The organism is Janibacter sp. CoH_79_TC_3 (assembly GCF_058197955.1).
The window spans coordinates 1-41,110 of the sequence record NZ_JBXWIV010000024.1; the positions used below are offsets into that span (position 1 = coordinate 1).

The 41,110-nt window shown below is 42.7% G+C and carries 34 protein-coding genes; 18 read left to right on the top strand and 16 right to left on the bottom strand.

Annotated features, from left to right (window positions below; all coding sequences use genetic code 11):
- Nucleotides 1–299 precede the first annotated feature (299 nt).
- The 3 genes from AC2FA3_RS13565 to AC2FA3_RS13575 all read left to right on the top strand — a co-directional run bounded on the left by AC2FA3_RS13565 (nt 300) and on the right by AC2FA3_RS13575 (nt 2,434).
- Nucleotides 300–518: a dodecin family protein gene (locus tag AC2FA3_RS13565; protein ID WP_201546545.1), complete on the top strand. Its 219-nt coding sequence runs from the start codon at nt 300–302 to the stop codon at nt 516–518.
- A 213-nt stretch (nt 519–731) separates the two neighbouring features.
- A complete protein-coding gene (locus AC2FA3_RS13570) occupies nt 732–1,784 on the top strand; it encodes a 5'-nucleotidase (RefSeq protein WP_490510039.1) in 1,053 nt (350 codons plus the stop codon).
- Nucleotides 1,785–1,828: 44 nt separating this feature from the next.
- Entirely contained in the window at nt 1,829–2,434 is a 606-nt protein-coding gene (locus tag AC2FA3_RS13575; RefSeq protein WP_490510040.1) for a rhomboid family intramembrane serine protease, read from the top strand.
- A 72-nt stretch (nt 2,435–2,506) separates the two neighbouring features.
- Here AC2FA3_RS13575 and AC2FA3_RS13580 read toward each other — a convergent pair whose 3' ends face one another.
- The 3 genes from AC2FA3_RS13580 to AC2FA3_RS13590 all read right to left on the bottom strand — a co-directional run bounded on the left by AC2FA3_RS13580 (nt 2,507) and on the right by AC2FA3_RS13590 (nt 5,406).
- The gene (locus AC2FA3_RS13580) at nt 2,507–3,052 is read right to left on the bottom strand and encodes a hypothetical protein (RefSeq protein WP_490510041.1); all 546 of its coding nucleotides are present in this window, start codon (nt 3,050–3,052) and stop codon (nt 2,507–2,509) included.
- Between the two features lie 220 nt (nt 3,053–3,272).
- Entirely contained in the window at nt 3,273–5,141 is a 1,869-nt protein-coding gene (locus AC2FA3_RS13585) for a sodium:solute symporter family protein (RefSeq protein ID WP_201546541.1), read from the bottom strand.
- A 4-nt stretch (nt 5,142–5,145) separates the two neighbouring features.
- Nucleotides 5,146–5,406 carry a DUF4212 domain-containing protein gene (locus AC2FA3_RS13590; RefSeq protein WP_011514563.1) on the bottom strand — a complete coding sequence of 87 codons (261 nt, stop codon included), beginning with the start codon at nt 5,404–5,406 and terminating at the stop codon, nt 5,146–5,148.
- A gap of 1,117 nt (nt 5,407–6,523) precedes the next feature.
- Here AC2FA3_RS13590 and AC2FA3_RS13595 point away from each other — a divergent pair.
- A complete protein-coding gene (locus AC2FA3_RS13595) occupies nt 6,524–8,020 on the top strand; it encodes an alanine/glycine:cation symporter family protein (protein ID WP_201612679.1) in 1,497 nt (498 codons plus the stop codon).
- Nucleotides 8,021–8,130: 110 nt separating this feature from the next.
- On the opposite strand, the gene AC2FA3_RS13600 is transcribed toward AC2FA3_RS13595, so the two are convergent.
- Nucleotides 8,131–10,005 (bottom strand): electron transfer flavoprotein-ubiquinone oxidoreductase, encoded by a 1,875-nt coding sequence (locus tag AC2FA3_RS13600; RefSeq protein WP_490510042.1) that lies wholly within the window; start codon nt 10,003–10,005, stop codon nt 8,131–8,133.
- Between the two features lie 408 nt (nt 10,006–10,413).
- Between AC2FA3_RS13600 and AC2FA3_RS13605 the strand changes: the two genes are divergently transcribed.
- From AC2FA3_RS13605 to AC2FA3_RS13620, 4 genes are all read left to right on the top strand, one after another.
- Nucleotides 10,414–11,121, top strand: a complete 708-nt coding sequence (locus AC2FA3_RS13605; RefSeq protein ID WP_490510043.1) for a DUF1285 domain-containing protein — start codon at nt 10,414–10,416, stop codon at nt 11,119–11,121.
- Between the two features lie 64 nt (nt 11,122–11,185).
- On the top strand, nt 11,186–12,196 hold the full coding sequence (murI, locus tag AC2FA3_RS13610; RefSeq protein ID WP_490510045.1) for a glutamate racemase: 1,011 nt from the start codon (nt 11,186–11,188) through the stop codon (nt 12,194–12,196).
- Between the two features lie 265 nt (nt 12,197–12,461).
- Nucleotides 12,462–13,493 carry a DUF4062 domain-containing protein gene (locus AC2FA3_RS13615; protein ID WP_490510046.1) on the top strand — a complete coding sequence of 344 codons (1,032 nt, stop codon included), beginning with the start codon at nt 12,462–12,464 and terminating at the stop codon, nt 13,491–13,493.
- 226 nt (nt 13,494–13,719) lie between these two features.
- Complete coding sequence (locus tag AC2FA3_RS13620; protein WP_201546537.1) at nt 13,720–14,019, top strand: hypothetical protein; 300 nt, start codon at nt 13,720–13,722, stop codon at nt 14,017–14,019.
- Between the two features lie 154 nt (nt 14,020–14,173).
- Here AC2FA3_RS13620 and AC2FA3_RS13625 read toward each other — a convergent pair whose 3' ends face one another.
- From AC2FA3_RS13625 to msrA, 3 genes are all read right to left on the bottom strand, one after another.
- Nucleotides 14,174–15,667, bottom strand: coding sequence for a lytic murein transglycosylase (locus AC2FA3_RS13625; protein ID WP_490510047.1), 1,494 nt, complete (start codon nt 15,665–15,667; stop codon nt 14,174–14,176).
- A 208-nt stretch (nt 15,668–15,875) separates the two neighbouring features.
- The gene (gene tmpT, locus AC2FA3_RS13630; RefSeq protein WP_490510048.1) at nt 15,876–16,556 is read right to left on the bottom strand and encodes a thiopurine S-methyltransferase; all 681 of its coding nucleotides are present in this window, start codon (nt 16,554–16,556) and stop codon (nt 15,876–15,878) included.
- A gap of 121 nt (nt 16,557–16,677) precedes the next feature.
- Nucleotides 16,678–17,199: a peptide-methionine (S)-S-oxide reductase MsrA gene (gene msrA / locus AC2FA3_RS13635; protein ID WP_201612658.1), complete on the bottom strand. Its 522-nt coding sequence runs from the start codon at nt 17,197–17,199 to the stop codon at nt 16,678–16,680.
- Nucleotides 17,200–17,497: 298 nt separating this feature from the next.
- Here msrA and cmoA point away from each other — a divergent pair, with 298 nt between their 5' ends.
- From cmoA to AC2FA3_RS13650, 3 genes are all read left to right on the top strand, one after another.
- Nucleotides 17,498–18,289 carry a carboxy-S-adenosyl-L-methionine synthase CmoA gene (gene cmoA, locus AC2FA3_RS13640; protein ID WP_490510049.1) on the top strand — a complete coding sequence of 264 codons (792 nt, stop codon included), beginning with the start codon at nt 17,498–17,500 and terminating at the stop codon, nt 18,287–18,289.
- A 73-nt stretch (nt 18,290–18,362) separates the two neighbouring features.
- Nucleotides 18,363–19,397, top strand: a complete 1,035-nt coding sequence (gene cmoB / locus AC2FA3_RS13645; RefSeq protein ID WP_490510050.1) for a tRNA 5-methoxyuridine(34)/uridine 5-oxyacetic acid(34) synthase CmoB — start codon at nt 18,363–18,365, stop codon at nt 19,395–19,397.
- A 36-nt stretch (nt 19,398–19,433) separates the two neighbouring features.
- A complete protein-coding gene (locus tag AC2FA3_RS13650) occupies nt 19,434–20,555 on the top strand; it encodes a DUF1176 domain-containing protein (protein ID WP_490510051.1) in 1,122 nt (373 codons plus the stop codon).
- A gap of 24 nt (nt 20,556–20,579) precedes the next feature.
- Here AC2FA3_RS13650 and AC2FA3_RS13655 read toward each other — a convergent pair whose 3' ends face one another.
- Nucleotides 20,580–20,798 (bottom strand): DUF2788 domain-containing protein, encoded by a 219-nt coding sequence (locus AC2FA3_RS13655; protein ID WP_201546531.1) that lies wholly within the window; start codon nt 20,796–20,798, stop codon nt 20,580–20,582.
- Between the two features lie 387 nt (nt 20,799–21,185).
- Between AC2FA3_RS13655 and argS the strand changes: the two genes are divergently transcribed.
- The 3 genes from argS to AC2FA3_RS13670 all read left to right on the top strand — a co-directional run bounded on the left by argS (nt 21,186) and on the right by AC2FA3_RS13670 (nt 25,146).
- The gene (gene argS / locus AC2FA3_RS13660; protein ID WP_490510052.1) at nt 21,186–23,015 is read left to right on the top strand and encodes an arginine--tRNA ligase; all 1,830 of its coding nucleotides are present in this window, start codon (nt 21,186–21,188) and stop codon (nt 23,013–23,015) included.
- A 111-nt stretch (nt 23,016–23,126) separates the two neighbouring features.
- Entirely contained in the window at nt 23,127–23,945 is an 819-nt protein-coding gene (locus tag AC2FA3_RS13665) for an SPOR domain-containing protein (protein ID WP_490510053.1), read from the top strand.
- Between the two features lie 103 nt (nt 23,946–24,048).
- Nucleotides 24,049–25,146, top strand: a complete 1,098-nt coding sequence (locus AC2FA3_RS13670) for a PTS sugar transporter subunit IIC (RefSeq protein WP_490510054.1) — start codon at nt 24,049–24,051, stop codon at nt 25,144–25,146.
- Nucleotides 25,147–25,261: 115 nt separating this feature from the next.
- Here AC2FA3_RS13670 and AC2FA3_RS13675 read toward each other — a convergent pair whose 3' ends face one another.
- The 6 genes from AC2FA3_RS13675 to rdgB form a co-directional block, all read right to left on the bottom strand.
- Nucleotides 25,262–26,248 carry a c-type cytochrome gene (locus AC2FA3_RS13675; protein WP_490510055.1) on the bottom strand — a complete coding sequence of 329 codons (987 nt, stop codon included), beginning with the start codon at nt 26,246–26,248 and terminating at the stop codon, nt 25,262–25,264.
- Between the two features lie 471 nt (nt 26,249–26,719).
- The gene (locus AC2FA3_RS13680) at nt 26,720–27,769 is read right to left on the bottom strand and encodes an SDR family NAD(P)-dependent oxidoreductase (protein ID WP_490510056.1); all 1,050 of its coding nucleotides are present in this window, start codon (nt 27,767–27,769) and stop codon (nt 26,720–26,722) included.
- A 324-nt stretch (nt 27,770–28,093) separates the two neighbouring features.
- Nucleotides 28,094–29,407: an ATP-dependent protease ATP-binding subunit ClpX gene (clpX, locus tag AC2FA3_RS13685; protein ID WP_490510057.1), complete on the bottom strand. Its 1,314-nt coding sequence runs from the start codon at nt 29,405–29,407 to the stop codon at nt 28,094–28,096.
- A gap of 147 nt (nt 29,408–29,554) precedes the next feature.
- Complete coding sequence (gene clpP, locus AC2FA3_RS13690; RefSeq protein WP_490510058.1) at nt 29,555–30,250, bottom strand: ATP-dependent Clp endopeptidase proteolytic subunit ClpP; 696 nt, start codon at nt 30,248–30,250, stop codon at nt 29,555–29,557.
- Between the two features lie 459 nt (nt 30,251–30,709).
- Complete coding sequence (tig, locus tag AC2FA3_RS13695) at nt 30,710–32,053, bottom strand: trigger factor (protein WP_201546524.1); 1,344 nt, start codon at nt 32,051–32,053, stop codon at nt 30,710–30,712.
- 414 nt (nt 32,054–32,467) lie between these two features.
- Nucleotides 32,468–33,148, bottom strand: coding sequence for an RdgB/HAM1 family non-canonical purine NTP pyrophosphatase (rdgB, locus tag AC2FA3_RS13700; protein ID WP_490510060.1), 681 nt, complete (start codon nt 33,146–33,148; stop codon nt 32,468–32,470).
- A gap of 428 nt (nt 33,149–33,576) precedes the next feature.
- Between rdgB and sodB the strand changes: the two genes are divergently transcribed.
- Complete coding sequence (sodB, locus tag AC2FA3_RS13705) at nt 33,577–34,206, top strand: superoxide dismutase SodB (protein ID WP_183621288.1); 630 nt, start codon at nt 33,577–33,579, stop codon at nt 34,204–34,206.
- A 179-nt stretch (nt 34,207–34,385) separates the two neighbouring features.
- Nucleotides 34,386–34,691, top strand: a complete 306-nt coding sequence (locus AC2FA3_RS13710; protein ID WP_490510061.1) for a putative quinol monooxygenase — start codon at nt 34,386–34,388, stop codon at nt 34,689–34,691.
- Nucleotides 34,692–34,768: 77 nt separating this feature from the next.
- Here the strand turns inward: AC2FA3_RS13710 and AC2FA3_RS13715 are convergent, their stop codons facing one another.
- A complete protein-coding gene (locus tag AC2FA3_RS13715) occupies nt 34,769–35,587 on the bottom strand; it encodes a DUF72 domain-containing protein (RefSeq protein WP_490510062.1) in 819 nt (272 codons plus the stop codon).
- Nucleotides 35,588–35,644: 57 nt separating this feature from the next.
- Nucleotides 35,645–36,736, bottom strand: a complete 1,092-nt coding sequence (locus AC2FA3_RS13720; RefSeq protein ID WP_490510063.1) for a polyprenyl synthetase family protein — start codon at nt 36,734–36,736, stop codon at nt 35,645–35,647.
- 757 nt (nt 36,737–37,493) lie between these two features.
- Here AC2FA3_RS13720 and fadB point away from each other — a divergent pair.
- Together fadB and fadA are read left to right on the top strand one after the other, a co-directional pair.
- Nucleotides 37,494–39,653 carry a fatty acid oxidation complex subunit alpha FadB gene (gene fadB, locus AC2FA3_RS13725; RefSeq protein ID WP_490510064.1) on the top strand — a complete coding sequence of 720 codons (2,160 nt, stop codon included), beginning with the start codon at nt 37,494–37,496 and terminating at the stop codon, nt 39,651–39,653.
- Between the two features lie 149 nt (nt 39,654–39,802).
- Entirely contained in the window at nt 39,803–40,975 is a 1,173-nt protein-coding gene (gene fadA / locus AC2FA3_RS13730; RefSeq protein ID WP_490510066.1) for an acetyl-CoA C-acyltransferase FadA, read from the top strand.
- Nucleotides 40,976–41,110: the final 135 nt, after the last annotated feature.

Sequence of the window (41,110 nt, forward strand, 5' to 3'; positions counted from 1 at the left end):
ATCATCGCGCCAATGGTAGTGTGGCTCCGGCCATGTGAGAGTAGGTCATCGTCAGCTCTCTATTCCTGAAAACCCCCAACGTTAATTCGTTGGGGGTTTTCTTTTGCCGAGGGGTTGGGTTTAAGGACGGTTTTATATATCCCTAATACATAACTTAACATCGATCCCTTGTTGAGAGCACTTATTAAAGCTATGATAATTATAGTCCATGTTGTCAATGCAGGATTGCTTTGAAAACATGAGCTTTTATAGATAAATTTAATATGATAAGAATTAATAATCACAAGGATGATAAAATTATGACTATTGCAAAAAATATTGAAGTAAGTAGTACCTCAGAAAAAAGTTTTGAAGACGCTATTCAAAAAGGCGTGGCGCGTATCGCCAAAACTATTAACAATGTTCAAGGTGCTTGGGTAAAAGAGCAGAAAGTAGGCATTACAGATGGTAAGATTGATAAGTATCATGTCATTATGATTGTGAGCTTTGTCATTAATGAAGATACTGATCTTAGTTAATTATTATTAATAATACTAAATTACTTACAAACCTAATTTCAAAAAATAAAAAGCCTGTGTATGCAGGCTTTTTTTATGTTCTCTAATCAGTAATAAGCTGGTGCTTTTCTCATAAAAATTTCTTAACATTATAGATTGCAGTAAATATAGTAAACTGGTCGCAGATATTTTGATATGACAGTTTTAATCAGATTCTTATAAATAGAGAAAGTTATGGCAGTAGATTTTACCAATACCTTAATCGTTGCAATATCAGCAACCGCTTTATTTGATTTATCAGAATCTGAAAATCATTTGATAGCGTTATTACAGCAGCGACCTAGCGATGCGATTAAAGAGTTTCGCAACTATATGACAGAACGTGAGAATGATCCACTCAGTATCGGTGCAGGCTATCCACTTATCAAAGCATTATTAAATTTAAATAATTATTGTCATGACTGTGAGGGGCAAGGTTCAGGTATTGAGACGCCGTTAGTGGAAGTGGTGATTGTCTCAAAAAGCAGCCCTGATACGGGTATTCAAGTGCTCAATGCAATTCGTGAACATAGCTTAACCATTTCACGCTCGGCATTTATCTCTGGAAGTCCTGTAGCACCCTATATTAAAGATTTTAATGTGGATTTGTTTTTGACCACCAATCGTGATGATGCGCAGCAAGTTGCAGATGCCAATATTTGTGCCTGTGCGATATTGGATGCTACCCCTATAAATACTTATGAGCTAGACACAAATCAGCTGCGTATCGCCTTTGATGGTGACGCGGTATTATTTGATGACTCAGGTGAGCTGCTCTATAAGCAAAAAGGTTTGCAGGCTTTTCATGAGCGTGAAGCCGAAATGCGTGACTTACCTATAGAAAAGGGACCTTATGCAGAGCTGTTGATTAAGCTGTCGAAGATGCAGGAGCGTTTGCCTGCAAGCTTGCATACTTCTCCTATGAAGATAGCCTTAGTCACTGCCCGTAATGCTCCTGCTGACCTGCGGGCTATAAAAACTTTGAGAGACTGGGGTGTTGATCTTGATATGGCATTTTTTTTAGGCGGACTTGAAAAAACTTCGGTATTAAAAACCTTTGCACCACATATTTTCTTTGATGATTCGGTCAAACATATTGATGCTGCGCGTAATTTTATGCCGACGGCCCTAGTTCCTTATCATTCGAACTCATTGCTGCATGCCAAAAGTATATTAACGGCAGACGAAGACGCGTCATTGTTATCATTTAAACCTGTGAAAAGCTCGAATTTCTCTGCGAGTCATTAATAGAGCTTTAATAAAATTAACAGATTTAAAAGGTAATACGTCAGATGAAATGGCAGCAATTATTCACCCTAGTCATGCAAAGAATTAAGCAAGTCATCGGCTTATATGCTTTTGTTCTTATACCGATGTGGAGTATGTTCTTTCTTAATGAAACGGTATTTTTTGGTCTGTGGAATATTTTTGGTATTGTGCCACGTGCACTAGATACCGGTAGTATGATTGGGGTTTTTGCATCATGGACGATGCACGGCAATTTCCCCCACTTACTTGGCAATACGTTAACGCTATTACAAATTCTATTTTTATTTGGGCTATTTGAAAATAATGCTTATCGTACGGTAATTAAATTAATCGTGGCCTCAGGATTGGTAACTTGGGTCATTGGTTCGCCGTTATCGATTCATATCGGCGCGTCGGGGCTTTGTTTCGCGATGCTTGGTTACATGATAGGCGGGGCAGTATTTGCAAGGCGATGGGGCTACTTATTAGCTTGTATCGTGATGGGGACCGGCTATTGGTTGACCATTAAACAAGGTTTGATGCCGCAGCAAGGCATTTCATTTGCGGCGCATTTTGGTGGGCTATGCGCCGGCTTACTGTTAGGAGCGAATTCAAAGCATGCTTATAGCAGTATGAATACGCATTATTAACTTCTATGAGCACAACAATGTTTTCAATGTCAGATTTATTTTTAATATCAGATTTTCAATAAGATATCAGTCTTAACTTTTATTAATACAAACATTGGTATACAGCGGGTCAGTCTTTTCTAAAGGTCGCCACTTGGTGGTTTGCTTCACGTGCTCATCAATACTGAGCTTACTGTCTTTTTCTTGTAGTACATAGTCTGCACGAGCAAGGGCAGCACAGTCAATAACTTGCGGTACTTGCTGCACACTTCGACGTCTTTCAAACAAATATAAATTAACCAAATAAATATTTGGCGCATCGGCGTTGGCGCGAGCGTGTCCGCTATCAGCGGCGATAAAGCGTAATGTCTGTGGTTTGACATATGACCAAGGACGAAACCACGTGCTTTCTTCAACCTTTTTAACAACATGGACGCCTTCAGGAAGCTGGGCGACCTGCTGACCTAACCAGCTATACTCTTGGCTTATTTGAAAACCAAAAATACCGATGGCACCAAATAATGGAATGAGCCATCTTGGCGCTTTCTTACCAGCCAGTTTACTCAAGTGAGTTATAACCAATGCTATCCCAGCCAGACCAAACCCAGCTGCTATGGTAGCGATAAACTCAAAAAGCATAATACTTTTCCTTAACGCCATCAGCGCATTTAATACCAATTATTAAAAACAAATTTACTTTTACGAGTATTTTAAGCGCATTTATTATGTCATTTATGAATATTTTTCTCATCATTTTTACTTTTAAGAGTGATGGATAAAAAAATCACTCACAAGCAGCTACTGCCTGTGAGTGATATATTATCGTAAAAGATTATCCATCATTTGCACTTTTAATGGCTTAGTGATCGATTGCCGCACCAGCGCCACGTGGAGAACGAACACTTTCAACCAACTCTTGGATATGTGCTGGTGGAGGCGCAGTTGCATAAGAAACAGCGAATGCGACGATAAAGTTCAATAGGGCACCAACCGCACCAAATGATAATGGCGAGATACCAAACAACCAGTACTCTTCAGTATCAGGGAAGTTTGCAGTACCAGTAATGAAGAACCAGCCTTTGAAGACAAAGATATAGACCAAAATACTAATAAGACCGGTTAGCATACCAGCAATGGCGCCAAGGTTATTAATACGTTTCGAGAAAATACCCATCATTAATACAGGGAACAGTGAAGCACCTGCAATACCAAAGGCTAATGCTACGACCTGTGCGGCAAACCCTGGAGGGTTGATGCCGAGCCATGTCGCAACCACAATAGCGATAGCCATCGTGATACGTGCTACTTTTAGCTCGCCTGCATCACTAATATTAGGGTTAAGGTTACGCTTGATTAAGTCATGACTAATCGCTGATGAGATAGCGAGTAGTAGACCAGCTGCCGTTGATAGCGCTGCTGCCAAACCACCTGCGGCGATAAGACCGATAACCCAACCTGGTAGCTGTGCAATTTCTGGGTTAGCCAACACTAAGATATCAGCGTTTACGTCAAGTTCGTTACCTGCCCAGCCTCTATCAACAAAGACACCATCACGCTCTAAAGCATGTTCAGCCTTTGCTTTTTCAACCGCAGCTGTTGTAGCAGCGACATCACCGCCATCAGTGTTTGCGGCAGCCAATGCTAGCTCTGCTGCACCAAGTCCACTATCGGCATATAACTGGATACGACCATCGTTATTGAGATCGTTATACTTAATAAGACCGGTTTCTTCCCATGTTCTCATCCAGTCTGGACGTTGATCATATTCGATAGCAGGGGCGTCAACACCTTGTGGATAAATGGTATCGATTAGGTTTAAACGTGCCATCGCACCTACTGCCGGGGCAGTGAAGTATAGTAGCGAGATGAAAACTAACGTCCAACCAGCTGTCCAACGAGCGTCAGCCACCTTAGGAACCGTGAAAAAGCGAATGATAACGTGCGGTAGACCCGCTGTACCAATCATCAATGATAAGGTAAATAGCACCATGTTTAGCTTGTTCGGCACATCAGCGGTATAAGCGGTAAAGCCTAAGTCGACGACGATTTGATCAAGCTTGGTTAAGATAGGAATACCTGCTTCAACATGGTTTGAGAACAAACCAAGACCTGGAATCGGGTTGCCCGTCAACTCAAGTGAGATAAATACAGCAGGAATCGTATAGGCAATCATTAGAACCACATACTGCGCAACCTGCGTGTAGGTAATCCCTTTCATACCACCAAGTACGGCGTAGAAGAATACAACAACGGCCGCAATAATCAGACCAGTGGTGTTATCAACTTCTAAGAAGCGTGAGAATGCCACCCCAGCACCCGTCATCTGACCGATAACGTAAGTGGTTGAAGCAATAATCAAACAAACCACCGCAATCATAGCCGCAGTTTTAGAATAAAAACGGTCGCCAATAAAATCAGGAACCGTGAACTTACCAAATTTACGTAGGTAAGGCGCTAGGAGCATGGCCAGTAGTACATAACCGCCGGTCCAACCCATCAAGTAGGTTGATGCCGCATAGCCGCCCGTTGCAATAATACCTGCCATCGAGATAAATGACGCCGCACTCATCCAGTCAGCAGCCGTTGCCATACCATTCATTACTGGATGCACACCGCCGCCAGCTACATAAAACTCACTGGTCGAACCTGCACGTGCCCACCAAGCAATACCGAAGTATAGAGCGAAGGATAGGCCTACAAAAATAATATTAATCGTAAATTGACTCATAGGGCTATTCCTCGTCTACACCATATTGTTTATCTAGTTTATTCATGCGCCATGCATAGAAGAAGATTAGGGCAATAAATACGATAAGCGCCCCTTGTTGTGCAAACCAAAAGCTTATATCGGTACCGCCTATTCGAATACCTGACAATAATGGACGTAGTAAGATGCCAAAACCATAAGAGACTAACGCCCAAATGACAAGGCTGACTTTAATGAGACGGAGATTGGCGCGCCAATAACCTGATGAATCGTTGTGGTTCTCCATAGGACAACTCCTTTTGCCTAACATAAAAACAAGGTCACTGATTTGAGTCTGACAAGTCATTTTGCTTTAGTGTTTGTGCTACTACCAAAAGCAGTGTGACACTCAGTCCATCTTAAAACCATAAAAACGGTAGACGAACGGCTAAAGCAGAATGATCAATCAGATAAGTAACCCAAAATTATCAACATATGAGCAAATTCTTTCAATGCTATCGATACATACACTGATGTTAAGTTGCTCGGTATGACACCATAAAATTTGCAGGATAAAATCAATATTAACCGGTTAAAAATTTATCTTTTTGTTATCTATTAACAGATATAAAGGGGTTTTTATAAAATTAAGCGGATATAAACAGTGAGATTTAAGTAGGAAGGTCGGTATTGGCTGACAATCCTCTGTCTCATCATTCATATCATCTTCCTGATAATATGGCTTCAATACTTCAAAACTTATTCATTCCAGTAAGTATTGCAAGCGTTTTTTATAAACTTATTAGGAATATATACAATATTGACTTAATTAACAATAAATAAATTTTATTTACTTTATGTAACTAAATATTCGTTCCATAGAAACTCTAGCTAACTTATGTTAGTAAAGGTTAATAAATCTGCCGTCTTTGACAGAATAGCCTACTAACACCTTATTAATGTTAAGGATTTGCTCTTCTAGCTATATTAATAGCTAAAAGTCAAAAATAGCATTTATTTTAAAAATAACAATTAAGAACTCATAAACACATGTTATGTTGCCAAGTTTTTTTGTAATAAATAAGCGTTATATAAATATAGTCATACTGTCATCACTATTAGTCAGTCTTAAAAGTTTTTCATTATTATTTGTTTATAACAATAGATTTTTTATTTAAAGTTTTTTACTCATCAAAAGTTTAGAGATATTAAAAGTTCTAAATAAACGATTGAAACAGTTAAATAATCACCAGTCAGTTAAAATACGCCAACATGATATGGGTGATTTTATTGCCACTTTATCGCTTAGCTTTCCAGTACTGTTAGAGAGGTCAGGAGAGAACAAAGCGTCATAAGAGGGTGGACAGTCACATTAATTAATAACGTATGTTAAAAATATAGAAAGTCAGTCAGGGAAATATAGTATGAACGAAAGCATAGCAGGTTGGTTTAATAGCGCCGTTAATTACGGTGTTAGTATTATTTGGGGTAATAATGATTGGTTAATCGCCAGTAATCCATGGTATGGCTTGCTGATGTTCGTTTTGATTGGTGCTGGTCTTTATTTTACCATTGCTACGCGCTTTATTCAGTTTCGTCACTTCGGGCATATGTGGCAGTTATTGCGAGTGTCAAATCAAGGGCGTAAAGATGGCGGTATTAGCTCGTTTGAAGCGCTGATGACATCCTTAGCAGCGCGTGTCGGCACCGGTAATCTGGCAGGGGTCGCCATTGCTATCTATCTTGGTGGACCGGGGGCGGTGTTTTGGATGTGGATGACGGCGATCGTGGGTATGTCGACCAGTTTCATCGAGTCAACCTTAGCGCAAGCCTACAAAGTGCCGCATAATGACAATGTCTACCGCGGTGGACCAGCTTATTATATTGAAAAAGGTTTGGGTAAGCGCTGGCTAGCGATATTTTTCTCGCTTTGTTTGTTGGTTGCTTTTGGTTTGGCGTTCAATGGCGTACAGTCAAATACCATTGCACAAGCGACCAATCAAGCCTTTGGGATTCCGACTTGGATGACAGGTTTGGTATTGGTGGTGCTAGTCGCGCCAGTGGTATTTGGTGGTCTACGTTCGGTTGCGCGTATCGCGGGTAAAATCGTGCCAGTTATGGCGATTCTTTATATTTTGTTGGCGCTTTATATTATTGTCACTAACTTTAGCGAGTTCCCAGCAGCGATTGCCTTGATTGTAAAATCGGCCTTTGGCTTTGAGCAGGCAGCGGGCGGTGTCATTGGTTATGGTATTGCACAGGCAATGATTAACGGTATCAAACGCGGTTTGTTTTCGAACGAAGCCGGTATGGGCTCAGCGCCTAATGCAGCGGCAACGGCAAAAAGCCATCCTGACCATCCTGCCGTGCAAGGTTTTATGCAAATGCTCGGTGTATTTATGGATACGCTGGTTATCTGTTCAGCCACTGCTGCCATTATTATTCTCTCTGGCGTGGTCGACCCGAGTGTCGAACAAGAGGGTATTCAATTAACCCAGTTAGCATTGTCGAAGTATGTGGGTGATATGGGCGTGATTTTCGTCGCGATTGCTATTTTCTTCTTCTCGTTTACTTCTATCATTGCCAACTATAGTTATGGTGAATCTAATCTTGAATTTATCTCTGGTGAAAAAAATGCCAAAGTCATGATTATGATTTTCCGCTTTATGGTTTTGGGCATGGTGTTCGTCGGCGCTATTGCTAGCTTACCTGCTATTTGGAACTTTGCTGACTTATCGATGGGTCTCATGGCACTCGTTAACTTAATAGCGATTTTAATCTTGTCACCGGTTGCGCTCAGAATATTGCGTGATTATGAAAGACAAATCAAAGAAGGTAAAACGGGCGATCAAATCAAGTTCGATCCCGATGACTTTGTGAAATTAAAAGATGAAGCCAATCGTGATGCGTGGACTGATTAACCTTTAAAAGCAAATCAAGAAAATATGCCATTCAAGCTACAAGCATCAAAAAACCGCTCTTATGATTATAAGAGCGGTTTTTTATGAAGCTATATTATCTCAAACAGGGTTTACATGTTTGGATAGTTAGGACCGCCGCCGCCTTCTGGCGTCACCCAAGTAATGTTCTGCGACGGGTCTTTGATATCACAGGTCTTACAATGGACACAGTTTTGCGCATTGATGACAAACTTGGCACCTTCGGCATCTTTCACCACTTCATAAACGCCAGCTGGGCAATATAGACGCGCAGGCTCAGCATATAGTGGTAAGTTGATAGAAACAGGAACCGTAGGATCGGTCAGTTTCAGATGCGTTGGTTGGTCTTCAGCATGGTTGGTATTGGAGATAAAGACTGATGATAATTTATCAAATATCAGTTTGCCATCCGGCTTAGGATAGGTTGGCTGATAAGCATGGGCTGCACGCTCTAGCTGATCATAATCTCTCTTATTATCATGGATAGTCAGTGGCATCTTACCTTTTAGTAAATTTTGCTCTAAAAAGGTAAAGGCGCCGCCCATCCATTGGCCCAGACGGTGCATCGCTGGTGCAAAGTTACGCGCTTCATAGTTATCTTGATATAACCAAGATTCTTTATACATGGTGCTATAAGCGACCACATCATCATGCTCACGGCCCGCTTGGAGCGCTTCAAAAATCGCTTCAGCCGCCAACATGCCTGACTTCATTGAAGTGTGCGTGCCTTTGATTTTGGCAGGGTTTAAGAAACCAGCATCATCACCGACCAAGACGCCACCTGGGAAGGTGAATTTTGGTAATGAGTTTAAGCCGCCTTTGGTTAATGCGCGCGCGCCGTAAGAGATGCGCTTGCCACCTTCTAAGACATTGCGAATGAGCGGATGCAGTTTTAGGCGCTGCATTTCATCAAACGGTGACATATAAGGGTTTGAGTAAGATAAATCGATAACCATACCAAAACTTACCTGGTTGTTTTCATCGAAATATAACCACCAACCACCAGAAGAACCAGTGTCAGTTAATGGCCAACCTGAACCATGCATGACCACACCTTGCTCATGCTTTTCTGGGTTTACTTCCCATAGCTCTTTTAGACCAATACCGTAATGCTGAGGGTCTGAGTCTTTATCAAGAGCGAAACGACTGATGAGGCGCTTGCCCAAATGACCGCGGCAACCTTCGGCGAAGATAGTGTATTTACCCAGTAGCTGGTAGCCTGGCTCAAAGCTAGATTTGGCTTCGCCATTGGCGGCAACGCCCATATCACCGGTTAATACGCCTCTTACCGAACCGTCATCATTATATAAAATTTCATCGGCAGGGAAGCCTGGGAACATCATGACTTCAAGCTCTTCTGCTTGCTCAGCCAACCAACGAACGATGTTGCCTAATGATACGATATAGTTGCCGTCATTATGCATGCTGGCAGGTACGATAGCATCAGGAAGTTTGGTTGCTTTGGTGGCAGAACCGAGCATATAAACGCGGTCTTCAATAGCAGGAACGTTTAGAGGCGCGCCTTTTTCTTTCCAATTTGGTATCAGCTCGTCTAAAGCACGCGGCTCGATGACAGCGCCAGATAAAGTATGCGCACCAAACTCTGAGCCTTTTTCGACCACACAAACCATAAACTCATCGTTACCGGCTGCAATAGCAAGCTGACGCAAGCGGATAGCTGCAGATAGACCTGCAGGTCCACCACCGACGATAATGACGTCAAATTCCATCGATTCACGTTCGATTTCAGGCTCCGCAGCGACAGGTTCTACGATTGGCTCCGGTGCTTTTTCTAGCACAGGCGTGTCAACCACAGCCGCCTCTGTTGCTTCAGTTGCAGCAACTTCTTCAGTCACGGCGACTTCTTTAATTTCTGGTGTTTCTGCTACTGGCGTATCACTATTTGCGATGTCGCTATTAATACCATCACTATCAACGACTGGCGTTTGATTGTCTTGCTCTTGCATACCTACTCCTAAACTTTTAGTGGCTTATCTCAGGGCATCATTAGCTTAACAATTGAATAATAAGGCTTGCGGCGCTAACGTTACTCAGACATATGGCTGCCCGATAAAAACTGTCTTTGCGGCATCAATTGACGGCGTTAAGGTTAATAATATTTGCTTAAAAAATACCAACCTATAACGTAAAATGTGTCATTAATACAACACCCACTGAAGCATTTCAAATAAAAAATCGTTACCCATTATAAAAGAAAAGTCCTACAAACACGATACGCATTTCTGGGCATCAATGTTAAGGTAGGATTGAGTGAGTAGGGGTACAATGACGATAGGCTTTCATCATACCCGAAACTAAAATTTATAGTAATAATAGATTTGCCAAACTTTGATTACTAAATAAAGGATTATATGATGAGCGATAATAATAAAAGCTTCGATGCTGCGAGTAAAAATGATGCTCAAGCCCCAAATAATAAGGCATCCGAGCTAAATAGCATCGATGCCCTTAGCCAGTATTTTAAGTCAGTAGCCAGCACACGCCAAGGACGCGCCATACCGCCACTGGAGAAATGGCACCCTGAGCAAGTAGACGATATGGATTTGATTATCAAAGCCAATGGTGAATGGTGGCACGAAGGTGGGCATATGACCCGGCAGTCATTGGTCAATTTATTTGCCACTATTTTGTGGAAAGAGGAAAATAATGGCGCGGTTGAGTACTTTTTAAAGACGCCGGTGCAAAAGCTGCGTATTCAAGTAGAAGATGCGCCCTTATTAATTGATGATGTCGGTATCATTAATGAAGACAATACGTGCTGGCTAGAATTTACCACTACAACTGGTGATGTGGTGCGTTTAGATGATAAGCATCCGATTAGTTTGCGTGCTTATTCAGGCAAAAACCATGACCATAACAAGAGCGAAGAAAAGCAGAACATAGAAGCTGATGTTCAAATTCGTCCTTATATGATGGTGCGAAATGGTTTGGATGCGTTGATTGGTCGCAATGCTTTTTATCATTTAACCGAAATTGGGGAATTGACAGAGCGTGATGGTGAGACGATACTAACGCTGCAAAGTGGCGGCAAGTCTTATCCGTTATCGATGCCATCCAGTTAAGCATAAAACATATTTAGCATCTGACAATATTTAACATCTATATAAAAACGGCGGTAAGATAGCAATGAAAATTGCCGTAAAAGCAGCTCCAAACAATACAAGCTATGAGAGCCTTGATACAGCCTCACCGACAGGTACTAATACTAATATTAAAAAGGTTATGTCGAATAATAGCGTGATAAATAATGCGATTAAAAAAAATCGCAGCGCACCAATTGGCTTGTTTGATTCGGGTGTTGGCGGGTTATCGGTTTATTTGCATTTGGCTCAGCAATTACCGTATGAGCGTTATGTTTATTATGCCGATACTTTGCATGTGCCGTACGGCAATCGTGATAGTGAAGATATTAAAGCCTTGACGCTAGCCGCAGTAGAATGGCTGTACCAACAAGGCTGCAAGCTTATTGTTATCGCCTGCAATAGCGCTTCGGCTTATGCATTAGAGACCGCACGCCGCTATTATCCGCAGCTGCCAATTGTCGGTTTGGTCCCTGCTTTAAAACCTGCGGTCTTTGCCAGTAAAACGGGTCATGTCGCAGTACTGGCAACAAAAGCGACTTTAAATGGAACGCTACTTAATGATGTCATTACTAATGTAGCCATTCCTAATGCGACCAGAATCACTAAGTATTTTGACGCAAAATTAGTCCCTTGGGTCGAGGCAGGTATGCCACAAGAGAGTGAAACCGCTCAGGGTTTGCGTCAGCAATTACAGGTATTTGCCCAAGATGGCGTCGACCAGCTGGTACTAGGCTGTACCCATTATCCATTCTTTAAAGCGTTTTTACGGCAAGAGATTGCTGAGCGACAATTAGCAATACAAATTGTCGATTCAGGGCAGGCAATCGCTGAGCGCGTCAAGCAACTATTGTTAGCAAACCACTTATTAGCAGATCAGTTGTCGGTATTGCCAGTCGAGGTTTTAGCTAATGAGCGGTTAGGTGATACGAAAGCAAGTTTAAATATACTGCCGCCGTTGACTTTTTATGCAACCAAACATGATGAGCAGTTAGATGCTGTGATACAGCGTTTATTAGGTAAACAGACTGGTATAAACTACTATCTTTCTCCTTAAGCTACTTTGTTTTATTCTAATATCAGTTTTTTACCTGTTCAATAGTGAGGTAGCTGTTATAATCCCGCAATATATTAGTGGAATTAGTAATAAACTGAACGCATATTAGCAATATTATGCTAGGCTAGTATTTGCTTAATAGAATATATAGAGTAACTCAGGTTTCATTAGTAATTCACATGACTAATATTCACACGACTAATATTTATATAGCTATTATTTATATAAATACCATTTATATAATTATCTGAGCTTAGAGGTGATTGTGCCAAACCGTCGCTATCATATTCACGTCATATGCGCTGACAACGACCAACTGTTGGTTTTAGACAGTGTGGCGATGTTTTTTCAAGCCCGTGCATTTTTAACCTATGACGTTTCTAGTAAATTACCAAAAGCGTCGCTATATGGTCGCCAGTGTATCGATGCCTGCGACTATGCGCTGATGATTATTGGGGATAGCTATGGTACGGCGCAAAATACCGGTGTCAGTCAAATGCATTTGAGCTATCTCAATGCCAAAGCCAAGCTCAAACCCTTATTGATATTGGTCAAGAGTCACCATAATGAGGTTAAGATCAGTCGGCAGCTGCAAGAATTTACCAATATGGTGACCCAAAAAGCCGAGAAGATTTATTATTATGAAACTGAAAATGATATCGAGCAGCTGCTCATTCAGGCCTACTATAAAATGGTTGCCAATCACGAAGTCGGGGATGGCTGGGTAAGAGTCAGTGACGAGCTGATGAAAGCCAATAAATCTGCCCTTACTGATGAAATAGTTAGCGCTTTTTCGACTAATAAAGAGCCTAAACAAGCCCAGTCTCGCCCCGTGATTATTAATCATCTTGCCGCTGATAATGTTAGTAAACCCATTATTCTGACCGATACCTTTGAGATTCAATATAAAGCGCAAGCCTATGAAGGCGGTAATTTAACTGATGTGACCAGACCCATGATTTTGTCGTGGCAAGAAGTGCTCGTCACCTTGATGAAAATACCCGCCACCTTTTCAAGCTATGGTCTACAGAGCGCCATCAATCGCCTAATTGCCATCCGAGCTGAAACAGATATCAAAAAAGACATGCCAAACGTCCACGCTGTGGCTCGTTGTCAGATTTCTCAAGATGATTTAAATCAATTGCAGCGTCAATTGGTGGCGGCTAATTGGATACAATTAACCACTTATGGCACGCGAGTTACCCAAGAGCTTTGGAAGCTCACTTTTTATGCCAAAAGCTTATTGGCGGATAAAAAACCAAAAATAGACAGTCATTCGTCTTTACCGCTCAGTTAGCTTAAGCTATTCATTCTATTATTGATAAATACCTTGTCTAATACCTTTCATTAATTCAATCGCTAGCTACAATTCAATTGATAGTTATCTAAATGGGTTTTCCGACGTTCATGGCTACGTTTTGTAATACAAAGCATACGTCCTAACGGTTGTGAAGCTGTTCAATACCCGTGATAATGAAGATGATAAGCACATAACAATATTGAACAACTAGGGAGAATAAATAATGAGTAATTCTAAAAATGATAGCTTAAAAAGTGAATTAACCAGTTTGGAAGAGAAAATGCACGATGCAAACCAGTTTCATACCTTGGAAGAGCAAGTCGCCGATATGAAGCGCCGCGGTATTGATCCAACCCAAGCCTATAAAGATTTGGATAGAAAAGAAGAAGATGCCGATTGGGGCGATGCTACGTGGAAAGAAAATGGTAAATGGGAGCCAAAAACGCCTGCTGATCTAGATGATAAAGCACGCGAAAATTGGGACGGCGACAATGGTAAACCAAACCCGCCACCGATTGTTTAATAGCTGTTATTGATAGAGATTGTTTAATAATCACCATTTATTTTTAACGCATTAAATGTATTTCATAAAAAAGCCACGCTAATTTGCGTGGCTTTTTCGTTGGATTTTTAACTATTTTTGGTCTAAATTACTGATAGTTCAAGTCAAAATAAAACTACGAACCTTCATCTACACGTACAAGTTTCACCGTACCATCAGGACTGGTAACACGGCGATAGCGCGTATTGCTTGATGATGTTGATGGTCTAACGGTTGGCTGCGCAGATGGCTGTGCTGAATAAGTATTAGAGTTTGAGCTGCCAGTTTGCTGTTGAATCAATTGTCCCATACGGTCTGCAGGGGCAGCATTTAAAGGACGACTGTTTGCTGGTTGCCCGTATTGATTGCCATATTGAGAACTGCTGGCAGCGCTATTGCCAACGATAGCGCGATAAAACTTCTGTCCGGCGCGTCCATCGGCTGGGGAAATACCACGGCTCGATTGGTATTGTTGAATAGCAGTGCGCGTATTATCACCGATAATGCCGTCGACTTCTCCGATATCATAGCCGGCATTTAATAATGCTTGCTGAATTGCTCGAGATTCTTGGCGACCGATACCAGGGTCATCAGTCGGCCAAGCGGTGATAAAGTCGGTTTTGCTGCTATCTTCACGAGTAATCAGATCCGATAAATGCGCAATAGCCAGTGCATAGCTTTCTGAGGCATTATACGAATAGAAAGTATCGAAGTTTTTACCAACTAAAAATGCTGGACCGTCAGGACCTGCGGGCAACAATAGACCCGCACTATCTAAATCAGAAGGCAGAGGGCTGCCGTTCGCCAATGTCAGCCCTTGATTGCGCCAATGACTGATAGATTTTTTGTCTTTACGGTTCGATGCGCCCCAATATCCACTCGGAAGTTTGACTTCATAGCCCCATGGCTCACCTGAACGGTAGCCACGCTTGTCTAAAAAGTTGGCAGTAGAGGCAAGTGCATCAGGGACGCTGTTGACCAAATCGCGACGACCATCACCATCGAAATCGACGGCCAATTCTAAAAAAGTACTGGGCATAAATTGTGTTTGCCCAAACGCACCTGCCCATGAGCCAGTCATATCACTGGGTGCGATATCGCCATTTTGCACAATTTTTAAGGCATTGGCATATTCGCCTTGGAAGTAGCTTTGACGACGATCGAAGCAAGACAGCGTCGCTAAAGATTCAAATAAGGGTTTTTTACCCAACGTCTGACCAAAGTTGGATTCCACGCCCCAAACCCCTAATACGTGCTCGGCTTTGACACCATAGCGCGACTCGATTTTACGCAGGGTGTCTGCCCACTGGCGTTTGGCACGGATACCATCTTCTACTCGTTCCGTATCGACAAGTGATGACAGATAATCCCAGACGTCCTTTTGAAACTCTGGCTGATAGTTCAATGACTGAATCACGCTAGGGTCAGGCTGGCTTGGGCGATAGTTATTGAAGGTAAAACTATCGACGCCGCGGAATTTACTAGAATTTTTTAGACCATCTAAGCACTGCTGAAACTGGCTATTAGATAATTCAGGCGCTGCTGGTTTGGCAGCCTGTGCCGTGCTAGCAAGACTGAGACCAACCGCGATGCTAAGTAGCGATAAAGTAGAAGTTGAAGAAAAACGCATGGAAATATCCTATAAACATCGAAATAGTCATTGAAAGAGAACAAAGCTGGTTTAAGCAGTATGGACTTAGAGTAACCAATCTCAATAGTAAAGAAAAGGTATCGAAGCACTCAGTTACTATAAATTGACGGTGGCGTGAGGTTAGAAGAGGGTTTGGCTATAAGACTAAAACTAGATCTATGGCTTTTCTTCTGTTTTTTATTATCAGTTAATACTGAGTTGATTGAGGCTTTAATAGCCAAACATGCTCAGTTACCAATATCTCAGAGGCAGCATTAAGGGTCGATGACTTGCTTTCAAGCTCAACGATTTTATAATCAGCACTATAATACTGATGTAATTGCTGCTGAGTAATCGAAAAAGGCGGGCCGTCTTTTTTACTTTGATCGTAGTTAAGGGTAATTAATAGCTGTGGCGCATTATTGCTAAGTTTAACTATGTGCCTACTATAATCAGCACGCATATTTGCTGGCAAGGCTATCAACGCCGCTCGATCATAAACGGCATTAATAGCATCAATATCTATCGTGCTCAGGGCAAAAATATCCGCCGCCCATAAAGTGATGGTTTGACCAGCCAGCTGACCTTGATAGCGTTTTAAAGTGGATTTATCAGCAGCGCTAGTAAATTCAGTAATAGTAGGCGTGATATTTTTCTCAGCAAAGAACGCTTGCACAGCTGATTCGACCAGCTCAATGCCAACGACGTCGTAGCCTGCGCAAGCCAGCCATACCATATCAACCGATTTACCGCACAAAGGCACCAATACTCGGCTACCGATGGGCAACGCCAGATTAGAAAAGTATTTGATTAGCTCAGGGTTAACGTCAGACTTATGAAAGCCAATACGACCTTCTTGCCAGCGCTGTTGCCAAAATTCAGAATTCATACCATTATTCCTAGCATATCAATGCTTTAAAGGTTTAACATTATCATAGCGCTAAACGCAATAAAAAAGCCAAGCGTATGAACCCTTGGCTTTTATAGCGTATAACAATCATAGTAGTCTATTAGCTGACCATATACTGGCTAAACTCTTTGCGCAGTTTGGCAAGTTTTGGCGGTATCGCAAAGTTACAGTAAGCTTGACCCGGATTGCGATTAAAAAAGTCTTGATGAGCTTCTTCAGCGATATAAAATTCAACTGCCGGATGCACTTCAGTGACGATATTCAGACCCATATCGCGTAGTTTATTAATCGTGCGATCGATGGTTGGTTTTTGATTGTCATTCGTGTAATAAACGACGCTGCGATATTGGCTACCGACATCATTACCTTGACGGTCTTTAGTCGTAGGATCATGGGTGCCAAAGAATACATCAAGCAATACTTCTAAGGGTAGAACAGACTCATCAAAGGTAATGTTAATCACTTCAACGTGTCCGGTGTTACCGCCACAGACGGCTTGATAATTAGCGGTAGTAGCTTCGCCACCCATATAGCCTGATACGACAGACTGTACGCCTTTTAGCGATAAAAATACCGATTCGGTGCACCAAAAGCAGCCGCCGCCTAATATAATGGTTTGCATAATTGTTCCTATTATTATAGCTGTTGTTATAGAGATGAGCTAAGTTGTTTATTTGGTTGCAATGTTTTTATCTTTCAATGCTGTTTTTATCTTTCAATACTGCCTTTATAAAGTAAACATTGCGCTTAGCATTACCTATTTAGCTTAGCAGGGCAGTTGCCCGCGATAAGTAACAAACAGTAATGTTATAATGGGCTTTTGCTATCTTGGGCTGTCTTAAAAGCCATTAGCAATGCATTTTTTAATTCGAGTTCTGTTATCAAAAATCGAAGTTCCACTATCAAAAATGAGTCACCCCATGAGCCAAAAAAAGCCTGCTAACCTTGCTAATGACACCGTTAAACATGACACTCTTTTCACCACGCCATTAGATAAGGCGTCGCGCTTTTCTTTTGATGAGCAAGTGGTGGCATGTTTTCCCGATATGATTCGCCGTAGTGTACCCGGTTATGGTCAAGTGCTAGCGATGTTGCCGATATTTGCTCGTCGCCACTGTAAATACCGCCAGCAAGATAATAGTGGTCAGCGTGTCAGCCGTGTGTATGATTTGGGCTGCTCGCTTGGGGCGGCAAGTATGGCATTGGCAGGCGAGTTTGAGCCGCAAGATTTGCAGATTAAGGCGATTGATATCTCGCCAGCGATGACCACTGAGGCCAGTGCTTTGTTAACTGAGAATTATCCTGAGCACGATATAGAAGTCATCACCGCTGATATTCGTGATGTAGAGCTTGAACCATGCGATATGGTCATTCTTAATTTGACGCTGCAGTTTTTGCCGGCCGCTGATAGAGTGGCAGTGTTAGAAAGAATTTATGCCGCATTAAGTGAAGGTGGCATACTAGTATTAACCGAAAAAACCCATGCTTTTGATGAGCAGTATGATGCATGGTTGGTTGAGCGTTATTATGATTTTAAACGTGCTAACGGCTATACCGAAATGGAAATCAGCGGCAAACGTAATGCGCTAGAGAATGTGCTTATTACCGATACCTTGGATGAGCATCATGCGCGGTTAGATCAAGTAGGTTTTCAACGTCATTTAACGTGGTTTCAGTTTTTAAACTTTGTTTCTATTGTGGCGTTTAAATAACCGCTAGTCGGCGCAAATTTTTTGCCAAATCGAAGTTTTTATCAGTGCTTTATCAATACGGTAGCCGCCCTTTATGCTTAACGACACTATTCTCCACGCTGAACGCGAATTATATTTAACTTTGCTGTCATTGGCGCAGCAGCAGCCGAGCGCTTATGAGTGGCTAACGCGGTTACCGACGTGGCTCAATGATATCAAAGATAAAGCCAATTACGCTCACGCGCCCGCTTACCAAGCGTCGGTGGCACGTTTGCCAGAAGTAGCGGTTGATAGGGTAAATTTAGACAAGGATGTCTTAACGATTGCCGCCAATCTAAGCGACTCTGAGCGTAAACAAACGATGGCACTGTTAAAGCAGCTGATGCCTTGGCGTAAAGGACCCTTTCAGATTGGTGGTCAAATTGGTAGTGACGAAGACAGTTCGATATTTATAGATACCGAATGGCATAGCGATTGGAAATGGCAACGAGTGGCACCGCATTTGGGTACTTTAAAAGGACGTCGCGTATTAGATGTAGGTGGTGGCTCTGGTTATCACGGCTGGCGTATGGCAGGCGCAGGAGCGGATACGGTCATTATTATTGATCCATCATGTTTGTTTTATCATCAGTTTATGGCGATTCGGCATTTTGTTGGTAATGCTGACAATCACCGTACCCATTATATTCCGGTACCACTTGAGGCTTTACCTGAGCACAGTCAGCTGTTCGACACGGTATTTAGTATGGGCGTGCTTTATCATCGCCAATCGCCCTTTGAACATTTGCAACAGCTAAAAGGACAGTTGGTCAAAGGTGGCGAGCTGGTGCTTGAAACTTTGGTTATCGAAGGCGATGCCAATACCGTACTGGTGCCGCATGACCGTTATGCGCAGATGAATAACGTCTATTTTCTACCGTCTGTAGCGGCACTTATCGGTTGGTTAGAAAAAGCAGGATTTACCGACGTACGCTGCGTCGATGTCGCCGTGACTTCTACCAATGAGCAGCGCAAAACCGACTGGATGACTTATCATTCGTTGGCGGATTTTTTAGACCCTAATGATGCCAGTAAAACCATTGAAGGCTATCCAGCGCCTATGCGTGCCACGATTATTGCAAAAAAATAGCATTTATAACGTCAATCGACACAAGGAAGTGAGATTTTGAAAACAATCATAGCTTTGATTACGACTGGTTTATTCGCACTGCCTACTTTGGCATCAGATTCTTATGGCACGCCGTTTGAAGGTTGGGGTTTTGTCAAAGACGACTGGCAATTGGTCTGTGACAATACCTTGACTTGCCGAGCAGCAGGGTACGCAGATGAAGGTATTTGGGATACGCCGGCCTCGATCTTATTAACGGTCATACCGCAAAATCCGGTACCAAGTGTACAGGTAAATTTTGAATACCGAGAAGACGATACGAGTAGTAATGACAAAGAATTAGGGATAACAGAGCTTTGGCTAAACGATAAAAATTATGGCGTTATTGAGAAGGATGAGCTTAATGTTAAGCAAATTCAGCAGCTTCTTAGTCATTCGCGTCTAAATACTAAAATAGAGATAAGAGCGAGTAGTAATCGGTGGAAAATTAGCGATAAGGGCATGAGTGCCGTGCTGCTCAAGCTTGACGAAGTACAAGGAAGAGTAGGGACGCCGTTGGCACTGGTTAGTAAAAGTAGTCTGAATCGACAAACACCTAAATCTGCTAAAGCGAAACCTGTGATTAAGAAAGCATACTCATATGCTGATAAGGATAAAAAACAGCTAACCCCTGCAAAGTTAGTTTATTTTCAAAAAAATATCAATAAATGGATTGATATTGATGATAAGCAACTGGTAAGTTCTAATGATGGTATGGGAGATTGTGAGCTGGTTAATCCAAAAACCGAAGCATACCAACGAATGCAGGAATTTGGTACTGATAGGTTAGGTTGGGATTTTATTCCGGTAGATAGTAAGCATACATTAGCTACTCATGAATGCTGGAGAGGTGCTTATAATATGGGTGTAGGTCATTGGCTGATAAATCATGCTAAGCCAAGCAAGCCAACACTGATTACGACATCAGCGAGTGATTACTCTGATGGTGAGATTTACGCTATTCATAAGGATAGAGGAATAGGCGATTGCTGGAATCGCGCAGTATGGGTTTGGGATGGCAAAACCTTTGCACTGACAGAAGATTCTAGTACAGGAATGTGCCGAGGCTTTGCTGGTGGTGCATGGGATTTACCAACCTATACCAGTGAAGTCATAAGAAGTGATAACAAAGTTAATTGAGTTATAGTGGTACTTAAGCAGTAGTTAGATAAACCAGCGTTTAAATGCCATTTCTATCAATACTTTTAGGATAAAACCAATAAAACCTGCACCAAGAGCTAAAAACATCCAAAAAGTACCAGCGCGGCCAGCTTCAGACTGTTTTGATAAATCCCAAATAATAAAGAATAAAAAAGCAATAAAGATGGGCAATAAAATATACATACCCCAAATGGTGACGGTACTAGAAGCAATAGCAAACATGGTTTTATCCTATAAATGAAAGTGTAAAGTAGCGCATACTCTAGCGTGTCTCTTTATATTTTTTATCCATCAAATGATGGTTTAGAGAGAAAGCAGGCGATAACTGTTTTTCATTATAACGCGTAATAGAGCCGCTATAAATATTTCACTAACATCAGGCAACAGTAACGCTACAATCAGCCTAAATAACCCTGTATTGGCAGCCTATAATAGTCATCACCTCCTAAGCTACGCGTATCTAGTATAATAGCGGTGGTTTTAACGCTATTTTTGCTTCAAATAGTGCAATAACCTCTAAAGGTTGTTATATTTATAGGTTACTTATTTTTTTCGTATTACCTTATAGTTCACCAATTTTTTTGTTCATTTATCTGAGTTTATAGTCCTATGTCACAAGCCCAAATTGATACGCTCGCCTCACTATTTGATAGTGCCATCCAAGCCCTAAAAAATGACGGCGAACTACCGGCTGATTGGCAAAACAACAGCCAAATTACACGGACAAAAGATACCAGCCATGGTGATTTTGCAAGCAATATTGCGCTAACGGCCGCCAAAGCTGCGAAAGCCAATCCGCGCCAACTTGCTGAAAAAATCGTCAACGCCTTGCCTGAAAATCAAGATATTCGCCAAGTAGAAATCGCAGGCCCCGGCTTTATCAACGTGTTTTTAAATACCGAAGCCAAATTCGCCGTGTTAGACGATATCTTTAAGCTGAAAGAACGCTTTGGTTTAAGCAAGCAGTTTAAAGGTCAAAAAATCCAAGTTGAATTTGTCTCGGCCAACCCAACCTCTAGCTTACACGTCGGTCATGGACGCGGTGCCGCCTTTGGCATGAGCGTGGCAAACTTACTTGAAGCCATTGGTTATGACGTCACGCGTGAGTATTATGTCAATGACGCCGGTCGCCAAATGGATATCTTAGCGACCAGTACCTACTTGCGTTATCTAGAAGCCAACGGCGAGTCAGTCATATTCCCAGTCAACGGTTATCAAGGCGACTATGTCAGTGATATTGCGCAAACCCTAAAGACCCAGCATGGGGACAGCTACGTCCACAGTTTTGCAGAAATTGCTAAAGACGTAGCAGCAGATGCGCAGTTTGAGATAAATGCTGATGGTGAAAAAGTACTGCTATCAGGCGATAAAGAAGCCCATATTGACGGACTGATTGCTAATAGCAAAGCCTTGCTCGGTGAAGGTTATGAGCTGTTTTTAAATGCGGCATTGAGCAGTATTTTGGCTGATATCAAAGACGACTTAAATGACTTTGGTGTCCGTTATGAATGCTGGTTTAGCGAAAGATCCATCGATAGCGAGATTGAGCCTGTCTTACAAATCCTCGATGAAAAAGGCTATTTGTACGAAAAAGATGGCAATATCTGGTTCAAATCGACCGATTTTGGCGATGAAAAAGACCGTGTGGTACGCCGTGCCAATGGTCAAAGCACCTATTTTGCTTCTGATATCGCTTATCATAAAAACAAATTCGATCGCGGTTTTGATAAAGTTATTAACGTTTGGGGCGCTGATCATCATGGTTATGTCCCACGAGTGAAAGCGGCGTTAACGGCGCTCGGTATCGATGCCGACCGTCTTGATGTAGTGCTAGTACAGTTTGTCGCCTTATGGCGCGGTAATGAAAAAGTGCAAATGTCGTCGCGCTCGGGCAAATTTGTTACGTTACGTGAGCTGCGTCATGAAGTCGGTAACGATGCTGCGCGCTTCTATTACGTTGCCCGTAAGCCTGAAGTACATGTTGATTTTGACTTAGAGCTGGCTAAATCGCAAAGTAAAGACAATTTAGTTTTCTATATTCAGTATGCGCATGCACGGGTTTGCCGCGTGTTAGAAAAACTAGAAACCAGTGGTCTGCAAGTAAATGATATTGTCGGTGCTGAGCAGCAAGAGTTATTAATCGCCCCGAGCGAAGAAGAATTGATTAAATTGCTAGCCGCTTATCCTGCAACCTTGCTACGGTCAGCGACAGGCTATGAGCCGCATATCTTAACCAATTATTTGAAAGAGTTGGCCGCGCTATTTCATGGTTGGTATGATGGCAATCGCATCTTGCCTGTCAGTTTGACTTCGGGTGAGACGCCAAGCCAAGATGAGATGGATATGATGCAAGCTCGTCTACGCTTATCTAAAGCGGTCAGGCAAGTATTGGCTAATGGGCTGAGTTTATTAGGCTTGTCTGCACCGTCTAGCATGTAGTATAAAGAGAAACGGCTGCTAGCCATGATTCGCCGCCGACTATTCGACAATGACAGTTCAACATTGATAATTCGACAACGATAGATATATTCAGTAGGGAGAACGAGATCCATGTTAGCCAAAAAACCAAAAGGTGCCACTGAAAAACGCAAAACCAGTAGTGTGTCAGGCTTATTATGGATGTTTGTTGGGGCGGTATTGACGCTCATGATTGGGGTGTTTTTATACCTCTCACCCTTGTTTAATTTTAGTCCTGCGGGCAGCGGTGACGCTACCGATCCTGATAGACAAGTGCAGCAACGGGTCGATACCGATACCGATAATGGTGATTATGAGTTCTATGATATTTTGCCCAATCAAGAGATGGCAACCATCCCTGATGAAGACTTTGGTGAAGGCAGTGGTAGCCAATCAGGTCAAATCACTGACTTTGAGCCAGATGTGATCGTCAATCAGCCGGAAAGTACCACACCCGGTGCTAATGATGCGGGTAACTTTGGCATCTCTGAAAGTACCACTATTGAGCCGAATCGTGGCAACAATGCTAATAATGCAACCAACAATAATGATGACGATATTGTTATCGTTGAAGAAGATGCGACCTACGACGGCACACCAGCTGCGAGTAATACAGGTGCAGCTACAAACAAACCTAGCGCTGGCACTGCAAGTATCCAGCCAGCTAAACCTGCGGCGACTTATATTTTGCAAATCAACAGCTTTGGAGATGCCGACGAAGCAGACCGTCGCCGTGCGCAAGTGCTGATGGCGGGTGTGGACGCTCGTGTCGTTAAAAATACCACGGGTAACGGCTTGCCTATTTATCAGGTGATTTCACGCCCGATGAGTAACCGTCAAGCGGTTGCTACTGCCCAGCAGCGCCTACAAAATAATGGCATTGATTCTATTATCGTTGAGCAGCGCCGTTAAGGGCAAATTATTGATTGAAAAAAGCGTCACGAAGACGCTTTTTTTATCCCTTTTTTTTGATATATTTTTTGGCATCTTTTAGCAAACTTAATATAAGAGCATTATGATGACTGTGACCCCTTCAGAAACTGCACCCGTTGGTATGGTTAAATCTTTTTTTCAAAAGTATTTTATCGATGCATTCACTGGGATGGCGTTAGGGCTGTTTGTTACCCTTATCGCCGGTCTTATCATCTCACAAATCGGTGGTTGGTTGAATATAGCGGCGTTAGTTGCTGTTGGTAAGCTGGCGTCAGTATTAATGGGCGCTGGTATCGGTGTCGGTATCGCTTACTATCTTAAAGCGCCAACTCTAGTCATGCTAAGCTGCTTGGTCGCAGGGATGCTTGGTGCGCATTCTGAAGCCTTAATGGCAGGCAACTTATTTATAGCGCAAGAATCTGGTCCAGCAACCTTTGCTGCCGTGCCCGGCAATCCGATTGGTGCTTATTTGACCTCAGTGTTTGCTTATCGTGCTGGTACTTGGGTCGCTGGCAAGACCAAGCTCGATATTTTGCTTATCCCTTTAGTGGTTTGTGCCGTCGCACTAATGGTCTGTGCGCTGCTTAATCCTCCAGTCGTTGCTGCGGTCAATGCTATTGGTCAAGGTATTCAAGCAGCGACTGAGTTACAGCCATTATTAATGGGTATCGTAATTGCAGTCGTCGTTGGGATTTTATTGACGCTACCGACCTCAAGCGCAGCTATCTGTATCGCTATTGGACTTGGCGGCTTAGCAGGTGGGGCAGCGGTGGTTGGCTGCGCGGCGCATATGATTGGTTTTGCGGTGGCCAGTTTTAAAGATAACGGTGTCAGTGGCGTCATATCTCAAGGACTTGGCACCAGTATGCTGCAAATCCCTAATGTACTTAGAAAACCCATTGTCTTACTGCCAGCCGTTATCGCCAGCGCCATTGTTGGTCCTATCGCAACTGTTGGCTTTGGGCTAGCTTGTACGGCGACCGGCGCTGGTATGGGCACGGCAGGGTTGGTTGGGGTGTTTGGTGTCATTGAAGCATCAAAAGAAATCATGAGCAGTACTCAGTTATGGACAGCGATTATTTTATTGATGTTTGCCCTACCTGCGCTTATCGCTGGTGTGGTCGCTTATGTGATGCGCCGCCTTGGTTGGTTGGTCGATGGCGATATGAAATTGCCCTAAAGTAAAGGTAAAGGACGCAAATTATCCTAACTATTTATTCTAACTACCAATGATAAAAAAGCCCAGCTATTAAATAACTGGGCTTTTTTGTTGTATAAATTATAAGGTTTTTTAATTAACGACGGACATCTTTTGGTGCATCGCCGTTTGGCCAATCTTTGTCTTTATTGGCTTTTACAGGGCGCGGCAAGTGGGTAAAGTAGGCGGCAATATCGACCGCTTCTTGGTCACTTAGCGTATTACCTTGTCCAAATGGCATTTTACCTTTAATAAAGGCCGCGGCGGTATAAGTACGCGCCATCCCTGCGCCATCATTGAAAGACTTGTCGCCAGCTACCGCAGGATATATATAAGTGCCATCATCGTTATATTGACCTTCGCCATTATCACCGTGACAAACGCTACATTTTTCTGCAAATAGCTTTTCACCCGTTTCAGTATTTGGCTCGAGGTTTTTATCCACTTTGACAAAACCGCGACCTTCAGGTGACACCCCAAATGGCATGTCTTGTGACAACCAGCTCATATAAGATACCATGGCGTTCATATCATCTGAACCCAGCTCAAGTCCTTTACCATTCATTGAGCGCTCAAAACAGCCATTAATTCGCTCTTGTATCACGTTGACGCGACCTGCCCGCGAACGGTAAACAGGGTAAATACTGGTCATATTATTCCAAGGTGCGGCATAGGCTTCTGAGCCATTACCTAAATGACAGCTGGTACAGTTAAGCTGGTTACCAACGTTATTTGGCAGCTCTTTATAGGTATGATTAGCGAGTTGTAGGCCGCGCCGTACTGCTGCCCCATATTCATCATCTGGAATAGTAGACTCATCTGGCATTTTAATCGCGGGTTTGCCGCTTGCCGCATCACCGCCGCCTGCACTAGCGCTCATATCATTAGCCGCTGGCATATTGCTTTGTAGCGTATCTGCACGGGCTTCGAGGGCTTTGACACGTGCTAATGCCTCTGCTTCTTCAAGACGGTCAACGGCTTTGGTTTCACCACTATTGCTACAGCCGGTCATACTGGCGGCGCTAATGGCAAAAATAGTGGCTACTAAAAGGGAGGAGGGCGTGGCACGTGAGAATTTGGTCATTGGAATATCCTTATAATGAAAAATAATATGTAAAATTATATTTTTATGATAAATTAGTGGTCATGATGGTAAAACTTATTTCAATATTTTAGATAAAGTAGAAGCTAGAATTTCGACATTTAAATTAAACGTTTATAAGGGCCGAAATAACGTGCGTCATATTATTAGCGTACCGCTAAGGTGCGCTTTTACCCATTAAGCCGTTTTATTTTGCCTGCCAGAATCTGAAAAGTAATCAATCTGTAAGTTGCTAGTAACATGATTGTATCAAATACAAATACGTAAAGTGTTTTTAAATTAAAATAAACCCTAACACGACAAACGATGCAAATAGATAGTCAACGCTTTAAATAGTATCGGCGACTATATTTTTTCACTAAAAAAGCGCGTAAATATGAAAATATTTACGCGCTTTTTTGTTAAGGATGTCTTTTTAGCGGTTTAATTTATCGCCGTTTATTTGCCACTAGATTAATTAGTAATTATCGCTTTGCGGTCAGCTGTTTTTGTGCGTTTTTCGCCTTTTAACTTGCGTGACAGTTTATTGACGCGGTTTAGGACAGTGCTATAGTGCGCTGGAAAAGCTCGTTGGACGGCGTCCATCATTTTGGCATCATTACCAATCAAGCAGCGTGGCTGATTGGTCGCGGCAGCCTGCAAAATAATCCAAGCAGCGGCGCTGGCATCAAATTTTAAGAATTTATTAAAACTACTGATGGCTTTGCGGCCGCTACGCATGCCAAGGTCGCTGATACTGTCGTTACCACGGGCGCTATTGGCAATATTGGTCTTAATGCCACCGGGATGAATACAGGTCGCTGAGACGCCGCAACGCTGAATATCTAGCTCTTGACGCAAGCTTTCGGTAAAACCACGTACAGCAAATTTACTGGCGTTATAAGCAGATTGTGACGGCTGCGCGGTCAAACCAAATAGGCTTGAGATATTGATAATATGACCATGTTCGTTAAACTGGCGCGCTTTGCTACCTTTGTTAATATCTTTGTTACTACCATTAACTTCGCTTTCTTTGACGCTGTTTTTAATCAAGGGTAAAAATGCCTTGGTGCCGTAAACCACGCCCCAAAAGTTGATGTCCATCACCCATTCAAGCTCGCTAATACTGCTGCCTTCTACGGTTGAATAAAGCGCCACACCTGCATTATTAAAGATAAAGTTCACTTTACCATGCTCTGCCATCACGCTATCCGCCCACGCTTCGACAGCTTTATTGTCAGAGACGTCGAGTACGGTGGTGGTGACTTTGACATCATAGCCGACTAGTAAATCTTTAGTTTGTGCCAATTGCTCAGCATTGATATCGGATAGTGCCACATGGCAACCCATTTTTGCTAAATGAATGGCAAGCTCACGTCCCATCCCAGAGCCAGCACCAGTGATAGCAGCGACATGGTTGCGGTAATAGGGCGCAATATCATGGTCTTGATGAGAGGAAAAAGGCAGATGTTGGCGTAGTGAGGTGGCTATTGCAGAGACATTTCCAGAAACAGTGTTAAGCATGATAAACAGTCCTTTGTATCATTGATTGGAGAGGTTTGGTCGTAAATAAGGATAACGTATAGAAAGTCGCTTTACCTTAGCATGATTGATGATAAGAGCTGATAGCAATTGATAAACGCGGCTGTCATTTTTACCCACTACATTAGCTGCAAGAAATAAAATGAGAAGTAAGCAGACATAAAAAAAGTGTCTAGCATAATTTACACTAGACACTAGACACTAGACACTAGACACTAGACACTAGACACTAGACACTAGACACTAGACACTAGACACTAGACACTTTTGCTTTAATTACAGCTTTAATAAAGCAGATAAGACCTTTTAAGCGTCTATCGCTATCTGTTCTGAGTCACCATTAGAGAAGGTGATTTCAGGGATTTTACCGTCGTTAATTACTGCTTCGTCAACGAGTACGGTCTTAGCATCCTTCATAGAAGGCAGCTCATACATCGTCTCTAACAGCGCATTCTCTACGATAGAGCGCAGACCACGAGCACCTGTTTTGCGTGCCATGGCTTTTTTGGCAATGGCATCAAGCGCTTCTTTGGTAAAGGTAATGTCAGCACCTTCCATATCAAACAGATATTTATACTGCTTAACCAAGGCGTTTTTAGGTTCTGTTAATATTTGAACCAATGCATCTTCGTCAAGCTCTGTAAGGGCAGCGAGCACAGGAAGACGACCAATCAGCTCTGGGATAAGACCAAACTTGATTAAATCTTCCGGCTCTACTTGTTGTAGTAGCTCTGAGCTACGTTTGCTATCGTCTTTTGAGCTGACATCAGCATTGAAGCCAATACCGGTTTTTTCAGTACGTTGCTGAATCACTTTATCAAGACCGGCAAACGCGCCACCAACGATAATCAAGATATTGCTGGTATCGACTTGGATGAGCTCTTGCTGAGGATGCTTGCGACCACCATGTGGTGGAATAGCAGCAACCGTACCTTCGATCAGCTTTAGCAACGCTTGCTGCACACCTTCGCCCGATACATCACGAGTAATAGAAGGGTTGTCGCCTTTTTTGCTAATTTTATCAATTTCATCAATATAAATGATGCCTTGCTCAGCTTTACTGACATCATAATCTGATGCTTGTAATAGCTTTTGCACGATGTTTTCAACGTCTTCACCGACATAACCAGCTTCGGTCAAAGTCGTGGCATCCGCCATCGCAAAAGGAACATCAAGTAGACGTGCTAAAGTTTGCGCCAGTAAAGTCTTACCAGAACCTGTTGGACCAATCAGCAAAATATTACTTTTTGCCAATTCTACCATTGCATCATCAGCGCCAATTTTGGCTTTTTTGCTGTCATTAGCTAAGGTTTGGCTGACTTTTAGGCGTTTATAATGGTTATAAACCGCAACGGCTAAGGCTTTCTTCGCTGCATCTTGCCCGATGACATATTCATCAAGCTTAGCTCGCAGCTCTTTTGGCGTTGGCAATTTTTTATTGACCCAAGAGGTATCAATATCGCTATCGTCATCACCATCTTCGGCGCTATCGGCAATCAGGTCCGTACATAGCTCAATACATTCATTACAAATATTGGCGTCGTCAGCGGCAATCAGCTGCTTTACTTCACTTTTTTCTTTGCCGCAAAACGAACACTGCGGGGTGTTATCTTCTGCCATATAACGGCACTCCTAAAATTTGATACTGCTCAATATTCTGATTATGGACATCGATGTAAAAGCGCAGGGCACTTAATATATTTTCTCTTACCCTATCGCGCTTAGGCAGTGATGTTTAAGGTTTTTAAACGTCTACTATTAAGGCGCTTATAAAGAAGCAGGGCGACGCTCTAATACTTCGTCGACTAGACCGTATTCTTTGGCTTCTTTGGCATCTAACCAATAGTCACGCTCAACGTCTTTTTCGATTTTCTCAACCGGTTGTCCGGTACGCTCAGCCAAAATCTCATTTAAGCGAGCGCGCGTTTTTAGAATTTCACGCGCATTAATTTCGATATCAGTCGCTTGACCTTGCGCGCCGCCTGAAGGCTGGTGAATCATCACGCGCGAGTTGGCTAGGGCATAACGTTTGCCTTTTTGACCGGCAGCAAGCAAGAATGAACCCATGCTATAAGCGCCGCCCATACAAATGGTCGATACTTCAGGTTTGATAAAGTTCATGGTATCAAAAATAGCCAAACCAGCACTTACTGAGCCGCCTGGTGAATTGATATATAAATGGATGTCTTTATCAGGGTTTTCTGCTTCTAAGAATAATAACTGGGCGACGATAAGATTGGCCATATGGTCTTCAACTTGACCGGTCAAAAAGATAACGCGCTCACGTAATAGGCGTGAGAAAATATCAAACGAGCGTTCACCGCGCGCTGATTGTTCAACGACCATCGGAACCAATGCTGCTTGTGTCGCGCTTTGGCTATATTGTGCGCTCTGGGCAGTAGTGTGCGCACTCATCAACATATCAAAATGCGGGTTAGCAGTGATGCGATCATAATCTGTCATAAAGATGTCCTGTTTATAAGTACATAAAATAAAGAAATATAGAGTAGTTGTTGGCTAAATTTTTATGGTGGTTATCATTGTAAACATTGCTGTCTGTTAATAAAAGCTATCAGCAAATAAAGCCTATTGAGCTGAGTAAAAATATCTATCGCACAAGTGGCTAAAAAATAACGGCGATTAATGCTAAAGGTAATAACAGCTTCTAAAAATAATTGAGCTAATGGTAACTTTTTTATCAGGCCAATAGTAACTTTTTAATGTGACAAATGATAAATGACTCCCTATTAATAAGGCGTCTATGCCTATTTATCAAGGGTAGTATGAATAAACACTGAATAAAAGCCGCTAATAAGCCGGCAATTTATAGACACGCGATTTATAAGCCAGCAATAAAAATGCCCTAACCAGAAGTTAGGGCATTCGTAATACATTTTAGAGCAGTAACGCTAAAGCGCTAAATTACATACCTTGCTGCTGTTGTTGCTGAGCAGCCAATAGGTCTTGGTAGCTAACTTCTTTGTCAGTTACTTTGCCTTGCTCGATTAGATAATCAACTACTTGGTCTTCTAGAACCACAGACTCAATGTTAGCGCGTTGTTGCTTGTCATTGGTGTAGTATTCGATGACCTCGCTTGGATCTTCGTAGTTTTCAGCGGCTTCTTTGATAAAGCTTTCAACACGCTCTTGATCGACTTCTAAGCCTTTGGTGTCGATAACGCGAGCAACGATGATGCCAAGACGGGCAGCACGTAGCGCTTGCTCTTCAAATAGCTCATTCGGTAGCATGTCTTTATCGAAGCTATCAGCATTGGCACCGAACTGCTGAGAAAAACGTTGCATCATCATGTTGCGTTGACGCTCGATTTCTTGCTCTAGCATGGCGTTTGGTACGTCAAACTCGTTCTTCTCTAACAACGCATCAAACGTCGCTTGTTTTACTTGGCTACGCGCAGCATTTTTGATTTCGCGTTCCATGTTTTTACGCACGTCTTCTTTTAATTTCTCAACGCCGCCTTCTTTAACACCGAACAGCTCTAGGAACGCATCATCGATTTCAGGTAATTTTGATTTTTCAACCAATTTTACATTGATTTTGAACTGCGCTTCTTTACCAGCTAAGTTTTCAGCTTGGTAGTCTTCTGGGAAAGTGACGTCGATAACTTTTTCTTCGCCAGCTTTCATGCCTTTAATGCCATCTTCAAAGCCTGGAATCATCTGGTTGCTACCGATAACCAATTTGAAGTCTTCAGCAGAACCGCCTTCGAATTTCTCACCGTCGATTGAGCCTTCAAAGTCAAACGTTACTTGATTGTCTTTGGCCGCTTTACCTTTTTTCTCAACGAATTCTTCACGTTGTTTTTGTAGGTTTTCAATCATGGTGTCAACGTCTTCGTCGCTAACCGTCGCTGTGTGACGCTCAACTTCGATTTCATCAATACCTTGCACGTCGATTTCTGGGAAGATTTCAACGGTCGCTTGATAAACCAAGAAGTCGTCTTCTAGTTTAACGTCGTCAATGTTAGGCATGCCAACCGCGCGGATGTCTTCAGATTTGATCGCTTCAAAAACGGTATCACGGATCACATCGTTGATGACTTCTTGTTGAATGCCAGCACCGTACTGTGAACGGATATGTGACATAGGAACGTTACCTTTACGGAAACCGTCAATCTTGGCAGTTTTCGCCACTTGGCGAATACGGCCTTCAACTTTATTTTGAATTTTTTCGACAGGGACTTTAACCGTTAGCTGAGTTTCTTTGTTAGATAGCTTGTTGGTTGTGACTTGTAAATCTGTAGCCATGTTAATTACACCTTTATGATTAAATAATAATAGACAACCATGCTGCAAAATACGCGTGTGCTACTGGTTGCCGTTGGAATAAATAGGGGATATTGATAGCGCGCAATTTCGCCGTCCGTGCCCATAACAATCGCTGCTGACACAAAAATGAGAAATGCTTTATCTGAATAGACGCTATCTGATATCAATATTAACCGTAAATAAGTCGCATAATAACGCTTTTTGCTTAATTATACAGACAAATAACGGCTTTCAACAAAATTTTAAAAGTAGAACAGTATAATCTATCTGTTTATCAAAGTAAAAATTATCTGTTTAATCGACCCTTGGGTGATTTATGAGCTTAACTTTGCTTTAATTTTCCCGCTTATTACCAAATGAGTTCATAACAGGTAAGCTAATAACGTTATAAGATTATAACGGCAACTGCGCCAATAACTGCTCAATCGCCTGACCGCGATGACTGATGCTGTTTTTATCCCCAGCGCTTAAGCTTGCCGCCGTCGCTTGTAGCTGTGGCAACCAAAACAGCGGATCGTAACCAAAACCGCCATTACCATGCGGCGCATCCAAAATTTCACCCTGCCACAAACCTTGCGCGATAATCGGTAGCGGATCATCGGCATGGCGCACCATTGCCAATACGCAGACGAACATACCAGAAATAGGCGTGTTTAGTTGGGCTTCCCTGATAGGTTGCAAGTCAGCGATAAGCTTGGCATTGTTTTTGGCATCATTGCCGTGCTCGCCTGCATAGCGGGCAGAGTAGATACCGGGTGCATTACCTAATACTGGCACGCAAAGCCCTGAATCATCTGCAATTGCGGGTAATCCGCTTGCTCGGCTGGCATGACGCGCTTTGATAATGGCGTTTTCTACAAAACTCAAGCCATCTTCAATCGCATCGTCAATATCAAGTTGACCTTGCGGGACAATCGTCACATCCAAATCTGCCGCTGCAAACAAGCGGGTAAACTCAGCAAGTTTGCCTTTATTATTACTGGCGAGCACCCATTGCTTATGTGGCTTAGCTGCTGTTGAATCATTTAAGGTGGATGCTTGTTGATGAGTCTCTGTGGCGCTGGTTTGGTTCATATTCTTTGTCCGTCATTGAGTCGCTGATACGCGTATATTCTAGGTCAGCATTAGTTAAATTACCAATTAGCATAACGAATAAGCGATTCATAACATTTGGTAACTGATATTTGTCATCACTCTTGCTATAATAGGCAACAAGCTACAGTGAATTATATCTTATAGCTTGTGAATTTAAAGTTAATAATACTTTTGAATATTCATAATGGTTTTTAGGCATTATGCTATTTAAAAGTAAAATAACTAACAAGTGATGCGCGCTTAAGATAGCTTTTAGCATGCAAGCCTTTTAGGTTTACCGCAATATGTTCAACATATTGAGTAATGAATTTCACTAACAATAAACTAAGCCAATTTAGTCCAATAATTTATAGCATTGATTTAGGCTATACCTAATACTAATGGCTAAACAGCAAGGATAAAATAATATGTCAAAGATTACCTTACCAGAATTACCTTATGCAAAAGATGCGCTAGAGCCACATATCAGTGCCGAGACGCTAGAATACCATCATGACAAACATCACAATGCATACGTGACTAAGCTAAATGAATTGCTACCAGGTTCTGGTCTAGAAGACAAAACCTTATCAGAAATCATCGTAGCAACTGCTAAAGATGACAGCAAACAAGGTATGTTTAACCAAGCAGCCCAAGTATGGAACCACACGTTCTATTGGAATTGCATGACGCCAGACAACGGCGGCGGCGAACCTACTGGTGATTTGAAAGCTAAAATCGAAGAAGATTTCGGTAGCTACGACAAGTTCCGTGAAGAGTTCAAAAACGCAGCATTGACTCAGTTCGGTTCTGGTTGGGCTTGGCTAGTGGCTGATAAAGTCGGTGGCAAACTTTCTATCGCGAAAACAGCTAACGCTGACACGCCACTTGCACATGACCAAGTTGCGGTATTGACTTGTGATGTGTGGGAACATGCGTACTACATCGACTATCGTAACCGTCGTCCTGATTATGTAGACACGTTCCTAGACAAACTAGTGAACTGGGACTACGCAAACGCGAAATATAAAGGTCAAGATGCTGGCGTTGAAGAGTAATCTTTAAGCATTTGATTAATAAAAAAGGACACCGCGAGGTGTCTTTTTTTTGGTTTAAAGTTTATGGTAAATTAGCGCTTAAGCCATAACCTTACTTATGTTTATTGTGATTGTTATCAAAAAAGAGTAGTGTTTATTGCTAAGAAATTTATTTCAATTACCTTTTACAGGAAAGTATTATGCCGAACAATTATTCTTCACCGTTATCTTTAATAATACTCATCGAAACCAAAGCAGGCTGTGCTAATCAACAAATTCGAGCCTTTAAAGAACTACAGCCTTTAGTTTTAGCAGAGAAGGGTTGTTTGCAATATGAGCTGACTCAAGATGTTGAAAATGAAAACCAGTTTGTATTAATAGAAAAATGGGCAACTCAAACAGACTTAGATGCTCATGATATTACTCCGCATATGATTTATGCGGATAAAAAGAGTCCTAGCTTTCGTGCCAAACCTGCGACCGTTTTTAAATTAAACTCTATTTAATTTATCTAATAGAGTTTGGTGCGTTTTTAGAATTTAACTAACTTTTAAATAGTAGGTTGTGCTTTGTTAAACACACCCTACAACACCTCAAAACCAAACTTACCCAACGCTTCCTTCAACATCGCAATATTATAATAAGCATGCGCATTGACGGTGTTTTGAAAGAAGATATATAGCGTATCAAAATGCTGACGCTGATTGGCAATCGCTTGCGCCCAGTCCTGCATCTCCGCCTCACTATAACGATAATCATGACGGTCGGCAGCGCTCATCGCATCCCACCAGTTTAGATTATTACCGTGCATCCGCAGATAGCCAGTGCGCTCAGTAAATATCAGCCGTGACGGTGGCAGTCCGCTGACTTTAGGATAATCAACGCTGCACCAAATCAGACCTTGCTCGATAAAGCTATCGACCACTTGCGGGGTATGCCAGCCATTATGACGAAACTCAATAGCGAGTGGATAGTCTTTGAACCAACTAACGAGATTAGCCAAATATAGGCGATGCTCACGGGTACGGTCAAAACCGTGCGGGAATTGCAGTAGTAATGGTGCTAGAGCATTGGCTTCAATAAGTGGGGTGAGAGCAGTAAGAAATGCTTGCGCGTGTTCGGCTGTGCCTTTACGTGCATGAGTAAAGTCTTGATGAAGTTTGACTGCAAATTTCAATTGGCTATTTGCTTCGGCATAGGCTTTATTAACCATACCTGCAAAGGCTTTTTGCCCGATAGGGGCGTAAAAGGTACTATTGATTTCTACTGCACCATATTGCTTGGCGTATTCACGTAAGAAGTCCGTTTTTTTGGTGCCAGTTGGATATAGCGTGCCGAGTAAGTCGGTATCGCTATAACCGCCCGTGCCAAGGTAAATACGCGGAGTAGGGGCACTTTCCATGTTGACCACCCTTTGCTATTTTTAATAATTAAAATATTTAGCTCGTTTCTTATGACGTTATTTTTTCCGCGACCATAGCCATTCAATGAGTGCCAATAGTGCGTTGTTGTCTGCACTGTCTTTTTCGCCACTAAACTCACGGCTGCTTAATTCACGGATAATGGCTGCGCGTCCGTCATCAAATAGCGATTGCGCGTAGCTAGTCGCCTGCTCAACGCCCATCAATTTTACATAGGTGGATTTATCTAGTTTTTCATCACTGCCAGCAGGTTTTCCAAGCGTATCGGTAGAGGTCGTGACATCTAAAATATCGTCCTGAACTTGAAAGGCGAGACCAATATGTTGCGCACACTCTTGTAATGCCATACGCTGTGGAGCGGTAGCACCAGCACATATACCGCCCATTAGCATCGCCGCTTCAATCAATGCACCGGTTTTATCACGGTGAATGGCTTCTAAATCGTTTTGTGAAATGCCAGTAGTGGCTTCAGCATTAAGGTCAAGCATTTGACCCGACACCATACGCCGTGCACGCGGCGCAAATATCGCGATTAATTGGCTTGCAATCGCTGAATCAAAAGGCGCAAAGGTTGGCAGCTCAGCCGTCAATACTTCAAAGGCGAGCGTCTGTAATACGTCACCTGCAAGTAGGGCGGTCGACTCTTCAAAGACGATATGAGCGGTTGGCTGACCACGGCGCAGTTCGTCATCGTCCATACATGGCAAGTCATCATGCACCAATGAATAGGTATGCAGCAGTTCCACGGCTAACGCAGCACGGCGCGCCATATCATAATCTGAGTCGTTTTCTAATAGAGCTTCCAAACCATCAGCGTTAGCCATACTGTTTTTATTATCAGTGCTTTTATCTGTATTTTCATTGGCATTAGCATTGCTTTGATTGACACTATCAAAGGCACTGGCGACCAACAACGGACGTACCAATTTACCAGTACCTGTCATCACATAACGGCAGGCATCAAGCAGCGGGCTTGGCAGCTCAGCATAAGCAAACAGCACCTCGATATCTTGCGACATTTGCGCGCGCACGGCGCTATGAAATTGCTCAGTATTGTTATCAAAGCTAGCAAAAGATACAAGTCTTGCAGGCATCAGGCTTGGCGTAGTAGTAGAAGTAGAAACAGTCATAACCCAACCATCTATCAGGTGAATAATAAAAATAGCGCTAGTGTAGCATGATAGATTATATTCCTTATGGCGCGGGTAGTATCAATGACGCATTTTTGGCGGTTTAATGTTAAGAAATTGGCTTAAAAAAGACGGAAATAATACAACAAGCCGTCGTTACGTATTATTGATTTAACTTAGACGTTGGATATGTTTTGATAATGCAGAGGAGTTGTAAATAGAAAAGTGCTGTTTATCAAGATTGAAAGCTCTAAAGATTGAATGAATAGCGCTCATCATATAATCTCAGTATACAAGCGGTCACTTAAAGCACCTTGGCAGCAAGGTAAAGGGTTAGTGTCGACTTAAGAGTGACTTGCGAGTATGGTATTAGCTTGTGACAGTCGGGGGCATAATCCCCTACACTAATTGGCGTAAAAATGGTCTGGCGCTTAAAAAGTGGATTTTTGACCTTATTTAAGTGACCTATCATCTCAATGTTCAGTCAATATTGATAACATCAGTACCGGTAACAAACGTATATAAATGAAGCGCCGTATTCAATTGTGCTAACGCGTTAACATTCAGCATAGAAAATGAATATAAGCATGAGCGCTGGATAATAAAGACATCTGCACTGCTCACTCTGTACTGACTTTATAGGACAATATGTTGGCAGTGTTATTACTCGTTTTTCTAACAATAACTGGCTATGTACTTTAATTTTAAAACTTTTAATTCTAAAACGTAGCTTTCGTTATATAGCAAGGAGTTCCAAATGGTATACCAAGGAAATCGCATTACGGTGACAATGCTAGAGGATGGCATCGCCAACATGCAGTACAACGCCGAAAATGAGAGCGTGAATAAGTTTGATGCTGAAACCAATAAGCAATTTGCTGAAGTCGTTAGCGCTTTAGAAAAAGCCGATGACGTTAAAGGTTTAATTGTCACTTCAAGCAAAGGCGTCTTTATCGCTGGTGCTGATATTACAGAATTTGTGGCGTCTTTTAAACAGCCAGAAGAAGAAATTAGAGATTGGGTTATCAACATTAATGATGCCTTTAATCGCTTTGAGGATTTGCCATTCCCGAAAGTAGCTGCCATCAATGGTGCAGCGCTTGGCGGTGGTTGTGAGATGACCTTGGTTTGTGAATACCGTGTCATGAGCGACAAAGCCATCATCGGTCTACCAGAAACCCAACTGGGTATCTTCCCAGGTTTTGGTGGTACGGTTCGTACTACGCGTGTCATCGGTATCGATAATGCGCTTGAGCTGATTGCGACTGGTACACCAAAGAAAGCACTTGATGCGTTAAAACTAGGCTTGGTTGATGCGACCGTTGCTGCTGATGATTTGCAAGATGCAGCGATTGATTTGGTCAAAAAATGTATCTCAGGCGAGCTTGATTGGAAAGCGAAGCGTGAAGAGAAGCTAGTTCCAGTTAAATTAAATCAGCTTGAGCAAGCGATGGCGTTTAATAGTGCTAAAGGTATGATCTTTGCAAAGGCCAATCCTAAGCAGTACCCTGCGCCAGCACTGGCTATCGCTGCGATGGAAAAACACGTTAATTTACCACGTGATAAAGCAATCGAAGTAGAAGCGGCTGGTTTTGCTAAAGCGGCTAAAACGCCACAAGCAGAAAGCTTGGTTGGCTTGTTCTTAAGCGATCAGTTGGTTAAAAAACTAGCCAAGCAGCATAGCAAAAAAGCACATGAAATCAATGAAGCGGCCGTACTTGGCGCTGGTATCATGGGCGGTGGTATCGCTTATCAAGCAGCCAGTAAAGGCTTGCCAATCATCATGAAAGATATCAAGTCTGAGCAATTAGACCTTGGTATGGGTGAAGCCAGCAAGTTACTTGGCAAAATGGTCGAACGCGGCAAAATGACCCCAGTAAAAATGGGTGAAACCTTAAGCCGTATCCGTCCTACTTTGAATTATGGTGATTTTGCTGAAACTGATATCGTTATCGAAGCGGTTGTAGAAAATCCAAACGTGAAGCGTGCGGTATTAAAAGAAGTGGAAGGCTTGGTAAAAGACGATTGTATCCTAGCGTCAAATACGTCGACTATCTCTATTACTTTCTTGGCTGAAGCACTTGAGCGTCCAGAAAACTTCGTTGGTATGCATTTCTTTAACCCGGTAAGCCGTATGCCATTGGTTGAAGTTATCCGTGGTGAAAAGTCCTCTGAAGAAGCTATTTCTACTACGGTCGCCTTGGCTACTAAAATGGGTAAAGTGCCTGTTGTGGTTAATGATTGCCCAGGTTTCTTAGTCAACCGTGTGTTGTTCCCATACTTTGGTGCCTTTGACTTGCTCCTTAAGCAAGGTGCTGATTTTGCTCATGTCGATAAAGTCATGGAAAAATTCGGCTGGCCGATGGGTCCTGCTTATCTAATCGACGTGGTTGGTTTAGATACCGGTGTTCATGGCGCAGAAGTGATGGCAGAAGGTTTCCCTGACCGCATGAAGCCTGATTATAAAGGCGCGATTGAGCTTTTATATGAAAACAAACGCTTAGGTCAGAAAAACGGCGTTGGTTTCTATAAGTATGAAATGGACAAACGCGGCAAACCAAAGAAAGTCGCTGATGAAGCCACTTATGAGCTATTAAAAGCAACGACTGATAGCGACAAGCAAATCTTTGATGATCAAGCGATTATCGACCGCACTATGCTGGCTTTCTGTAATGAGACTGTACGCTGCCTAGAAGACAACATCGTCAGCACGCCGTCAGAAGCGGATATGGCAATGATTATGGGTGTTGGCTTCCCGCCATTCCGCGGTGGACCTTGCCGTTATATTGACCAAATGGGTCTAGATAACTACTTGGCACTGTGTGAAAAATACGCATACCTTGGCAAAGCTTATGAAGCCCCGCAAAAGATTCGCGACATGGCAGCAGCAGGCGAGACCTTTTACGCCACTGCGTAATGGGCAGTCATTACTAGGATGAAGTGCAGTACACAAGCTCGATAAGATTACTGGTGATTTATTTATTATCAATGATCTTAATTTTCTAAATTAAATAAGCGAGCATTGTGGTACTGCCACTGATAATAAAAATTGAAAAGGAAGATAGTATGACAATTTTAAGTCCAAAAGACGTGGTCATCGTAGATGGCGTACGCTCAGCAATGGGTAAAACCAAAAACGGTATGTTCCGTCATGTCCGCGCTGATAGCATGTCTGCTGAATTGGTACGTGCATTGGTTGAGCGTAACGACTTTGACCCACGTGACGTCGAAGATGTCATCTGGGGCTGTGTTAACCAAACCCTAGAGCAAGGTTTAAACATCGGTCGTAACATCGGTCTGCTAGCTGGTATTCCAAAGACTGCTGGCGGTCAAACGGTCAATCGTCTATGTGGCTCATCTATGCAGGCGCTACATACTGCTGCTGCCCAAATCATGACTGGCCAAGGTGAAGTGTTCATCATCGGTGGTGTTGAGCATATGGGTCACGTCGGCATGATGCATGGCGTTGATCTTAACCCTGAAGCATCAAAGCATTATGCAAAAGCCTCAAACATGATGGGCTTGACCGCTGAAATGCTAGGTCGTATGAATAACATCACTCGTGAAGAGCAAGATGCTTTTGGTCTTGAGTCGCATCGCCGTGCATGGGCTGCAACGACTGAAGGTCGTTTTGACAATGAAATTATCGGTATCGAAGGTCATGACGAAGCAGGTCGCTTGCAACTATGTACTGTTGATGAAGTGATTCGCCCAGATGCGACCATGGAGCAAATGCAAAAGCTACGCCCAGCCTTTGATCCAGTAGGCGGTACGGTAACTGCTGCTACTTCATCTGCATTATCGGATGGTGCATCAGCGATGCTAGTCATGAGCGCGCAAAAAGCCAAAGAGCTAGGTTTGAAACCTCGCGCTCGTATTCGCAGCATGGCTGTTGCTGGTTGTGACGCGGCAATTATGGGCTATGGTCCAGTGCCTGCAACGCAAAAAGCGCTGAAACGTGCGGGCATGAGCATCGATGATATGCAAACCATCGAGCTAAACGAAGCGTTCGCCGCGCAAGGTTTGTCAGTACTAAAAGCCTTGAACTTGACGGACAAGCAAGACATCGTCAATATCAACGGTGGCGCGATTGCGCTAGGACATCCACTGGGCTGTTCTGGTGCTCGTATCACCGTTACTTTGCTTAACGCCATGGAACAATCAGATACTGAAATCGGTCTAGCGACGATGTGTATCGGTCTTGGTCAAGGTATCGCGACTATTATTGAGCGCGTTTAAGCCTGTAATATTATCAATTTTTTAAAATAATTTATCGTTCTAATAAAAACCCCTAGTCATGAACTGACCCCCATAAGTTGGACACAACTTTTGGGGGTTATTTTATGAAATACGACATAGACTTTAAGATAAGAG

Excerpts from the sequence above, each read along its gene's own strand:
- AC2FA3_RS13570 (WP_490510039.1), top strand. The coding sequence starts at position 732 with ATGGCAGTAGATTTTACCAATACCTTAATCGTTGCAATATCAGCAACC.
- clpP (WP_490510058.1), bottom strand. The coding sequence starts at position 30,250 with ATGACAGATTATGATCGCATCACTGCTAACCCGCATTTTGATATGTTG.
- AC2FA3_RS13580 (WP_490510041.1), bottom strand. The coding sequence starts at position 3,052 with ATGCTTTTTGAGTTTATCGCTACCATAGCAGCTGGGTTTGGTCTGGCT.
- AC2FA3_RS13680 (WP_490510056.1), bottom strand. The coding sequence starts at position 27,769 with ATGCTTAACACTGTTTCTGGAAATGTCTCTGCAATAGCCACCTCACTA.
- clpX (WP_490510057.1), bottom strand. The coding sequence starts at position 29,407 with ATGGCAGAAGATAACACCCCGCAGTGTTCGTTTTGCGGCAAAGAAAAA.
- tmpT (WP_490510048.1), bottom strand. The coding sequence starts at position 16,556 with ATGAATTCTGAATTTTGGCAACAGCGCTGGCAAGAAGGTCGTATTGGC.
- AC2FA3_RS13675 (WP_490510055.1), bottom strand. The coding sequence starts at position 26,248 with ATGACCAAATTCTCACGTGCCACGCCCTCCTCCCTTTTAGTAGCCACT.
- AC2FA3_RS13575 (WP_490510040.1), top strand. The coding sequence starts at position 1,829 with ATGAAATGGCAGCAATTATTCACCCTAGTCATGCAAAGAATTAAGCAA.
- AC2FA3_RS13620 (WP_201546537.1), top strand. The coding sequence starts at position 13,720 with ATGAGTAATTCTAAAAATGATAGCTTAAAAAGTGAATTAACCAGTTTG.
- AC2FA3_RS13585 (WP_201546541.1), bottom strand. The coding sequence starts at position 5,141 with ATGAGTCAATTTACGATTAATATTATTTTTGTAGGCCTATCCTTCGCT.
- AC2FA3_RS13710 (WP_490510061.1), top strand. The coding sequence starts at position 34,386 with ATGCCGAACAATTATTCTTCACCGTTATCTTTAATAATACTCATCGAA.
- AC2FA3_RS13590 (WP_011514563.1), bottom strand. The coding sequence starts at position 5,406 with ATGGAGAACCACAACGATTCATCAGGTTATTGGCGCGCCAATCTCCGT.
- AC2FA3_RS13665 (WP_490510053.1), top strand. The coding sequence starts at position 23,127 with ATGTTAGCCAAAAAACCAAAAGGTGCCACTGAAAAACGCAAAACCAGT.
- AC2FA3_RS13595 (WP_201612679.1), top strand. The coding sequence starts at position 6,524 with ATGAACGAAAGCATAGCAGGTTGGTTTAATAGCGCCGTTAATTACGGT.
- fadB (WP_490510064.1), top strand. The coding sequence starts at position 37,494 with ATGGTATACCAAGGAAATCGCATTACGGTGACAATGCTAGAGGATGGC.
- AC2FA3_RS13715 (WP_490510062.1), bottom strand. The coding sequence starts at position 35,587 with ATGGAAAGTGCCCCTACTCCGCGTATTTACCTTGGCACGGGCGGTTAT.
- cmoB (WP_490510050.1), top strand. The coding sequence starts at position 18,363 with ATGCTTAACGACACTATTCTCCACGCTGAACGCGAATTATATTTAACT.
- AC2FA3_RS13605 (WP_490510043.1), top strand. The coding sequence starts at position 10,414 with ATGAGCGATAATAATAAAAGCTTCGATGCTGCGAGTAAAAATGATGCT.
- AC2FA3_RS13625 (WP_490510047.1), bottom strand. The coding sequence starts at position 15,667 with ATGCGTTTTTCTTCAACTTCTACTTTATCGCTACTTAGCATCGCGGTT.
- fadA (WP_490510066.1), top strand. The coding sequence starts at position 39,803 with ATGACAATTTTAAGTCCAAAAGACGTGGTCATCGTAGATGGCGTACGC.
- argS (WP_490510052.1), top strand. The coding sequence starts at position 21,186 with ATGTCACAAGCCCAAATTGATACGCTCGCCTCACTATTTGATAGTGCC.
- AC2FA3_RS13600 (WP_490510042.1), bottom strand. The coding sequence starts at position 10,005 with ATGCAAGAGCAAGACAATCAAACGCCAGTCGTTGATAGTGATGGTATT.
- AC2FA3_RS13720 (WP_490510063.1), bottom strand. The coding sequence starts at position 36,736 with ATGACTGTTTCTACTTCTACTACTACGCCAAGCCTGATGCCTGCAAGA.
- sodB (WP_183621288.1), top strand. The coding sequence starts at position 33,577 with ATGTCAAAGATTACCTTACCAGAATTACCTTATGCAAAAGATGCGCTA.
- tig (WP_201546524.1), bottom strand. The coding sequence starts at position 32,053 with ATGGCTACAGATTTACAAGTCACAACCAACAAGCTATCTAACAAAGAA.
- AC2FA3_RS13655 (WP_201546531.1), bottom strand. The coding sequence starts at position 20,798 with ATGTTTGCTATTGCTTCTAGTACCGTCACCATTTGGGGTATGTATATT.
- rdgB (WP_490510060.1), bottom strand. The coding sequence starts at position 33,148 with ATGAACCAAACCAGCGCCACAGAGACTCATCAACAAGCATCCACCTTA.
- murI (WP_490510045.1), top strand. The coding sequence starts at position 11,186 with ATGAAAATTGCCGTAAAAGCAGCTCCAAACAATACAAGCTATGAGAGC.
- msrA (WP_201612658.1), bottom strand. The coding sequence starts at position 17,199 with ATGCAAACCATTATATTAGGCGGCGGCTGCTTTTGGTGCACCGAATCG.
- AC2FA3_RS13565 (WP_201546545.1), top strand. The coding sequence starts at position 300 with ATGACTATTGCAAAAAATATTGAAGTAAGTAGTACCTCAGAAAAAAGT.
- AC2FA3_RS13670 (WP_490510054.1), top strand. The coding sequence starts at position 24,049 with ATGATGACTGTGACCCCTTCAGAAACTGCACCCGTTGGTATGGTTAAA.
- cmoA (WP_490510049.1), top strand. The coding sequence starts at position 17,498 with ATGAGCCAAAAAAAGCCTGCTAACCTTGCTAATGACACCGTTAAACAT.